A 57084-nucleotide genomic window follows, 5' to 3' on the forward strand; every position below is an offset into this window, starting at 1 on the left:
CAGATGATCTTTCGGGACCAGTTGATCGAGCGTCACCATCTCGAGCGCGGTCTGTTCGGCGGCGGGTTTCTTCAACATGACCCACAGAATCACAAAACCCCCGACATAGCCAGGGGTTTGTCAGCAGGCTGACGGGGCCCGAAGGCCCCGTCTAAAAGCGTTTCTCATCCCGAGCGCGTTTTCGATCCGATTGAACCAGATCGGCGCTCTATCCCGCGGGTGACTACTTGCCTGCCGCCTGCTGGGCATAGACATAGCTGTCATAGGTATATTCAGCGACGCGGAACCATTCGAAGCCCTCGTCACGGAACTTTTTCCACGACGGATAGATCTTCGCCCATGCGGGATTTTTCTCGTTATATTCCGCGTAAAGTTCGAAAGCGACCTTATAGGCGGCGTCAAGCACGTCGCGCGGGAGCGGCTGGAGCTTCACGCCCTTGGACACCAGCGAACGGATGGCGGCGGTGTTCTTCACATCGTAAAGTGCAATCATGTTCTGGGTCGCAGCTTCGGCGGCTGTATTCAGTGCAACCTTGTAGGCCTCCGGCAGGCTTTCATATTGCTGCTTGTTGATGAAGAAATGCACCGAGGCACCGCCTTCCCAGAAGGCCGGGTAATAGTAATACGGCGCGATCTGATAGAAGCCGAGCTTTTCATCGTCGTAAGGGCCGACCCATTCAGCCGCATCGATCGTGCCACGCTCCAGCGACGGATAGATGTCGCCGCCCGGAAGCTGCTGCGGGACGACGCCAAGACGCGACATGACTTCGCCAGCCACACCCGCGATACGCATCTTCAAGCCCTTGAGGTCCGCGAGGCTCTTGATTTCCTTGCGATACCAGCCGCCCATCTGTGCAGCGGTGTTGCCGCCGACGATGCCGACGATGCCGTAGTCCGACAGGAACTGGTTATAGAGTTCGTTGCCGCCGCCATGATAAAGCCAGGCATTCTGCAGACGCGTGTTCATGCCGAAGGGAATAGCAGTACCGATCGCGAAAGCCGGGTTCTTGCCGGTGAAATAATAGCCGCATGTATGCGCCATTTCGACCGTATTGGCCTGAACCGCATCGATGGCCTGAGGGCCCGGCACGATTTCACCAGCCTGAAACACCTGAATCTGGAACTTGCCGTCGGTCATCTTCGACACGGCATTCGCCATGAAAACCGCGCCGCCATAGATGGTATCAAGATTGTTCGGGAAGCCCGAAGTCAGACGCCAGCGCAATGTCGGCAATTCCTGCGCGATCGCAGGGGTTGCGAGCGCCGCTCCGCTCGTCGCGGCAGCAGCGCCGATTGCGGCACCTTTTGTCAGAAATGTGCGGCGGTTCAAATCCTGTTTCATGTCTCTCCTCCTGAGATTGTTCCGGTTATTTTACGGCCTGCGGAATGCTCGTTTTCCCCTCATTGCGCAGGTTTTTGCTGCTGATCCTTGTCCTGCCCGAAGCTCGGCTGCGGCGAGCCGAACGACGGTGCCGGCAAAGGCTCATTCGATGGCGCTGGCGCCCCAAAAGGTGCGGGAGCTGCACCGAAAGGATTGCCGCCGCCAGAATCCGGCCCCAATTCCGGCATTGGCACATTGATCTGGATGGACGCCGGATCGGCCTGCGGATGGCCGCTCTTGTAGTGGGTCACAATGCCCGGGAAGGTGATGATGATGCCGACCATGACCAGCTGGATTATCAGGAACGGGATCGATCCCATGTAGATCTGCCCGGACGTCACCGGCTGGATGGTCGCACCCGTCACCTTGTCCTTGTAAGGCCGGGATGGCGCGACCGAACGCAGATAGAAGAGCGAGAAGCCGAAGGGCGGATGCATGAACGATGTCTGCATGTTGACCGCCAGCATGACGCCGAACCAGACCAGATCAATGCCAAGACTGTCGGCCACCGGCGCCAGAAGCGGGATGATGATGAAGGCCAGCTCGAAATAATCGAGGAAGAAGGCCAGGAAGAACACCAGAATATTGGCGACGATCAGGAAGCCGACCTCGCCGCCGGGGATCGACGTCATCAGATGCTCGACCCAGACGTGGCCGTTGACGCCATAAAAGGTGAGCGAAAACACGCGCGCGCCAAGCAGAATGAAGATGACGAAGGATGACAGTTTTGCCGTTGCATAAAGTGCCGAAGTCAGCATCGTCATATTGAGACGGCGGTTGATGATAGCAAGAAGCAGGGCGCCGACCGCGCCCATGGCGCCGCCTTCCGTTGGCGTTGCGACGCCGATGAAGATCGTTCCAAGCACGAGGAAGATCAGGACTAGCGGCGGCACGAGCGAGATCACCACGCGCTGCAGCAGCTTCCAGCCCTTCAGCGTGCGGGCTTGCGGCGGCAGGGCTGGCACTGAATCAGGCCGCATGATCGCCATGCCGATGATGAAGGCGCAATAAAAGCCGACCAGCAGGAGGCCGGGGACAAGCGCCCCCTTGTACATATCGCCGACCGAACGGCCCAACTGATCGGCAAGCACGATCAGAACGAGGCTTGGAGGGATGATCTGCGCCAGCGTGCCGGAGGCAGCAATCGTGCCGCTCGCCACTTTGCGATCATAGCCGTAGCGCAGCATGATCGGGAGCGAAATCAGCCCCATGGAAATGACGGAAGCGGCAACCACGCCTGTCGTCGCGGCAAGAAGCGCGCCGACAACGATAACTGCAAAGGCGAGACCGCCCCGCACGGGACCGAAAAGCTGCCCGATCGTATCGAGCAGTTCTTCCGCCATGCCGCTTCGCTCCAGTATCAGCCCCATGAAGGTGAAGAACGGAATGGCAAGCAAGGTCTCATTCGACATCTGGCCGAAGATGCGGTCCGGTATGGCACCGAACAGGTTGACCGGCAGCAACCCCATTTCGATGCCGATGAAGCCGAAGCCAAAACCGACAAAGGCCAGCGCAAATGCCACCGGGTAGCCGAGCAACAGCACGACCACCAGCGACAGAAACATGAGGGGAGCCAGGTTTTCCGCGATAAAAGCAATCATATCATCCCCCCTCAGAGCGCCTTGGCTTCAGCATCTTCAAGAGCGACCGTGTCCGGTATGCGGCCTTGAAGGATGGCGATGCGCTTGATGAGTTCGGAAACGCCTTGCAACGCCAGCAGCCCGAAGCCGATGGGGATCAGCACCCAGACCGGCCAGAGAACCAGCCCGCCCGTATTGTTGGAGGTTTCACCGCTAGCGATCTTGGCTTCCACGATGGGCCAGGAGAGATAGATCGTGATGAGGCAGAAAGGCAGGAGGAAAAAGATCGTGCCGAAAATCTCGACCAGAAGCTGGGTACGACGCGAATAGCGGCTGTAGAGAAGATCGACCTTCACATGCTCGCTATGCAGAAGCGTGTAACCGGCTGCGATGAGAAAGACTGCCGAGAACAGATACCATTGCGCTTCCAGCCACGCATTTGAGCTGACGTTGAACAGCTTGCGCGAAACCGCGTTGACGGCGCTGATGAGCACGGCCACCAGTATCAGCCACGATATGGATTTCCCGATGAAATTATTGGCCGCGTCAATAGCGCGCGACAACGCCAGCAGAACTGACATCGCTCCTCCCCTCCTGTTCCGCCTCCTCAAGCGGTTTTGGAGCGAATGATAAGACCGGCGATTCCGCGCCGCAAGCAGACGAAAGTTCCAAGAAACAAACCGCTACCCATTAGTGGGTAAGCCGATATCGCGAAGCGGGCTGAATATCCTTTACTGCGAAGAAAGACGGAGCCGATTTTCGATGGCATAGCGCGTCAGCCCGGCTGTGCTGGCAATTCCGAGCTTCTTCTTGATGTTCTTGCGGTGGGTTTCAACGGTTGCTTCGGAGATACCGAGCCGCGTTGCAATCTCACGATTGCTGCCGCCTTCGGCCACCAGCACCAGCACGTCGTTTTCGCGAACGGACAGACCTTCCGATTTTCTGTCGCCGCTGTCGAGCAGCGCTTCCGAAACACCGGAGGAGAAATAGGTGCCGCCCGACGCAACCGCATGGATGGCGGCAACAATTTCAGTCGTGGATACGTCCTTCAGCACATAGCCGGAGGCGCCGCGCATGATGGAGGTCGAGATATATTCGCGGCTATCATGCATGGAAAGCATGAGAATGCGAATTCCCGGCAACTGCTTCTTGAACAGTTCGATAGCGTCGATACCGTTGAGAAGCGGCATATTGATATCCATCAGAACCACATCGGGATTGACGGAAAGCGCCAGTTCCAGAGCGCTCCGCGCATTGGAAGCCGCCCCGGCTATTTCGATATCGTCATAGGTTTCGAGTACGGCCCGCAGCCCATCCAGCACCAGCGGATGATTATCCACGAGCAATACGCGAATCTTGCATTCATTCGTCATGCGACTTCCGGTTCCCGCTTTCTTTCTGTTGCCGATTTCGGCAAGCGCGCGGTGAGCTGCGTACCATCTGCGCCGGTTTCAACCAAGAGCACCCCGCCGAAATGTGCCATCCGTTCCTGCATATTGCGCAAGCCCAATCCCGATAACTGATCTTTCAGGTCGCGCGCGGTGAAGCCATTGCCATTGTCGGCGACGGTCATGGTAACCTTGCCAGTGGAACCCCAGAGCCGGATTTCGACATGGCTTGCACCGGAATGCCGCTCCACATTGGTAAGCGCTTCCTGCACGACACGATAAAGCGCGGTGCTTGCCTCCGGCTTCAGCGTCTCGCTCAGCCCATTTGCTTCCAGCCGTGTTTCAATGCCGGTTCGCTCCGAAAAATGCTCGCACAGGGCCTTGAGTGCCACCGTCAGGCCAAGATCGTCCAGAATGCGCGGACGCAGATCATGCGACAGCCGCCGCACCTCCTTGATTGCGCCATTGAGCGCATCCGATGCTTTCTCGATCGCAAGCGGCGCGCCTCCGCTGCCCATCCTCACCTGACGGCTTGCAAGATCGATGGCATAGCGAACCCCGACGAGATTTTGGGAAATGCCGTCATGAAGCTCCCGCGCCAGACGCGCTCTTTCTTCTTCCTGTGTGTCGATGATGCGCTGCGCCAGTTCCTTCAGCTTGGTGTCGGCCATGCGCCGCTCGCGCAGGTTGAGCAGCATGCAGGTGGCGAAAACGAGCATCACAGCTGGCACGGCGATCAGGCTGACAATTAGAAACGTCGTGCGGATATTGGCGCGGAAATCGGCGTTCGCGGCGGCAGTCTGCGCGTAGACATCGTCAAGATACACGCCTGTTCCCAGCATCCACTTCCACTTATCCAGGCCAACGGCAAAAGAGAGCTTGTCGGCCATTTCGCCGCTGGACGGCTTTTCCCATTTATACTGGTGCAGCCCTCCGCCTTCCTTGGCCTTGCCGATCAGATTGGCGATAACGCGATCTCCGTCGGGGTCGACGAGGTCCAGCCAGTTGCGTCCGGGCCGAAAAGTCTGGCGCGGATGAACGACATTGTTGCCGTTATAGTCATAGACAAAGAAATAGCCGTCGCGACCATAATCGAGCGAAGTCAGAACTTCCCGCACCTTCTCCATGGCGGCGGTATCGTTGGGACCGGCCTCATCGTAAATCTGCTGGATGGAGGAAAGCGCCAGATTGGTGAGATTCAGCAGTTCCGTTTCCTTCGCCTTGAGCATGTTCTTCTCGAAGGTGGCAATGCTGCTCTGGACGAGATTGGCGGACTGCCAGGTAATGAAGGCCGTGACCGTCAGAATGGCCACGATAAGCGGCACGATTGCCAGTGCAACGATCTGATAGCGTAGCGTCAAGTCCCAACCTCCAACCTCCAACCCTGGCCGCGACTTTAACGCGCGCGCCAAAAAGTGCGAAACGTTTTCGAGCGGAGGCAACCAGCCAGGCCCGGCATAAACATGCTCCTGACTTGTTGGGAGTATTCACGTCAAAAGATTCGATATATTGAAGAATACGCAGGCATATTACTCGGTTTTTTATATTAAAAATTCGAAGGATATTCAAATAATGATAAAAGGTGACTCCAAGCACCGGACTATATCAACAGCTACTCTTGCCAGGATTGCATGTATTGCAACGGCACTGACATTGCTTTCCTCCCCGCTTCAGGCAAAAGAACCGAACACCGGCAAGGCTGCAACAGTGACACCCATTTTGAAGACCGACCGGACTCTCGGCGGCGGCAAGATTGCCCTGCCGCAAGGCGATGTGGAAGTCATTGTTTCCCAATACGAAATCGCGCCCGGAGCAAGTTTGCCCGTGCACAAGCATCCTTATCCCAGATATGCCTATGTGTTTTCCGGCACGCTGAGCGTTTTCAATGAAGTGACGGGTAAAACGACCACGCTCAAGGCCGGAGACTTCGGCATCGAATCCATCGATCAATGGCACAAAGGCACCAATATCGGTTCGGAGCCCGTAAAACTGCTCGTTATCGATCAGGTCGAGAAGGGCAAGAATAACGTCATATTGAAGCAATAGGACGCGATCTGACCGAAGTGAAACGGGAGCCGCAAGGTGATGCCTCGTCCGACTGAATGAGATCGGCGTTTTGACTATTTGTCTTAATGCGAGCCTCCCGAAAGCGATTGCCGCTTTCGGGAGGCTCCTGCATATTGGAGCGCATTCCGAAAAGTGTGAAATGGTTTTCGGAAAAATGGGCGGTAAAATAAATAGTTAGAGCGCCGATCTCATCCAATCAGATGGAAACGCGCTCCAGAACCAGATGGCCAACTTCCGAGCGCTATCTTGGCCGGAAACCATCCCGGAAACCACCATTGTATAATATATTATACTTATAGAATATTCTTAATAAAACCAATAAAACAATGGTATTGATTTCAAAAATGATTTTCCCTAAGAAAGCATAGAACATACAGAATGCCTTTATTAAATTTAGAGAGATCCTATTTATGAAAACCTACCGCGCAATTTGCCTCGCATTTACCTTTGCCGCCATTTCCAGCGCATCGGCGCTCGCGGCACCGCTGCCGGGAGGAGCGAGCACGTTGCAGGAAACCTATCAGGACTGGACCGTTTCGTGCCAGTCGCAGAAGGAAGCCACCATCTGCGCAATCCGGCAGGAACAGAGCAGTTCCCAGACCGGCCAGCGCGTGCTGACGGCAGAGCTTCGCAATGTTGAAGGAAAGGTGGAAGGCGTCCTGCTGATGCCGTTTGGTCTCGATCTCGCCAAGGGCGCCTCTCTCAAGATCGATGAGACTGCCGGACCCAATCTCGCTTTCTCCACCTGCCTGCCGCAAGGCTGCCTGGCGCCGGTCGCGTTTGACGCAAAGCAGGTCGCGGCTCTCAAGTCGGGCACCAATATCAACATCACCACGACGGCATTGAGCCCAAGCCAGCCGGTCGCCTTCAAGATTTCCCTGAAGGGCTTTGGTGCCGCTCTCGACCGCATCGCCGCACTGACAAAGTGATCGGCTCCGAGCGCCTGAGGCAAAAGCCGCAGGCCTCGGCGAAAGTAGCGATTTTCAGCTACCAGTAAACCGGGGGCCGCCGTTTGCTGGCCAGCATGATGGCCTTTGGAACAGACGCAAACAACCCTCTCCGGAGCGGCCACGGTTAGGGCGCATCCCGAAGGATGTGAAACGCCTACGCAAGGAAATCAGTCCATCGACTGATTTCCGGTCCCGCTTCGATCAGATTATCACTCCGAACCGAACCAATGGAACCGCTCAACTATTTGTACTTCGCATTATCTCACGCGAATCCGCTTTGCGTCTTTTCTGGAAACACTATAGAGCAACAACAAGTCTATTTTTAGAATTTCTATATATTTCGCCCCTATATTTTGTTCTGGAAATAATATATTCGGTAACAAATATTTAATAAAAATCGCATTAATACAATCAAAAAAATAATACACCTTCATCAAATCTCACCTAAAATTAAACACAACCCATATAATTACGCAGAAATCTAAAATTCTTATTTCAATAATGCATCCGTTTAAGAATACGGATTCATTTGACGTACCATTATTTATGTATATTTATTTTGAAAGAATATTAATGGTTCGCATTCCTAAGATATTACTACTTATTGGCGACGAGACAAACAGGTCTCTGGATTGTTTGACCCGCTTATTTCAGAACGCCGGTTATCGTGTCGTTCGCTATCATTTTCCATCGACGGACGGTGAGGATTCCGCCGCACGGGCCAGCCTGTTGCGGCGCGGATTAAAGGGCATGGGAGGGCTGCGTAATATTTTCAACATAGCGGGTCCCTTTGACTTTGTATTAAATTGCCTCGAAATGCCAGACGATCCAAGAAGCGGCAATTCAGATACGTTGAAGCTCTACTTCGACACCGTTATCCGCTTCGGGCGTATTGTGCAGATGATGGCCCCCTCCATGATAGCTCGATCGGGAGGGAAATTTATAACTCTCTGCACGGAGCCATATGAATTTGACCGAGTTTCGGAAATTCAGGACGGTTTCATCGCCGCCATGGCTGGTTCTGTTCTTTTCGCGTCAAATCTGCTGCAACGCGAAGGCCTCGATTTCTATGGCGTGTTGCCGCTACGAGAAAACAGCAACAACATGAACCGCCTGTCGACGCTGCTCCTCATGCTTTTAAGTGACGAGCTGGAGCTTTCGCGTCATGAAGTTATACTTGACGAATATGGCGTTCCACATGAGCTTGCCAACCGTATCGCTCACCTTTCTCTCGATGTCAGTATTTTCAACACGATCCTTGATGAGTTGAAGACACAGCGGTTAAATTTCGAGGGCTTTCCAGCGATACATCAGACATTGGCGGTCGAAAACTACCGCAAGGAGCTCTGATGTATGACAATGCACTGAAAGGGCAGACGCGGTCTCGTCCGATCATGTCGATACACTCAGAATGGATCGATACCAGCCTCATGATGCGACTGGTTGAGCTGGAGAGCAATCTTCGACACAACTTTTATATAAATGCCGAATTATTTCAGGACCAGGAATCCATTCCGCGGATAGTTCTGGATGAGTTTTCATATATCGACATTAGTCCACTTAATTATAATTATAGATTCAACCATTATCACCGAATAATCGGATACTATATTGGACTTGAAACAAGAACATTTAAAATAATTTCAGACTATACTATTCAGCATGTCGAGCGCATGACGCAAATGACCCTTGGGGACAAGATGCAGGCTACAGCGCCTTGCGAAGATAGTCTGGACAGTTCGCATCCTCGCAGATTGATTGACTGGCTTACCCCGTTTCTCTGGTTCGCGCTGATATTGCTAACTTCGTTCCTATTTCTGATAGGAATACCTCGTTAAAAAGGCCATGCGATCGCGGGATTGCACGGCCTTTTTATTCAGGCCGAATGCAGGGCCGAAATATGTGCCAGATGTTTGCGCCAGCGCAGCGTCATCAACACTGCAACGATGCCGAGACCCGCAGCAAGGCCGAGCCAGATTCCCTGCCCGCCCATTTCGAAATAGAAGGCCAGCACCGCGCCGAGCGGCAGCCCGACGCCCCAGTAGCCGAGCAGGGCAAGATACATCGGTATGCGCGTGTCGCGCAGGCCACGCAACATGCCCGCCGCGACGGCTTGGGCACCGTCAACCGTCTGGAACAACGCCGCCAGCGCGAGGAAGCTGACCGCCAGCTCCATCACCGGGATGTTCTGCGGATCGTGCAGATCGAGGAAAACCCCGATGAACAGGCGCGGAATCAGGATCATCAAGAGCCCCGTCACGGCCATGAAACCGACGCCGAGGAAATAGGCGCTCCAGCCCGCATAGGCAATCGCCTTTGGATTTCCCGCACCATAGGCACGGCCCACGCGCACGGTCGCCACCTGTCCGAAACCGAGCGGCACCATGAAGCTGAGCGATGCAATCTGGATCGCCACGGCATGAGCAGCCATCGCCGTTGGTCCGATGCGGCCCATCATGACCACGGCAGCATAAAAGATGGAAGTCTCGAACACGAAGGTCAGCGCCATCGGAATGCCGATGCGCCAGAGTTCAAGCAGGCGCGGCCAGTCTGGACGCCAGAAACGCCCAAACAGGTGATAGCGGCGAAAGCGGCGATGCCGCAGCGTGATCACCGCCAGGCCGAGGAACATCATTGTGCTCGACAGTGTCGTGGCGATGCCGGCGCCGTGCAGTTCCATGCGCGGAAAGCCGAAATGGCCGAAAATGAGCGTCCAGCCAGCCAGCGCGTTGAAGCCGATGGCGAGCGCGGCAACCAGCAGGGTCCACATCGGCTTTTCCATGGCGGCGAAGAAAGACCGCAGGATGATGTAGAAAAGATAGGGCAACAGCGCCCATTGCAGCGTGTGCATGAAATCCGTTGAACGCGCGGCAATATCAGGCCGCTGGCCGAGGAAAAGAAAAATTTCCTCGCAGTACCAAAGAACGATCCAGATCGGCACCGCGATCATGATTGCTGTCCAGAAACCCTGACGCACCGTGCGCCGCACATCGCGCACCGAGTGGCGGTTCTTGCCCAGCGCGATGGCGATCATCGGCATCACAGCCGAGACAAGCCCCATCGAGAAGATCATGAGCGTATGATAAAAGCTCGTCGCCAGCAGGGCCGAGGCAAGCGTGTCGGCACCCAGACGCCCAATGAAGATGACGTCGGTCGCGGTCAATGCCGCCTGCGAAAGATTGGTGAAGATCAGCGGCCAGCCAAGTTTCAGCGCCGTGGCCATCTCCCGGCCCCAGCGCTGCGTGCCGGATTCATGGGGCTCCTGAAAGCCCGCATCGATTGTCCTGTCCATAGTCTGCTCCCCGAAGCATCCGGAGCCGTCGTCCGCCGGATGTTCCATTTGACTGAGGCCACACCCCGGAACATCAGAGACCAGGTCAATCTGAGAAGAGGCGCGGAAATACGATCATCGACCGTCCCATGCCGGCTAAGGGCGTTCATCGCTCATAAAGCGACCACGCCCCCACTTTTCGGGTTGCTCAATTTCTATCGGGAACGTTGTGTATGTTCCAGAAACTGATCCGGAGCCAAGCGGGCTGCGCATCGATTTGCACAAAATTAGAGCAACATGGATACCAGACTCGCCCAAAGAAGCAACACGTCTCGAAACGGATTTTTCATCTCCTGACCGAAAGAGGAATGAAATCCTCATTCTGACGCGAAAGCGCAATTGCCCGTCCGATAAAGGATTGACGCTTGCGGCCTAACCGATAGGAATGATTGCATTAATTGCAGGGAGGCGTCATGCGCAGCACCAAGGTCATCCATATTGTCGGCTGTCATGCGGAGGGGGAAGTTGGCGACGTTATCGTTGGCGGTGTAACGCCGCCGCCGGGGGATACGCTGTGGGAACAGTCGCGATTCATCGCATGCGACGAAACCTTGCGCAATTTCGTGCTCAATGAGCCGCGCGGCGGCGTGTTTCGTCACGTCAATCTGCTGGTGCCGCCGAAAGACCCGCGCGCGCAGATGGGCTTCATCATCATGGAACCCGCCGATACACCGCCCATGTCCGGCTCCAATTCGATCTGCGTCTCGACCGTTCTGCTCGACAGCGGCATTATTCCCATGCAGGAACCGGTGACGCGCATGGTGCTGGAAGCACCGGGCGGCATCATCGAGGTGGAGGCCGAATGCCGCAATGGCAAGGCCGAGCGCATCAGTGTGCGCAACGTACCATCCTTCGCCGACCGGCTGGATGCGGCGCTGGAGATCGAAGGGATCGGCACGGTCACGGTCGATACGGCCTATGGCGGCGACAGTTTTGTTATTATTGACGCGGCTCAGATCGGCATGAAGATCGAGCCGGATCAGGCGCGGGAGCTGGCCGAAATCGGCGTGAAGATCACCAAGGCCGCCAATGAACAGCTGGGCTTCCGCCATCCCGAAAAAGACTGGAACCACATTTCGTTTTGTCAGATCACCGAGCCGGTGACACGCAAGGGCGATGGACTGACCGGCGTGAACACGGTTGCCATTCGCCCGGCCAAACTGGATCGTTCGCCAACCGGCACCGGCTGTTCGGCACGCATGGCCGTGCTGCACGCCAAGGGCCAGATGAAAGTGGGTGAGCGCTATATCGGCAAATCGGTGCTTGGCACCGAATTTCACTGCAAGCTCGACAAGGTGATCGAAATCGGCGGCAAGCCCGCCATCAGCCCGATCATTTCCGGTCGTGCATGGGTGACCGGCACGTCGCAGCTCATGCTCGATCCGAGCGACCCGTTTCCGGGAGGTTATCGGTTGTCGGACACCTGGCCCCGGGGCAATTGATATTCAGGCGCTGACGGCCTGCAAGTGGTGCCTTTCTGCGCTTCCGGCGAGACGGCCCTGCGGGCCTTCTCAGGATGAAGGCGTGGTAGGCGGCAGAGTGCAGCCAGAGCAATGCGCAATAGAAAACCCCGCCGACGCGGGGTTTTCTATCATTCAGATCAATGCTTACGCGAAGTCGAGAGCGCGGTCGCCGTCTTCATCCTTGATGCGCGACGGCAGGCCGATCTGGTTCAGGATATGGAGGAAAGGCTTAGGGTTCAGCTCTTCCACATTGACCATCTTCTTCACGTCCCATTCGCCCGAAGCGATCAGGATTGCAGCCGCGACCGGCGGAACGCCAGCGGTGTAGGAAATGCCCTGCGAACCCACTTCGTTATAAGCGTCCTTATGGTCGGCAACGTTATAGATGAAGACTTCCTTTTCCTTGCCGTCCTTAGTGCCCTTGACGAAATCGCCAATGCAGGTCTTGCCGGTATAATCGGGCGCAAGTGATGACGGATCGGGCAGCACGGCCTTGACCACCTTGAGCGGCACGACTTCCAGACCTTCAGCCGTCTTGACCGGCTGTTCGGACAGGAGGCCCAGATTGTTCAGGACGGTAAAGACATTGATGTAGTGATCGCCAAAGCCCATCCAGAAACGCACATCGGCGTTCGGGTAGTTCTTGGAGAGCGAGTGCACTTCGTCATGGCCGGTCATGTAAGCCTTGCTCGGGCCGACGACCGGCAGATCGAACGTGTGGCCGACTTCGAACATCTTGTTCGACTGCCAGGCGCCGTTCTGCCAGGAGTAGACCGTGCCGGTGAATTCACGGAAATTGATCTCCGGGTCGAAATTGGTCGAGAACCAGCGGCCATGCGAACCGGCATTGATGTCGACGATGTCGATGGATTTGACTTCATCCAGATAATCGTCGGCAGCCAGCCGCGCATAGGCATTGACGACGCCCGGATCAAAGCCGATGCCGAGAATGGCGGTGATGCCCTTCTCCTCGCATTCCTTCAGATGCTTCCACTCATAATTGCCATACCATGGCGGGGTCTCGCAGATCTTCTTCGGGTCTTCGTGGATCGCGGTGTCCATATAGGCAACGCCCGTATCGATACAGGCGCGCAGAACCGACATATTGAGGAAGGCCGAGCCGACATTGATGACGATCTGAACGCCCGTCTTCTGGATGAGAGCCTTGGTGGCTTCAATATCCATCGCGTCCAGCGCATGCGCTTCCAGCTTCACCTCGGTCTTGAGGCTTTTCTTTTCATGCACGCTATCGATAATCTTGCGGCATTTCTCAACCGTGCGGGACGCAATATGGATATCGCCCAATATGTCAGAGTTTTGCGCACATTTATGTGCAACAACCTGTGCCACGCCCCCGGCGCCGATAATGAGAACGTTCTTCTTCATTTTCTGTCGATGCTTCCTCTTCCAGCGGTTTCCCGCCATCTATTATACGTCCCGACTGCCTTCCGGTCGGAACAGGTTCAGTTTCGCGTCGCGGATCAATACTGCGACACAGGGTTCAGGAGAGCGAACCCTCGAAATCCGCGTAATCGAATTCGCGGACGACTGTGACCGTGCCGTCGAGTTCGCGCACGGCAATGGCTGGCATCTTCACGCCATTAAACCAGTTCTTCTTGACCATGGTATAACCGGCCGCATCCTCAAATGAGAGACGGTCGCCGATGGAGAGCGGCTTGTCGAAAGTGAACTCGCCGAAAATATCGCCCGCAAGGCAGGACTTGCCGCAGACCATATAGCTGTGCTCGCCATTATTCGGCGCCATCTTTGCCTTTTCCCGATAAATCAGCAGATCGAGCATATGTGCTTCAATCGAGCTATCGACGATAGCGAGGTTCTTGCCGTTATAAAGCGTGTCCAGAACGGTGACTTCCAGCGTGGTGGTCTTGGTGATCGAGGCCTCGCCCGGCTCCAGATAGACCTGAACGCCGAATTTTTCCGAGAATGCCTTCAGGCGCGCGCAGAAATCATCGACCGGATAATCGTCGCCGGTGAAGTGGATGCCGCCACCAAGGCTGACCCATTCAACGCGATGAAGCAGCGAGCCAAACTTTTCCTCGATATCGGTCAGCATTCGGTCGAACAGGCCGAAATCGGAATTTTCGCAATTGTTATGAATCATGAAGCCGGTCACGCGATCCATGACTTTCTCAACCTTCGCCACATCCCATTCGCCAAGACGGCTGAACGGACGTGCCGGATCGGCAAGATCGAAGCTCGAAGACGACACACCCGGATTGAGCCGCAGGCCGCGCTTGATGCCCGACGCCTTGTCGGCAAAACGCTCCAGCTGACTGATCGAATTAAAGATGATCTTGTCGGCGTGGCTGATAACCTCGTCGATCTCATTATCGGCATAGGCCACGCTGTAGGCATGGGTTTCACCGCCGAATCTTTCATGACCGAGACGCACTTCGTTGACCGAAGACGAGGTGGTGCCGTCCATATATTCGCTCATCAGATCAAACACCGACCAGGTGGCAAAGCATTTCAGCGCCAGCAGCGCCTTGGCGCCGGATTTCTCGCGCACATAGGCAACCTTTTCCATGTTGCGCTTCAGCTTGGTCTTGTCGATCAGGTAGTAAGGCGTCTGGATCATGAGTGTTCCGAGTTATCTGGCCGGGTCGTCAGTTGGGGAAATCAGGCCTCGCCAGCAAGGCTGGTTGGCCATGTTGAGGAAACACACAAGTAGTTTCCCAAATTATTTGAAGGCTTATAGGAAGCTTGTGACAGAAACACAAATCCGCCACAGCATTATCGGGAAAAATTTCCCCACAAGCTATCGCGGACTACTTCCCCTGCCTCCGGGGTTCGCGTCTCATATAGAGCTTTCTGAGGGAATTTGAACCCCTTCCCGCTTGCTTCCCACGCGCCCCGTGGTTTTCATTGAAACTCTTTGGCAGAAGCAGCCGCTTCTGCCGGTCATTGCGGCTTGCTAGAGTGGTTTTGGTTAAAACCGAGTCGCCGAAACCACTCTAACCTTTTGTTTTATCGTATTATCCAGCGCAAAACCGCTGCGCACTTTTGCTGGAAATACTCGTTCCAATGCCACCATCAATTTAATTAAACAAGCCTTTGCTTGACAAATTATAGGCGCAGGCGTAGCCATTATTTCATATTCGGGACGCCAGTTCGGGCGTCGCCCGCACCATGATAGTCAAAGGAAAATCAAATGCAGGATCACAAGCCGACTGCCGGTTGGGGAGACCTGTTCGCTGGCAGGAACGCCATCGTATCGCTGACGCTCGTTGGCGGCGTGGCGCTTCATGCCATCAACGTGTTCATTGCCACCACCATCCTGCCAACGGTGGTCGCCGATATTGGCGGCATGGATTATTACGCATGGAACACGGCGCTGTTCGTGACTGCATCGATCCTCGGCTCAGCCCTCGTGCCGCGCCTGCTTTCGCAGGCAGGCCCGCGCAGCGCCTATCTGATCGCTGCGTGCATCTTTGCTGCGGGAACCCTGACCTGCGGCCTTGCTCCTTCCATGCCGGTCATGCTGGCAGGACGCGCCATACAGGGCCTTGGCGGCGGCATGATGCTGGCGCTCTCCTATTCCATGATCCGCATCGTTTTCGACGAAGCGCTATGGCCGCGCGCCATTGGTCTTGTTTCCGGCATGTGGGGCGTGGCCACGCTTGTCGGCCCTGCCATCGGCGGCGTTTTTGCAGAGCTTGGCATGTGGCGCGCCGCTTTCTGGTCGCTGGCACCCGTGATTGCCGTGTTCACCATCATGGCCATGACGGTGCTGCCGCGTGAATCCGGCTCCGCAGCCAGCAATGACCGGCTGGCGTGGCCGCAGCTCGTCCTTCTGACCGCTGCTGTCCTTGCCGTTTCTGCCGGAAGCATTTCGTCGGAACTGGCGCTCAATGCCGGTGGCGTCGCGCTCGCCGTCGTCCTGCTGCTTCTCCTCGCTGTCGTGGAAAAGAAAGCCAGCCGACGTATCCTTCCGAAAGGCTCGTTCAGCATCCAGAAACTCGGCGCACTTTATCTGACGCTCTCCTTCCTCAGCGCGTCCGTCACCAGTTCCGAAGTCTTCGTGCCGCTGTTCTTTCAGGTGCTGCACAACCAGTCCCCGCTTGTCGCGGGCTATCTGGCAGCCATCATGGGTGGCAGCTGGACGCTCGGCTCCATCGGGTCATCCGGGATCGCTGCCGGGCAAACCGACCGCGTTATTCTTGCCGCCCCTGTCATGGGTGTGGCAGGCATGGTCACGCTGGCCCTTCTCATTCCAGCAGGCAGCGAAGGCCATTGGTACGATCTGCTGCCGATCTGCATCGCGCTGGCCGTGATCGGCTTCGGCGTCGGCCTGACATGGCCACATCTGCTAACCGGCATTTTCAAGCGTGCCGACGCTGAGGATCAGAACCTTGCGTCCGCCTCCGTGACCATGGTGCAGCTTTTCACGACCGCCCTTGGTGCCGCACTTGCCGGAATGGTTGCCAATATCGCCGGACTCACCAATCCTGGCGGGTTTACCGGCACGGCAAATGCGGCACTTTGGCTCTTCTCCGGCTTCGCCATTCTGTCCGCGCTGGCGTTCGTGTCGGCGCTCGCTCTCGTCCGCAGCGCAAGGCAGCCGCAAACGGCACGATGCTGAGAATTATCAGGCGGGCGAAATAACGTAGGCGCAGCGCCGCGCGCCCGCCAGAATATGCTCGGTGCGGTTTACCGAAACATCAGGGCCAAGCACGGCCCTGAATATCTGAAGCTCTGACCGGCAGAAGCCCTGACAGGCATCTGCGGCGGCGCAGATGGGGCAATGATTTTCGATGAGCAGCCACGAGCCGTCTTCCCGCTTTTCCGCATCAGCCATATAGCCTTCGGCAGAGCGGATGTCGGCAAGTTGCTTTACACGCTGATCGAGCGACAAATCCTGCAATCGCGCCTGATACTGACGGCGGGTCTCGGTCTCGCGATGGGCAATCAGCGTATCCAGCGCATCATCGCCCAGAATGGTGCGCACGGAATGCAGAAGCTGAACGGTCAAATCGGCATGCGTGTCGGGAAAACGTTTGTTACCGGCTTCGGTCAGATCCCAGAATAATGAAGGCCGACCGACGCCCTGGGATACGGAATGCGAGGAAACAAGCCCCTCCTCCGCAAGACGCACCAACTGCTGGCGAACGGCCTCGCCCGTGGTTCCCAGATGTTCCCCGATAGTGGCGGCTGTCTGCGCGCCCCGCATCTTCAGCGAAAGCATGATCCGCCCAGCGGGAGAACGTACTCCTGATTCATCGGTATTTAGAAAGTCATTCCTTGACATATGCGCTGTTTTCTATTTAAAGAAGGATTATCTTGTTAAATAGGCGACCAAGCCCGTTGAGGCAAGATAATTCTGAATTTTCAATATTCAAACCGGCTTTCGTAAAAGCCGGAGTCGACACCGCAAGCGACCCTCGGGACGCTGAACGGTGATCAGGCTCAAGCGATCAGGAGTTTTAAAATGAGCTTCACTTTGCCACCACTTCCCTTCGCAACCAACGCGCTTGAAGGCGTCGGAATGGGCACGGAAACGCTTGAGCTGCATCATGGCAAGCATCATCAGGCCTATGTGACCGCACTCAACGGCTTTGTGGAAAAGAACGACGCCCTCAAGGGCAAGTCGCTCGAGGAAATCGTGCTGTTTGCCAAGGACAAGGCTGATCTGGCTCCCGTGTTCAACAATGCCGGCCAGCATTGGAACCACGATCTGTTCTGGCAGAACCTGTCGCCAAATGGCGGACGCCTGCCGGGCGCGCTGGAAAAGAAGATCGTTGAGGATTTCGGCAGCGTCGACCAGTTCAAGGAAGCCTTCAAGACGGCAGCCGTCGGCCAGTTCGGTTCGGGTTGGGCATGGCTGGTTCTGGCCAGTGACGGCAAGCTCAAGGTCACCAAGACGCCAAATGGCTCCAATCCGCTGGCAACCGGCGAAGGCAAGGCACTATTAGGGCTTGATGTCTGGGAGCATAGCTATTATCTCGATTTCCGTAATCGTCGGCCTGACTATGTAACGAATTTCCTCGACAAGCTGGCCAATTACGAATTCGCGGAAGCCACCCTGAAGGCAGCATGACGCGCTAGTATTGATTGCGATCAAAGCGTTTTGCCTGCAGCGGATGCAGTCTCCACGGAGTTACGTGCCTGTGGGCAAAATGCAGCAATGACCGATAAAAACTGAACAACAATCCATTCCATGGCGCCGTCCTCCCACGCGGTGCAGAAGCAAGACAGAGACAGTTCCGAAAATGAGCAGCAATTTCAATCAGGAAACCGTCACCAACATCCATCACTGGACCGACACGCTGTTTTCCTTCCGCACGACGCGCGACCCCGGATTTCGCTTCCAGAGCGGCCAGTTCATCATGATGGGCCTGGAAGTGAACGGCAAGCCGCTGACACGCGCCTACTCGATTGCCTCGAGCCTTTATGAAGACGGCCTGGAATTCTTCTCAATCAAGGTGCCGAACGGTCCGTTGACCTCCAAGCTCCAGCATCTGAAGGTTGGCGACCAGATCATCCTTTCCAAGAAGCCGGTCGGCACGCTGCTCTACGACAATCTGAAGCCGGGCAAAAATCTCTGGCTGCTCTCGACCGGCACCGGTCTTGCGCCGTTCCTGTCGATCATTCGCGATCTGGAAGCCTATGAACGTTTCGAAAAGATCATCCTCGTTCATGGCGTGCGTCAGGTCGCGGAACTTGCCTATACGGATTTCATTTCCAACGAACTGCCGCAGGATGAATTCCTCGGCGAAATGGTCAAGAAGCAGCTCATTTATTATCCGACAGTCACGCGTGAGCCCTACAAGAATCGTGGCCGCCTGACCGACCTCATTCGTTCAGGACAGCTTTTCAGCGATGTCGGCCTGCCCGAATTCAACCACGACGATGACCGCATGATGCTGTGCGGCAGCCCGGAAATGCTGGCCGAGACAAAGCAGATTCTGGAAGAGCGCGGTTTCAAGGAAGGCAGCCAGAGCGAAGCCGGACACTACGTCATCGAAAAGGCTTTCGTTGAAAAGTAAGTGCGGCCCGCAGCAGTGGAACACCGAAAAGGGAGGCATTGAGCTTCCCTTTTTTAGCACTACAGTTGCATTCTTCGTGATGCCGGGCTGCAAAGAGCAATTTGTCTGCGTTCCGGTGCTCACGTACCTTTAAGTACGCTCCGCTCCGGTACTCGAAAATCACTCTTTTCGCCACGGCCTGACGAATTTGCAACTGTAGTGTTAGAGCATTTCCAGCAAAAATGTGGAACGGTTTTGCGTTCGGAAATGCGGAAAAACAAATGGATAGAGCGGTTCCAACGGTTCCGTTAAAACAGGAACCGCTCTAGCGTGATTACTGCCCCCGCACCGCCTGCAGGAAGAATGCCTTCACACCGGCCACCATTTCCGCACGGTCCATCATATCCGGGTTTGAGATAATCTCGTCGACTGCACCGTGCAGTGCATTAAACAGAAGCACCGCAGTCAGACGGGTATCGGCGATTTTCCATGCGCCCGCAGCCTTGCCGCTGGTCAACAATGCATCAAGCCGGACGACTGCCGGATTTTCCTGCTTCATACGCCGCATGGGCGGATGAAAATCATGAAACACCATGTCGTGGAGTTTGTAATTGTCCAGATAACCGGCAATGCCTGTCTCAGCCCACGCTACCAGCTTTCCGTGCCAGTCATCAGCCGGATATTGGCCCAGTTGACGCTCCAGCCCTTCGCAGAAACCGTCAATAAATCGCTGCCGCAGGGCGATCAGGATGTCATCCTTGCTGCGAAAATGCAGATAAAACGTGCCTTTTGCAACATCGGCAAGACGGACAATCTCATCCACGCTCGTCGCGGCGAAGCCCCTTTCCAGAAAAAGGGCTTCGGCTGCCGCCATCAGTTCTTCGCGACGTATTTCAGCTGGTTTGGTGCGGGGCTTGGGCTTAATGGCAGTTGACGGCAAATCAGTCTCCGGAACTCAGGATGCCGCCAATTTATCCCGGATTGCCGCCCTGTCAAAAGCAAGCCTGTTTGGTCGCACAACGCGATCCTCCAGCCAGTGCAACGCCGCCTCCACATTGGAGAATGTGCCAGCCGGAACGCGGAACAGTTTTTCAGCATCCATGCGGCTTGCCTGTTCATAAACAGATTCCGGCACGATGTTCACCATGCCCAGCACCTGCTGGCGAATGCGCTGCGCATTCTGCTGGAACCATTGCTTGACTTCACGGGCCGAACCTTCGGGATGCGCCAGGGCATCTTCATCCAGAAAGCGGCGGATTGTGACAAAGGGTTTCCCCTCATCAAGCCAGCGGTTCCAGATATCGAAGAATTCACGTGTCTCATCCATGGTCGATGCGCCCTTCGACAGGGTGACGACGTATGGCCAGTTTTCCATATGGTGAAGCATTACGCTCCCCTCCTGCTCGATATTCACGAAATTCGCAGCAACGAAAGCTGCCTTGAGCCGTGACGACGATCCGGCAACCGGCACGCACACAAGCAGATGTCCGAACCGCCGCACGACTCATGACTGACTATCAGTCAGTCATTTTTTGGCACGAAAATATGAATAATTCAATCATGTTTTTGAAGAGGAGTTTCCTGGCTGAATTTGGGAGCAGTGGGCGCGGACTGGCAAACCCCAAGCCTCAAGCCCCATCCCCGGCGCGGGGGTTGGGTTTTGCAGCGAAAGAAGCTGGGTATTTTGGAGGGATTGCGGGCTTTCGCCTATGGAAATGGCCCTTGGATGACAAGAGCGGCTCGACGCAGCAGATCGCCAGTCATTTCGGTGTCCGGAGGACGTGATCCATCCGCCCGGCTATTTTGTCGAAAAGTCTCGAAAATGCCCCCTATCCATTCAACTCAAAATCGAGCCCGATATCGAGGTTTAGCGCGCTGTGCGTCGTCCAGCCCACCGAAATCAGATCAACCCCGCTTGCCGCCACAGCCGCCACCGTTTCGGGTGTGATGCCGCCCGAAGCTTCGGAGATAGCACGGCCATCGATGATCGATACAGCCTCGCGCAATTGCGCCGGTGACATATTGTCGAGCAGAACTGCGTCCACACCGACGGTCATGGCCTCATCAAGCTGTTCCAGCGTATCAACTTCGACCTCGATCTTGACCATGTGACCGGCGCCAGCCTTGGCGCGCTCGATGGCCTCGCGCACGCCGCCAGCGACCGCGATGTGGTTGTCCTTGATGAGCACTGCATCATAGAGCGCGAAACGGTGGTTCATGCCGCCGCCCGCCCTCACCGCATATTTCTGCAAGGCACGCAGCCCCGGCATCGTCTTGCGCGTGCAGACGATGGATGCTCTGGTTCCGGCGACCGCCTTCACCAGATTGGCCGTGGCGGTGGCGATACCGGACAGGTGGCCGAGGAAATTGAGCGCGGTGCGCTCACCCGCCAGAATAGAGCGGGACGAACCCGAAACACGGGCGACATCGGCCCCTTTTTCAAGAGACTGCCCATCCCGCGCCAGACGTTCGAACGTGACCTCTGGATCGACCAGACGAAACGCCATTTCCGCCACATCAAGCCCGGCGACGACGCCCGGCTGCCGCAGGCGGAACAGCATGGCCGAGCGGTGGTCCTCCGGCACCACCGCATTGCTGGTTATGTCGCCAGCAAGGCCCAGATCTTCCAGAAGTGCGGCGCGCACCAGCGGTTCGACGACAAGCGGAGACAGGCGCGGCAGGTTCATCAAGCAGTCCTTGTAACAGGGTGAGGCGCGGTAATTTCGCGAGCCAGAGCAAAAGCTGCCGAAAAGGTGAAAAAGCTGCGGGCCGAGTTCGCGCTTTTGCCGGGATAGTCGGTGCGGGCGTGGCTGCCGCGCGACTCGCATCGGTCAAATGCCGCAACCGCGGCGACCAGCGCCACGGCTGCGGCATCGTCGGTCTCCGCGATTGGGAGAAGGGTGGTGATTGCAGAGAGCAAACCTTCTTCATCACGCAGCAGGCCAAGATGACGGGAAACAACGCGCCGCACCCATTCGGGACTGGCATTTTGCGGCAGGCTGACCGGCAGGGGATGCCGCACGGCAACCGCATCCTCATCACCAAGCGCACGGGCGGCCCGCAGGCCCATGACGGCAGCTTCGAGCAGCGAATTGCTGGCAAGCCGGTTCGCGCCATGCAGGCCGGTGCAGGCCGCTTCGCCCACGGCCCAGAGACCCGGCAAGCTACTGCGCCCATTCGCGTCGGTCTTGATGCCGCCCATGTGATAATGGGTGGCTGGCCTGACCGGGATCATATCCTTGGAGGGATCGACGCCATGCTGCTTGCAAAGCGCGTCGATACCGGGAAAACGGGTTGCGAAACGCTTGCCCAGAGCCGCACGCGCATCCAGAAAAACCTTGCGCCCTTGCGCGATCTCGCTGCCGATGGCGCGGGCGACCACATCGCGAGAGGCCAACTCTTTGCCCGGAATGTCGGCCATGAACCGCTCGCCGCGATCGTTGACGAGCGTGGCGCCCTCGCCGCGCACCGCTTCGCTGACCAGCGGCAAACGCGGTGTCGAGACTGCAAGCGCGGTCGGGTGAAACTGCACGAATTCCATATCGGCAAACACAGCGCCTGCGCGGCCTGCCAGAGCAGCACCCTGCCCCAGATTGCCAAGCGGCGTGGTTGTTGCGTTATAAAGCCCGCCGATCCCGCCGGTCGCCAGAACCACGGCGCGCGCGGCAACCGGGCCTACATTTTCGAGGCAGGCACCGACGACACGGCCATCCTGCCTGATGAGCCGCAGGGCGCGGGTGTTTTCCATGACAGTGATGGACGGCGTGGCCAGCACTTTCTGCGCCAATACGCGCATAATGGCCGCGCCTGTCGCATCGCCATCAACATGCACAATGCGATGGCGGCTGTGCGCCGCCTCCAGACCGAGCGAAAACGATCCATCGGCCTTGCGGTCGAAACGCACGCCATAAGCTTCCAGCGCCGCGATCACTTCGGTGCCCGCCGCAACGATTTCGGCAGCCACGGCCGCGTCGCACAGGCCATCGCCTGCCGCAATCGTATCGGCCAGATGCAGGGCCGCGCTGTCATCCGCGCCAACGCTTGCGGCAATGCCGCCTTGCGCCAGCGTACTGGAACCGGAAAGCCCTAGGCTTCCCGCTGTCACCAGCAGCACTGGCTGCGGAGATAGCGTCAGCGCCGTCATCAGCCCGGCGAGGCCGCTGCCGATGATGAGGACCGGGGCCGTATTCATACCATCAACATCCGTTCGACGGCGCGCCGGGCAGGCTCCATCAATGCTGCATCGACGGTCACCTCATGGCGATTGTTTTCCAGTGCATCGCGGATATTGGCGAGTGTGATCCGCTTCATATGCGGACATAGATTGCACGGGCGGATGAACTCGACGTCGGGGTGATCGACGGCGACATTGTCGCTCATCGAGCATTCGGTCAAAAGCACGACGCGCTGCGGCTTCTTCTCGCCAACATAGTCGGACATGACCGCCGTGGAACCGGCGAAATCGGCGGCTTCCACCACTTCCGGCGGACATTCGGGATGGGCCAGAACCATGACGCCCGGATGGCTGTCGCGCAGTTCGCGGATATCATCGGGAGTAAAACGCTCATGCACCTCGCAATGGCCATGCCAGGCGAGAATTTCGACGTTGGTTTCACGCGCAACGTTCTGCGCCAGAAATTCATCAGGGATCATCAGCACGCGCGGCACGCCAAGTGACTCCACGACCTTTTTGGCATTGCCGGAAGTGCAGCAAATGTCGGATGCCGCCTTCACCGCAGCGGACGTGTTGACATAGGTGATGATCGGCACGCCGGGATGTGCTTCTCGCAGAAGCGCCACATCTTCCGGCGTGATGCTGTCGGCCAGCGAACAGCCCGCAGCCATATCGGGGATCAGCACCGTCTTGCCGGGATTGAGCAGCTTGGCCGTCTCGGCCATGAAATGCACGCCTGCCAGCACGATCACATCGGCATCGACTTCCGCCGCCTTGCGCGCCAACGCGAGGCTGTCGCCGACAATATCGGCCACGCAATGGAAGATTTCCGGCGTCTGGTAGTTATGCGCAAGGATGACCGCGTTGCGCTTTTTCTTCAGCTCAAGGATGGCCGCGACATCGTCCTCGAAGCCGAGCCACTCTGCCTTTGGCAACACCTTGGCCACGCGGTCATAAAGTTGCGAGACGGGAACATGATCGTTCACGGCTGGATCTCCAAGGTCACTTACGCATTGTCCCGCGCAAAACCGCTTCGCACTTTTGCTGGAAATGCTTGCCTACCAATTATACTCAATTTGAGTATTTCGTGTTCACGAACTTATACTCGATTCGAGTATATTGTCAATCGCGAGAAATTGGCAGCTTGGCTCCGGCCAGATGACGCTCGGAAAGGGCACGTTCTTCGACAATCGAGTAGCGGAAACGGAACAATTTTGCCGGGCGACCCCCGGTTTCGCTGTCGCTTTCGCCGGTTTCCTCGACGAGATCCTGCTGTTCGATCAGGCGGCGGAAATTCTGCTTGTGCAGACGCAGCCCCGCCAGCGCTTCGACGGTTCGCTGCAATTGCAGGAGGGTGAAACTTTCCGGCATCAGCTCAAACACCACCGGACGATACTTGATCTTGGCGCGCAGCCGCGCAATCGCAGTGGCAAGGATGCGGCGATGATCGGCGAACATGGAACGGCCGTTCTCGTCTTCCTGCATGCCGGCCTCCGCCACCAGGCCAGCCTCGTAAAGAAGCTCGTAACGCTGGAGTACGAGGTCTTCATTCCAGCGCCCGCTCCAATCTCCGCTCTCAAAGCCGAAAGTGAAGGCGATCCGCCGCATGCGCTGCGCCGTCAGTTCCGGCGTTTCAGCCCGGTAGGCCCAGACGAGCAAGGCATTGTTGAGATGCTCCATGATGGCCGGTTCGCCCTGACGGTGATCTTCCCACGGCAGATAATCATACCAGCCGCGCCATCCCGCCTGCCCCGCAGCCGCATCGCTTTCACGCACAAGGCCAAGATAGCTGATCGAGATGATGCGCTCGCCCTGCGCATGGCGGTCACGATCGGCAAAGGTGTAGAGCTGCTCCAGATAACCGACCGGATGGGCGGTTTCCGACTGCACCCAGGCGCGCAGGCCCGACTGCAAAGAACGGTGCTCGCTTTCGAACGGGCCGGACGGCAGAGCCTGCCCCTGCCGCACGGTCATGACGCGCGGCTGTTCGCCGGTAACAGCTGCCAGCACGGCTATCAATTCGGTATGGGCAATATCGTCAGTCACGGCAACTCCGGAAAACACTCCCGACATTGAACGCGATTGACGAATAATTACAAGGCGCTACCGCCATACGGCACAGAATTTAGGGGTTAGGCTTTCGGTTTCGCGCCAAAAACATGCTCCGGCCCCGGAAATGCGCGCGCCCGCACCTCTTCTGCGTAGGCCTTTGCCGCATCGGACACCTGCGGCGCCAAATGCGCGAAACGCTTCACGAAGCGCGGCGTGAAATCCTGAAACAGCCCCAGCATGTCGTCGGAGACCAATATCTGCCCATCGCAGGCAGCAGATGCCCCAATGCCGACTGTGGGGATGGCAAGCGATGCAGTGATCTCACGCGCCAGCGGCTCGACCGTACCTTCGATAACCAGCGCAAAGGCACCGGCATCGGCAATGGCCTGCGCATCGCGGCGAATGCGGTCGGCCTCTTCATCGCCGCGCCCAAGCGAGCGAAAACCGCCAACCGTGTTGACCTGTTGCGGCATAAGCCCGACATGACCGAACACGGGAATGCCGCGACGCACCAGAAAATCGACCGTTTCGGCCATTTCCTCGCCACCTTCGAGTTTGACGCCGTCACAGCCGGTTTCCTGCATCACGCGGGCGGCATTGCGGAACGCCTGTTCCTTCGATTCCTGATAGGAACCGAACGGCATATCGACAATAACGCAGGCGCTCTCGACGCCGCGCATCACCGCCTGTCCGTGGGCGATCATCATGTCGAGCGTCACGGCAAGGGTGGAATCCATGCCGTAGAGCACCATGCCCAGTGAGTCTCCCACCAGCAACAGGTCGCAATGCGGATCGAGCAGCCGCGCAATCGGCGTCGTATAAGCGGTGAGGCTGACAATGGGGCGTTCGCCCTTGAGGGCGGAAATGGCCTTGGGCGTCAGTCGCTTTTGCTTGACGGGGGCACTCATCTCAGGCCGCCCGTTCCTGTGCGACATGCGCAATAACACGATTATCAAGGAGCCGCGTGGTGCCGAACCGCACGAACAGCGCAAGCAGCACCGGACGTCCCTGCACCGCCGTCACGCGTTCCAGTGTATCGGGATCGCGCAGCGCCACCACTTCGGGCGTAGCCAGCGGTTCAGTAGAGATGAAGGCGCGGATTGCCGCTTCCAGCGTATCAGGATCGTCCATGCCGGAACGATAAAGCCGTTCAGCCTCGTCCAGTGCTTTTGGCACAATGATAGCGGCGGCGCGCTGTTCCGGCGTCAGATAGACATTACGGGACGAACAGGCGAGACCATCATCCTCGCGCACCGTTTCGACACCGACGATGCGCACCGGAATGGCCATATCGTCCACCATGCGGCGGATAATGACGAGCTGCTGAAAATCCTTTTCGCCGAAATAGGCGGCATCGGGACCAACGATATTGAAGAGCTTGCTCACTACGGTCGCAACACCGGCAAAATGGCCGGGACGCGCCTCGCCTTCCATCTGGTTGCCAAGCGTCGGCACATCCACCACGGTTTGCATCGGGCGTGGATACATGTCGCTGACGGCTGGCGCGAAGAGGTAATCGACCTCTGCTCCGCGCAGGAGAGCTGCGTCGCGCTCCAGATCGCGCGGATATTTGTCGAGATCTTCATTGGCGCCAAATTGCAGCGGATTAACGAAGATCGACACAACCGTCACGTCATTGTCGGCGCGCGACCGATGAACCAGTTCCAGATGGCCTTTATGGAGATAGCCCATGGTCGGCACGAAACCGATGCGTTTTCCGGCCCTTCTTGCGGGCGTCAAAGCCTGACGCAATTCCTCAATGGTGCGGATGATCTGCATGAGGTCCTCCTCGCGGCCCGAATTTTCTGGCCGCGAGTCCTACAGCGTCAGCTCAAATATGACAACTCCTAGCACTTACTGCGTCGGGATCGTCACGGCACCGACCGTATTGCCGACAGCGCGACCGAAACGATCAATCTGTTCGTCGTAGGTTTTGCGTGTGTTCGGATCGAACACGGCAATCGGCGCTGTCACCACCAGCGAAGCTGCCGTGCCGACACCCTGTGCCGTACCGATTGCCACCGCGCCCAGCCGGTCACCGAGACCAACCTGCGAGTCCGTGATGGTCTGACCGGCAACAAGGCGCTGACCGATCAGCTGCACGACTTCCGGGCTTGCGGCAAACTTGCCATGGTTGAGACGGTCTCCCGCCTTCAGCTGCGTCAGGTCGATAACGGTAATGCCTGCTTTTTCCAGCTCGGATCGATACGGCTCAACCGACGGGTCGATCTGGCCGAGACGGTCAATATTGCCCGAAATACGCCGTGACAATGCCAGCGCCTTGTCATCCCGGGAGGTGAACAATGTGAAGCGCGGATGCTCCTTGCCCATGGCAAGAAACTGCTTCGAAAACACATCGACGTCGAGATCGGGCGACGCCAGAATGACGTCCGTTACCTTCGCGTTCACGCGGCCATCGCGGATCGCCATCTGCCGCAGGGCTTCAACCGTCAGCCAGCTCCCCATTGAGTGGGCCATGACGGTAATATCCTTGACCTCCGGCTCACGCGCGATGGCGCGCAGAATCTGCTCCAGCGCATCGCGGGAATAGTTTGTGCTTTCCTTGTCGTAATTATAGTCGAACACGCTGGCGCGCGACGGCCAGGTGAAGATCACCGGCGCGACATCGGCACCGGAATCATGCACGATCTGGGCAAAGCGATAGACGGAATCCTCAAACGTATTGTTGAAGCCGTGCACGAAAACCATCACGCGGCGGCTCTTGGTGAGATGAGGACGGACCCAGCCTGCCATTTCCACATCGGTCTTGACTGGCGTCACGCTGACGGTGGTGAAATCTGTCTGCGGATTGGGCGGCAGCTTCTTCGGCCACTGCACTTCACCCGCCTTGCGGTTCTTTTCCGGCGGAATGGACACGACGATCTCGTTGAGCGACACAAGCTTGTCGCGCTCGCCGGAGAAAAGTATGCCCGGATTATCGGATGGGCGGCGCGTGGTTGCAACGACAAGGTTGACCTTGGTCGTGCCGGGAGAAGCGACATCGCCAATGGGGACGAGCACACCTTCAGGCCGACTGGCACAACCGGCGAGCAGAGACATCAGAACAAGCAACGCAGGGGCAGTCCGAGAAAAAATGCGCCGCAAAACCAAACTCCCTCAACGCTACGCCAGCAGGCCTCTTACACCGGAATCTTGAAGGTTAATATATTCTTTACGTGAAACTTTCTGCCAAGCCCCAATTATCCACCATTGTCGGAACGCAGGGCGATTGCGGCTTATGGGTTACACACTGTTCAACACGTGATACTTTCCTCTTGGTCAGCACAGTCCGATATATCCGCCAACAGCAACTCCGCTTCCAAAGGAGGCACACTATGGCATTGGAACTGACAGGGCTGCACCATCTGACAGCCATTACCGCCGACGCGCCCGGCAACCGGCGCTTTTATACCGACACGCTTGGGCTGAGGCTGGTCAAGAAGACCGTCAATCAGGACGATACAAGCGCGTATCACCTCTTCTATGCGGATGGTCTGGCCTCGCCCGGCACCGACATAACGTTTTTCGACTGGCCGGTGCAGCGTGAACAGCGCGGCACGAACAGCGTCGCCCGGACGGGCCTGCGCGTCAACGGAGTCGAAAGTCTGGAATGGTGGCGCAAGCACCTGAACGATAAAGGAATCCAGGCAGGCGATATTTTCGAAGTTGCAGGACGGGCCGTTTTAGACTTCGAGGACCCGGAAGGACAGCGCCTGCGCCTGACCGACGATGGCGGGGCGGGCGAAGCGCATAGCTGGGACAGGAGCCCTGTTCCCGCAGAACGCCAGATCCGCGGGCTCGGACCGATCACGCTCAGCGTTCCCGAACTGGCACCGACCCAGATCATTCTGGAAAAGGTCATGAACATGCGCCAGACGGGCGACTATGTTTCTCCCGATGGTGAAGGTCACGTCCATATCTTCTCCATGGGCCCGGGCGGTGCCGCAGCGGAACTGCATGTCGCGGTACAGCCGAACCTGCCAACCGCATGGCAGGGTGCGGGTGCGGTTCACCATGTTGCATTCCGCACGCCCGATCAGGAAAGCATGCAGGAATGGGTGGATCGTCTGCGGTCCGTGCGTATGCCGTCAAGCGGCGAAGTCGAACGCTACTATTTCCGCTCGCTCTACTTCCGTGAGCCGAATGGCATCCTGTTCGAGATCGCGACCGACGGTCCCGGCTTCGCGGTTGACGAACCGCTCGAAAGTCTCGGCGAAAGCTTGTCGCTCCCGCCTTTCCTTGAAGGAAAACGCGAAGCCATCGAGCGAAGCCTGAAACCGCTCGATTAATGCAACAATATCAGGGCGCTAAGATGCCAATGCATCACGCCCTGAAAATGCTCAATCGCGGCAGGGGCTTAACCAGTCCAGTTCATTAAAACATAGTACAAGGGCTGCGGAATTCTCCGCAGCCCTTGTTGTTTATATCTTGTCGCGAAGCCAGTCGCCCGCGATGCGGATGTCTTCATCTATGAGAGCATGCCCGGCTTCAACCGTGCTTACCGTGAGCGCAGCTCCATCGTCTTTCAGAACTTTTTCCAGCGTTCCGCTCCCATCCCCAAAGGGATCGGAAGCGCCATTCATCAGAAGCACCGAAGCGTCCGACAAATCCGCCCCTTCGGGCTGCTCTTCGAGAACCTCCTGACCGCGCAGAAGAACCGCCGTGCGAACTACATGCGGGTGAAGACGCATGAATGCAGCCAACAGATTAGCGCCGTTGGAGTTACCGATAAACGCCGTCCGGCTCAGGTCGATGCCATAAGCGGCGGCGGCGCCCTCGACAAAAGCCTCGAACGCCTGTGCTTCAAAACGGATGTCGGCCTGATCGAATTTTTTCAGATCGAAGCGGCGAAACCAGCGCTGGATGCCCTCTTCCGTGCTGCGTCCACGCACGCCCAGAAGCGTCGCGCGCGGCGCGGCCTTGCGGGCGAAAGGCATCAGGTCATTTTCGTTCCCGCCAGTACCGTGCAAGAGCACCAGCGTACTGCCATCCGGATCTTCGGGCTGGTGTATCCGGTGAACGAAAGGCAGGTCGCGATAGATGACGCGCTCTTCGCCCGGCAGGGCAAATTGCGGCATCCGCGCCCGGATAGCATCAGCCTTTTCCTCATTGCCCGGCGGCACGAACAGAAACTCCCCCAGTATCTCAACAGGCTCGTCTATCGTGAAGCCCGGTGCATCGGTTGCAAATTCGAACAGCGTTCCGGCGGGCTCGCGTACATAGAGCGACGTGAAATATTTGCGGTCGTGAACATTGACGGCGCTGGAATTCAGCTTCGACAATTCCTTCTCGGCCTTTTCCACGTCACCCATATCGGCGGCACGGAAAGCCACATGATCGGCAATTCCCGCACCGGGAATGCCCGGCCAGAAACCACCTGCATCGCGCACATCGATGGCATCGCCAGAATCCGAGAGAAGGCGATCTATCGTGCCTTCTTTGGCCGAAGGCCTGAAACCGAAATAGCGCTCGATGAAACCGGAGGTCTGTTCCGGCGCTTCGGACAGAATGGTCGCGGCACGCAGGCGCCTGACCGCGAAAGCTGCTGGAATGCCTTCGCTTTCCCACGCATCGTTGGCGGCAAGATCGCAGCCGACCAGCTTGACGATCACACCGTCCGGGTCACGCAGGCGCAGGACAGGTTCACCGAATTCCTGAACCGGCCCTTCGGACGGCACATGATAGCGCAAGGCGCGCTCAAGCCAGAAACCGATGGCGGTGCGATCAATCGCGAGCGCAATTTCACTGACCTGCCCGTGGCCGACACGCCCCCTGGAGCCGTCCTCCCACACCAGAAACGTTATCAATGATCCGGGTGTGCCCGAACGGTCGCCATAGAACAGATGCAACTGCTCGGCATCTTCAAACCCGCCCGTTTGCTTGACGATACGCAATCCCAGAAAGCCGACATAGAAATCGACGTTCGCCTGCACTTTTCGGGTGATGAGGGTGATGTGGTGGATGCCGCTTGTCATGGACGCTGTCTCCCCGATTTAGAACTTGCACCAGAAATAGACCAGATGCTGCGGCTTGCCTATGGGGACGCGCGGTTACGCATTGTCAACGCATGGAGCGAAAACGAAGTGGAAATACTGGAGAGTTGAAAAAGAAAAAGGCCGCGCGGGAGGAGGATGCGCGGCCTGATCTTGAATACGGCTTGGGAGGAGGAGTGCCGTATTCCTTATCGAGTTCTGGGAGGAGGAGTGAACTCGATGAACAGATGTTTACCCGGCTCCCTCGCCTGCGGCAACGGCCATTAATGCATATCAGTTATGCAAAGACGCTGGCGCTCGGGTTGGAAGCAGACTCATCCTTGAAAATCAGGTGTTTACAGAAAATGGGCAATCAAGGGTGCGGCAAGTACATTCACCAGCCCGACCAGTACCATGACCAGCCCGGCGATCGAACCTTCTTCACTGCCGATCTGGTGGGCCTTGGCCACGCCAGCGCCGTGTGCGCCCATGCCGAAAAGAGCGCCGCGCGCCAATGTAGAGCGGATCGGCAGCCAGTTGAGCATGACTTCACCGAGCGCCGCGCCGAATACGCCGGTGAGAACCACAAAGATCGCAGTCAGGTCCGGCGTGCCACCGATGTCGCCCGAGACAGTCATCGCAAAGGGCGTGCTCATCGAGCGCGGCATGAGGCTCAGGCTGATTGCTTCATTCAGTCCCAGCAGATGCGCCAGCCCCCAGGCCGATGCCATGGCAGAGGAACTTCCGACGACCACGCCTGCCAGAAGAACCGGCCAATAGCGACGGATCGTGGCGCGCTGCTGGTAAATCGGGATTGCAAAAGCCACTGTTGCAGGCCCAAGAAGCGCGACCAGCCAATGGGTGGCGCTGAAATAGCCGCGATAATTCTGATTGAGCCCAATGACCAGCGCCATCAGCAGCAAGGGCGTGACGGCAAGCGGTGTCAGCCACCACATGGGAAAGCGGCGATAGACACGCTTGGCGGCAAGATAAAGCAGGATCGTTGCGGCGGACCAGAAAAGTGTCGCTACAAGCGGATTACTTAGCGACATAACGCAGGCTCCAGCGGTAGCAGAGATCGACCGTCAATGCGGTAACACTCATGACCGTCAATGTGCCCAGCAAGATTACAGCCATGATTTTGAGGCCAAGCAGTCCTATCAGCTCCCGATGCTCAAGAACTGCGAGCACTGCGGGAACAAAAAAGAGCAACATTTCAGCCAGAAACCATTCTGCTCCGCGCTTCATGCTGAACAGGCTGATACGCCCACTCAAAAGCAGCGCCAGCACCAGCCCCATACCCACAATGCCGCCCGGAAGAGGCAGTCCGACGAGCCGGACAAACAGCTCGCCCGCCAGCCAGAAGCCGACCAGCGTCGCGATCTGCATCAGGCGGCTGTGATGCAGGGCGTAACGAAACCGGATCAGGAGGCTGTGGGCGTTCATGGCTTTTCCAATGGGAACGGAGGCATTTTCACCAGGGAATATAAGCTCTTCATCTCTATTCTAGAAATGAATTGATTTCATTGCAGCCATTCCGTAATAGAATAGCTCATGAACTTGCGCAGCTTCCAGGCTTTTGTCGAAGTGGTGCGGCAAGGCGGTTTTTCCGCCGCCGCAAAAACCATCAACGCGACCCAGTCTACCGTCAGCAAGGCGGTCAGGCAGCTTGAGGATGAGCTGGGGCTGGTTCTGCTGGATCGCGAAATCTCGCCCTCCCGCCTCACGACAGCAGGTGAGATCGTCTTTCGGCGCGCAATTGCGATGCTGGCCGAAAGGGACGACATGCTGGCCGAGCTTGATGAACTGCGCGGCCTCAAGCGTGGCCTCCTGAAACTCGGCCTGCCGCCGATCGGGTCCAGCGTGCTTTTCGCGCCTGTGTTTGCCGCCTATACGAAGCTTTATCCCGAGATTGACATTCAACTGGTCGAGCATGGCAGCCGAAGGCTTGAGGAGCTTCTGCTTGCCGGGGATGTGGAACTCGCAGCTTCGCTCCTCCCGGTCGCAGACAGTTTCGAATGGCAGGATGTGCGATGCGAACCGGTTGTTGCGCTGCTTCCGACCAGCCACGCGGTGGCGCAGGGCGACGGCGTTTCGTTGCAGGATATCGCCAGCTTGCCCTTCATCCTTTTCGAGAGCGGTTTTGCCCTCAACCATATCATCCTCGACGCTTGTCGTTCGCACGGATTTTCTCCCAACGTTGCTGTCCGCTCCAGTCAGATTGATTTCATCGTGGAGCTTGTTGCTGCAGGCATGGGCATCGGCTTCCTGCCGAGAATGATTGCGGAACAGCGGCATCATCCAGGCGTGCGCATACACAGGATCAAGGGCGCCGATGTGAGCTGGCATCTGGCACTGATCTGGCGAAAAGGCGCATTCCTGTCTCATGCCGCGCGCGCATGGCTTGAGCTGAGCAAGGCCGGAACCGGCACCGTATCGTCTTGAAACCCGCGCCCCATCGCCTATCTCAAAGAGATATCCCGTCTGGATAAGTGCCTTTTGGCGCCACTTCAGCCATAGGCCCATATTGTAGAACATTGAAACCGCTGACGGATTTCTGTTCTGCGCTTCATCAGAAGGAGGCTGTTATGGAAGGTCAGGTTATATTCTATAAGGACGACAGGATCATCTACCGGCACCATATCGACGTGCAGGAAGACGACTATTCAAAGGGCGTCAACGACGCGCTCATCGCTTTCCAGCGCAACTATGCAGGCTTCGACCTCGCAGGCGACAATATTCACATCCGCTTCAAGAAACCGGGTGATGTGTAGATTTTGGAAGATCGTGCGGATTGAAGCCGGGCCGGCTCCCGAAAGGGGAAACGGCCCCATTTGCCAGCTCAAGCAAAAGCAGCTTCGCGGGCAACGCGATGAATGTCGCCGCGTGAAAGTCCGAGATCGGAAAGCTCGCGGTCGGTGCAGCCATTGAGTTCACGCACGTTTTCGCGATATTGCATCCAGCGATGGAAATGGGCACGAAGAGTCATTGCGGTATCCCCTTTTTTATCTTCCTCCCGATAATGAGCTTCCGCCTTTCCCGGTCTTTTGAGAAGTGCGTTTCCTGCATGGCTGCCGTGACCGTAGCGAAATCCCAGCATTTCCACCGGATTTCCTTTTCCCTTAAGAAATAGCCTCCCAATATCGTAATCATTGTGTAATGCTGGTTTGGATATAGCTGCCGTTTCACAACCGGCACCGGTTCGTTCCAGAGCGGTTCCGGTTAAAACGGAACCGTTGGAGCTGCTTTATCTATTTTACGCATGTCTTTATCCCGAAGCGTTCTCACTTTCGGGAGGCATGCTCCTAATTCGAGTTAGAATGCATGAAAAAGACATTGATCATCGTCGGCAACGCGCCTTTGGCGCGCGACCTTTCTGCCGAAGTGGATGCGGCGGATTTTGTTGTCCGTTTCAATGAGCCGATCGGGATGAGCGGCACCCGTACCGATCTGCTGATGCTGGCAACCACCAGCAAGCCCATGCAACGGCGCCTCAGCGATCCGAGCTTCCTCCAGACGCCGACTTTCAAGGCAGCCAAGGAAGTGATGCTTGCCTATCATCCCAGCATCATTCGCAAATATCACCCGGTGCCAAACTTTCTTTCCCGCCTCAAGGGACGGCGTAGCGACTGGACGATGCAAACCATCGAAATCATTGGTTCGGCCGGCAAGGAAATTCGGATCATGCCACCGCAATTCTATTTGGCCGGATGCAGAGAGTTGGGCATAGCTGAAGAGAATTTAAGCAAAATCTTTCCAAGTACTGGCTTTTTCGGCATCTGGTACATGCTCGGAGAGTGCCCGGAGGAAAGCTGGGACGTGAAAATCTGCGGGTTCACCTGGGAAGGATGGAAACGCCACGCCTGGGGAGATGAGCGCAGCTGGGTTGAACAGAAAATCAAGTCCGGTCGCATCAGCCTTATCCAATAACCGCGCCCGAAACATGGGGCGCGAAACCGGTGCCTTGCCAACGGCTTTTAGCTCGCCGGAAGGCTGGTGCCGGCGACAGACCAAGGATTGGCAGGATGTCGACCACGCCGATATTGTCGAGCTGGGCTGGAAGCCTGTCTCCCGAAAATTTCCTGGAGCTTTTTCAGGCGCTTCAAGATAGATAAGGACCATGAGCGAAACGCGTCCCGACATCACCCCGCCTGATGGCCCGCCTGGAGCCGTCAAAGCTTTCATCATTCATCTGGAGCGCGCCAGCGACCGGCAGCCGCAAGTTGAAGAGCTGGTGCGAAAGCTGCCTGTCGAGACCGAAGTGATAAACGCCGTCGACGGGCGCACGCTCGATGCGCAGACGATTACCCGCGTCTATCGGCGGTCGGTGCACACGCCCCGCTATCCATTTCAACTCAGCACGAACGAAATCGCCTGCTTTCTTTCGCATCGAAAGGCCTGGCAGGCAATTGTTGACCAAGGATTGGATGCTGGTCTCGTACTTGAAGACGATGTGGAACTGACGTCGGAATTTGCCGCAGCCTATTCGGCAGCTTGCAAAATTCTTCAGTCCGACAGTTTTATCCGCTTCCCCTTTCGCGAGCGGGAGAGCGGACGCACAGTTCTGACAACGGAAAGTTCAAGGATCATCGAACCGATGCCGGTCGGCCTTGGCATGGTCGCCCAGCTTGTCGGGCGCGATGCAGCGCAGCGATTGCTGTCCGCAACCGAAATTTTCGACCGGCCCGTCGACACCACTGCGCAAATGAACTGGGTCACCGGGCTGAAACCGTTGTCCGTCCTGCCGGGCGGCGTGAAAGAAATATCGGTGCAACTGGGCGGAAGCACGATCCAGAAATCGCGTTCCCTGCCGGATAAGCTGAAGCGCGAAATCCTGCGTCCGCTCTATCGCTGGAAGATAAAATCGCGCTCGCGTGCAGCTATTTGAGGTTCCTGTGTCTGTTCCGATTTTTCTTTATCACCAGATCGATGTCCCGCCGAAGCATCGCGCCCCCTTCCGCAGCATGACGGTCCATCCCGATCGTTTTCGCCAGCAGATGGCCTGGCTGAAAAGGTTGGGCTATCGTGGCTTGTCAGTGCGGGACGCAATTCCTTACATCTACGGCGGAAAGCAGGGAAAAGTCGCCGTCATCACTTTTGACGATGGCTTCGAGAATGTTTTTCGCAATGCCCTGCCTGTTCTCCAGGAATTTGGCTTCACGGCAACGAACTATTTCGTCGCCAACCAGATTGGCGGCTTCAATCTATGGGACCAGGGGATCGGCGTTGCGCCCGCTAACTGCATGAGCGTTGCCCAAATGCGCGAATGGGCGGATCTTGGTCACGAGGTGGGTTCCCATACGCTCGACCATATTTTCCTTCCAGACGCGAGCGAAAAGGATGCCATTGAGCAGATTCAGCAGTCGCGAACAAAGATCGAAGACCTGCTCGGTAGCGAAGTCACGTCTTTCGCTTATCCTTATGGTGGAGAAAACGCGGCGACACGCAAGATCGTCGAAGCGGCAGGTTATAAAAACGCGACGACGACAGAAAAGCGCCGCGCACGATCAACTGACGATCCGTTCGGCATTCCGCGCCTCACCATCAGGCGTAATGACATATTACCGCAATTCCTGTTGAAGACCTTTATGCGCTGAGCCGGGGGCGCGTTGGTGTGGTGCATGCCCAATGTCACGCAAGTCAGCCATGCCCCCACGCTTATGGTTCGTGATGAAAATTGACTGTCATTATTACCAGTGTTGAGCCTATAGGCTTGATTTCGATCAATGCTGCTTCACGCAAACGTGGCAAATTGCCCCCCGATGCGCCATGGACGGCAAGTGCCAAAAGCGCTAGTTAGGGCACAGATTAAGGAGCGCATTATGGACTATCGCCGTTTTTTCGAAGAAGCGATCGACCAGTTGCACGCCGAGAAGCGTTACCGCGTTTTTGCAGATCTTGAACGCATTGTCGGACGTTTCCCCCGAGCTATCTGGCGCAACAATGGCACTGCCCGTGAAATCACCGTCTGGTGTTCCAATGACTATCTGGGCATGGGACACCACGCCAACGTCATCAAGGCTATGTGCGACACCGCTGGCAATGCGGGTTCAGGTTCGGGCGGCACGCGCAATATTTCCGGCAATAATCATCCGCTGGTCGAACTGGAAAACGAACTAGCCGATTTGCACGGCAAGGAAGCCGGTCTCGTCTTCACATCGGGCTTTGTTTCCAATGAAGCCTCGATTTCCACGATTGCCCGGCTGCTACCGAACTGTCTTATTCTTTCCGACGAACTGAACCATGCTTCGATGATTGAAGGCGTGCGTCGTTCGGGAGCGGAAAAGAAGATTTTCCGTCACAATGACGTCGAGCATCTGGAACAGCTTCTGAAGGCAGCCGATCCTGCACGCGCGAAGCTGATCGTGTTTGAATCCGTCTATTCGATGGACGGCGATATCGCGCCAATCGAGAAGATTGCCGATCTGGCCGACAAATATAATGCCATGACCTATATCGATGAAGTTCATGCGGTTGGCATGTATGGCGCACGCGGCGGTGGCATTACCGAGCGCGATGGCCTCGCACATCGCATCGATATTATCGAAGGCACGCTTGCAAAGGCCTTTGGCGCTCTCGGCGGTTACATTACCGGCTCACGTGCAATTGTCGATGCGGTGCGCTCCTATGCGCCGGGCTTCATCTTCACCACCTCTCTGCCTCCGGCAGTCGCTGCTGCCGCAACCGCTGCGATCCGGCATCTGAAAACGTCGCAGACGGAGCGTGACGGCCAGCAGCGCCAGGCCCAGCGTGCCAAGGATGTGCTTTCCGCGGCGGGTTTACCCGTCATGCCATCGGAAACCCATATCGTACCAATTCTGGTTGGCGACCCCGAACTTTGCAAAAAGGCCAGCGACCGTTTGCTTGAAGTGCACGGCATCTATATCCAGCCGATCAATTATCCGACCGTTCCACGCGGCACCGAAAGGCTGCGCATCACACCGTCGCCTCTGCATGACGACGCTTTGATCGACGGTCTCAAGGATGCCTTGCAGGAGGTGTGGAATACACTCGGTATTCCTTTTGCCGAGCCTGCGGTCTCACAGCCTGCCAGTTCTGAGCGGATTATTCCGCTGATGGTCTCCAAAGCTGGTGGCTGACAAACAGGATTATTCGAATAAAAGGCCGGGTGAACCGGCCTTTTTGCTGCCTCAGAAGATGAGCTTGGCTGCCAGAGCCGCAAGATAAAGCCCAGCTCCGAACCATAGATGCATCACGACACTCCAACCCCTGGCAACCCATGGCCGGGGTGTCTTCCGCGCGGCGATTCCTGCGCCCATCCCCGGCTGCATGATAAAAAACGGAGCGGCGACGGTCAGCAATCCGAAGGCAAGCGCTGGCAGGAACTGCGGCGACTGCACCCATTCCCCCCCGCTGACGGCAGCCAGAATAGCTGCAAACAGCACACCGATCGCATAATGAAGGCTCCAGCCGAGAAGTTTCTCTCCCTGAAATGGTGCGCTGGCGACGATGCGTTCGTGCACGAAGCGTCCCTGCAGCATATGGCCGAACCAGCGACCCACCAGCCCATAATCCAAATTCGCAACGCCGAACAACCGCCCTCTGACCACCGCCCAGACATCCGTGATGAGTGTCGCTCCCACACCAATGAAAACGACCTGAAAAACAAACATTTACCTTTCCTTTCCACTTGCGCGGATCGTTGAAAAGGCAGATTCTACAAGTTAAAGCCAACTTGAGGTCAACATGAAAGATCTGGACATTGCAGAAGTCGCGAAAGTGACGGGCGTTCCCGCATCGACCCTGCGCTACTATGAAGAAAGGGGCTTGATTGCGTCGCATAGCCGGCGGGGCTTGCGTCGTGTTTTTGATCCCGGCGTTGTGACCAAGCTGTCCCTGATCGCTCTCGGACAAGCGGCTGGTTTTTCGCTTGATGATATTGCGGGCATGTTCGGGCCAGATGGCCACGTCTCGATCAGCCGTGAAACCCTGTCGTCGAAGGCGGATGATCTTGACCGTACAATTGCGCATCTGATAGCACTGCGAGACGGGCTGCGTCATGCGGCCACCTGTCCCGCCGAAAGTCATATGGAGTGCCCGACCTTCCAGCGTCTGATGAAGGCCGCGGCAAACCGTGGCCCCCGCGCCAATTCAACCGGCAAGCGATAAGCTCACAGCTTTTCGATCCAGCGCACCAACCGCGATGCGGCTTCATCCACCTGATGTGGATCGCGGCAGAAACAAAGGCGGAAGAAGCCCTCCCCGCCAAGGCCGAATGCGCCGCCGGGCGCCAGCCCCACCTCGGCATTGTCCACTATATCGATGGCTGCCTTGACGGAATCCCCGACCCCATCCACGCCGAAGAAAAGATAAAATGCGCCCTGTGGCGGCGTCAGGCGAACTTTTCCTGTCGACAATAGCGAAGCACACAGGCGGTCACGCGTTGAACGCGCGCGTTCGACCTGCATCGAAATAAAGTCATCCCCTTCATCAAGCGCGGCAACGGCACCACGCTGCATGAATTGCGCGACGCCCGAATTCGAATATTGGATCAGGTTTTCAACAACCGGCCCCAAAGACGGGTGCACCGTCATCCAGCCTATACGCCAGCCGGTCATAGCCCAATTCTTGGAGAAGGAATTGACGAAGATGATGCGATCATCCGGCTCCATGATGTCCATGAAGGACGGAGCACGGCCACCGCCATAATAGAAATGGGTATAAATCTCGTCGGCGATGATCCACAGACCATGCTTGCGGGCCAGATCGAGAACGAATTGCAATGTTTCCCGATCCGCCGTCCAGCCAGTGGGATTGGATGGCGTGTTGATGAAGAGCGCCTTCGTGCGCGGCGTAATGGCGGCAGCAATCTTCTCTGGATCAAGCATCCAGCCATTGGCGCCGAATTCCAGCTCGACCGGAACCGGAATGGCGCCAGCGAGACCAGCCGCGCCGACGAAATTGGGCCAGGCCGGCGAAAGGTAAATCGCCTCTTCGCCCGCTCCCACGGTTGCGGTCAGCGCCATTTCGATGGCATGCATGCCGGAACCGGTGACATAGAAGTTCTCCGGTTTCAGAGGCAGCGGAAAATGGCGGGCGTGATAGCGAGCCAGTGCTTCCCGCAATTCGGGTATGCCTGCCTGCCAGGTATAGAAAGTCTCCCCGTCAGCGATGCCTTTTTGGGCCGCTGCGCGAATGAAATCGGGTGTCGATAGATCGCCCTCGCCCACCCAAAGCGGAATAAGCCCTTCGCGTCCGCGCCCGTGATTGGCGACCGTCACAATTCCGCTTTCCGGCGACTGGGCTGCTTCCCTACGAAGATTGGCAATGAGCGTCATGTTTCCCCGCGTTGGACTTTGATTTTGATTTCGTGCTTATCAAGGCCCGTCAGCGAAATCACGCGGCTTTTTGTGATGGTCCGATCAAACGCTTTTATGGATCAAAAGAAAACGGAGCCACAAGGGCCCCGCTCTCATTCAGCCGTTTTTGATAGATCAGGCTTTCTGCTTTGCCAGAAGATCGCGGATTTCGGTCAGCAGGACCTCTTCGCGCGGTGCTTCCGGTTCCGGCTTTGCTTCTTCCTTCTTCTTCATGCGGTTCATTCCCTTCACCACCAGGAACAATACCCATGCGATGATCAGGAAGTTGATGAGAAGCGTAATGAAGTTGCCATAGGCGATGGTCGCACCGGCGTCACGGGCGGCAGCCAGGGTGGTCTTGGGTTCACCCGCCAGCTGTATGAACATGTTCGAAAAGTCGATACCGCCGGTGATAAGACCGATGATCGGCATGATGATGTCATTGACGATGGAATTGACGAGGCCGCCGAACGCCCCGCCGATGATAACACCGATGGCCAGATCGACCATATTGCCCTTCAGGGCGAATTCCTTGAATTCCTTTAACATTCCTGTCTCCCTCACGAACGCGGACCGCTTGGGCCGTCCTGCTGCGGCAGCGCTCGCCAAATCAACCTGGGCACCAGATAAACTGGCAGTGGATGGCAAAGCCGTTTTCCAAGAGCGCAACCGAAAAGCGCCTTGTCATTTCAAACCAGTCCTGAAAAGGGCCCTGCACTTTCAGGATCACACCGTCAGTGTGTAGACGAAAATTACCAAAGAAAAGATAAAGCGGCGAAAACGCACTGTTTTTGATCAATAATCTTGCGCGAGCGCACTGAAAGTGCTTGCGTCATTCCTCATCGAGGAGTGAGGGAACAAGCCGGCTATGCAGGGCTGGGGTATCATTGGCGCCGCCTTTTTGTATCTGCTGCTGCTCTTCGCGGTAGCCAGCATCGGCGACCGGCGCACGTCGCGCTGGAACAGCGCGCCACGTCCCTATATCTACGCGCTCAGCCTGGCCGTTTACTGCACCTCCTGGACGTTTTTCGGCTCTGTCGGCTTATCCGCGCAGCGCGGCCTTGAGTTCCTCGGAATCTATATCGGGCCCATCCTCGTCTTCACGCTCGGCAACCGATTGTTGCGGCATATCGTGCGGTTGGCGAAATCCGAACACATCACGTCGATTGCCGATTTTCTCGCCGCCCGCTACGGCAAAAGCTTTGGCGTCGCGTCCCTTGCAACCTGCATCGCAGCCGTCGGCTCGATCCCCTATATCGCGCTACAGCTCAAGGCCGTCTCAGGAAGCGTCGGCCTCGTCATGGAGCATTACGGGTCGGCCATCGACCCGTCCGTGTTCCTGTTCGGTGATATCTCCCTGCCCGTTGCCGCCGTGCTCGCCGTCTTTGCGATCCTTTTCGGCACGCGCCACACAGACGCCACCGAGCACCAGAACGGCCTTATTCTGGCGGTGGCCCTGGAATCCGTCATCAAGCTTTGCGCCTTCCTGACCGTTGGCTTTGCCTGCACTTTCTTCCTGTTCGGCGCTCCGTCGCAGCTCATCAACCAGATATCCCAGTCGCCTGAGGCGCTGGAAGCGTTTCACTATCAGACGTCTATCGGCACATGGATCGTGCAAAGTGCGCTCAGCGCCGCGGCCATCATCATGCTGCCGCGACAGTTCCACGTGACAGTCGTGGAAAGCCGCAGCGAAAAGGAACTGCGAACCGCCTCCTGGCTGTTTCCGCTTTATCTGATCCTCATCAATATTTTCGTGTTTCCCATTGCGCTGATTGGCGTGATGACACTCGGAGGCAATGTCAGCGGAGACCTGTATGTTCTGGCCCTGCCGCTGGCAGCTGGTGCGCACTGGCTCGCACTGGTGGCTTTTCTCGGCGGGTTGTCGGCTGCAACGGCGATGGTCATCGTCGCCTGCGTGGCGCTTTCGATCATGATTTCCAACCATCTGGTGCTGCCGCTTTTCATACGGCGGCTGGCCAAGCAGCACGCCGCTGAACAGCGCGACCTGACCAAAATCATTCTGAACACGCGCCGTCTCACCATTATTGGCATTCTGGCGCTGGCATTTGCCTATTATCGCTTCACCTCCAACAACATCCATCTGGCTTCGATCGGCTTTGTTTCCTTTGCTGCGATTGCCCAATTCGTGCCAGCCTTCATCGGAGGGCTGTTCTGGCGCAATGCCAATGGGCGCGGCGCCATGCTGGGTCTCTCGGCCGGGTTTCTGGTCTGGGCCTACACGTTGCTGCTGCCAACCATGGCGCCGGAAAATGCCGCCATTTTGCGCGAGGGTTTTCTTGGCTTTACCGCATTGCGCCCGGAAGCGCTTTTCGGGACCAATGCTCTTCCCCTGACCAACGGCGTGGTATGGAGCCTTGCGGCCAATACGCTGTTCTACGTTCTCGGTTCGCTCTCGCGCGCCTCAACGCCGCTGGAACGCATTCAGGCCAGCATCTTCCTGCCGCGTTATGTCATCGGCACACCGACGCTGAAACGTTTTCGCACGACTGTCACTGTCGCCGAGCTGAAAGCCACCATGGCGCGCTATCTAGGCGCCGAACGCGTGGAACGCGCTTTCCTCCGCTTTGAGGGAAGGGAACAGCGGCGACTTGACCCCGGCATGACCGTCGATACGCCTTTGATCCGCCATGCGGAGCAATTGCTTGGCACGGCAGTCGGCTCTGCATCTGCACGGCTTGTTCTGTCACTTCTGTTGCAAAAGGGCGATGCGTCCGGACGCGATGCGCGACAGCTCCTGGACGATGCTTCGACGGCTTTGCAACACAACCGCGACCTGCTGCAAACCGCGCTCGACCAGATGGAACAGGGCATCACCGTTTTCGACAAGGACTTGCGGCTCACCTGCTGGAACCGGCAATTCCGCAAGCTTTTCGATCTCCCCGACGAGGTGATGCAGGTTGGAATACCCGTTTCAGAAATCGTGGAACAGCTGCACCGTCGCGGCGATATATCATTCAACGGCCAGCACAGCGCCATACGCTCGCTTGCGGCTGCGCGCCAGCCATGGCGCATCACCATGAAATCGACCGGCAAGGTGCTGGAAATCCAGTCCAATCCCATGCCGGATGGCGGCATCGTCGCGACCTATACCGACATCACGGCAGCAGTTGAAGCGGATGTCACGCGCCAGAAGGCGGCTGAGATGCTGGAGCAGCGCGTGGCGGATCGCACGGCGGAACTGACCCGTGTCAACCAGCAGCTCGCCAAGGCGCAAGCCGCAGCGGAAGAAGCCAATCAGGGGAAGACGCGGTTTCTTGCGGCTGCCGGTCACGACATTCTGCAACCGCTCAACGCGGCCAGACTGTACAGCACCGCACTTGCCGAAAGACTGGGGCGTTCCGAAACCAGCGAATTCGCCCGCAATATCGATTCCTCGCTGGAAGCCGTGGAAGCAATTCTCGGCATGGTGCTGGATATTTCACGGCTGGACACCGGATCGCTCAAACCCGAACTCTCGGTGTTTCGCCTCGACAAGCTGATGAGCCAGATTGCAACCGACTTCACGCCGCTTGCCGCCGCCAAGGGGCTGAAACTGCGCGTTGTACCATCGAGCATCGTCGTCAAAACGGACCGCAACATGCTGCGGCGCCTGATCCAGAACCTCGTCTCCAATTCGATCAAGTATAGCCGCAAGGGCGGCATTTTGCTCGGCGTCCGCCGCCGTGGGGCCTTTGTGGAATTGCAGGTGCTCGATACCGGCATAGGCATTCCTCCGCAAAAGCTGAAACTCGTCTTCCGCGAGTTCACCCGGCTGGATGAGGGAATGCGGGAAGCCGAAGGGCTTGGTCTTGGCCTTTCCATCGTCGACCGCATCGCAAGGCTTTTGTCGCTGCCGCTCGCTCTGGCGTCAACGCCCGGCAAGGGCACGATGTTCACCCTTCGCATTCCTGTCTCGCAGGAAAAAGTACCCGCTGACGAAGTGAAGAGCCGCCGGGGCCTGCAACGGGCGCTGGAACTGACAGGGCTCGATGTTCTCTGCATCGACAATGACGCGAGCATATTGTCGGGAATGGAGACGCTGCTTCGTGGCTGGGGATGCCGGGTCACGACGCTGCACAGCGGAGCTGCGTTGAAAAGCTATTGCGCGGACCATTCCGTTCCGCCCGACGTGATTGTCGCCGATTATCACCTGCTGAACGAAAACGGTCTCGATATGATCGGTTTTGCCCGCGAAACGTTTCAGACGGAGATACCGTCCATCCTGCTGACAGCCGATCGTTCCAAGGAAGTACGCCAGCGCGCCGAAGATGAAAACGTCACGGTTTTGCACAAGCCGCTTCGGCCTGCGGCCCTCCGCTCCCTGTTATCGCATTTTCATCATGCGCGGCAGGACAACCAGTCCGCGCAGAATGCCGCTCAGTAGCAAGGGCAATATCCAGAGCGGTCCCAGTTTCAACGGAATCGCTGGACCGCTCTAATCCGTACTCAGCGCATCATTGCCGATGCGTGACAGAAGAATGACCGCTTGGGTGCGGCTATCGACTCCCAGTTTCTGCAGCACCGCCGAAACATGCGCCTTGACGGTCGCCTCCGACACGCCAAGCTCATAGGCAATCTGCTTGTTCAGCAGGCCTTCGGCAAGCATGGTCAGCACACGCGTCTGCTGTGGCGTCAATGTGCGCAGCCGCGCAATGAGCGCTTCAATTTCGGGGTCGTGCGGATGGTCCAGTTCAATATCGGCTGGCGTCCAGATATCACCGGCCAGAACGTTGCGCACGGCTTCGCCAATGCTTTCCATGCTGGCGGATTTCGAAATGAAGCCGGAAGCGCCGAGTTCCACTGCATGGCGGATCGTCGCCGCGTCGTCGGTTGCCGAAACGATTATGACGGGCAGTGCCGGCTGCAAGGCCTTCAACGTCACCAGACCAGAAAGCCCCGTTCCGCCCGGCATCGTCAGATCCAACAACAGAAGATCGATATCCTCTCGCTCGCCAACCAGCTTCTTGACGGCGTCGAAATCGCCGACTTCGATGATTTCAACACTTTGCGACTGTCCTGAAAGGACCTGCCTCAGTGCTCCCCGGAACAGCGGGTGATCGTCAGCGATGATGAAATGCATGAGCCTCGCGCGCCATTGTTTCTGGTCTCCTCCCCTCGCGGTGCTGACTATTCAGTCGACCATTCCGTTTTATGCCGTTTTTTGGCTCGGGCAACCAAAATTCACGTTGCTAACCCCTTTTCATAATCCTCATTGCCGCCATCTGGCCGCATTGTATGTTAGGCTAAACATCGAAAATAACACAGAAGCGGCCCCCGCCAGCTAAATGGAAGGGAACCAAAAGGCATTTCATGACGCGCAATACGCTTTATCCCGAAATTCAACCGTTCAAGGAAGAGATGCTTCAGGTTTCTCCGCTGCATCGAATCCATGTCGAGCAATGCGGCAACCCGGACGGCAAGCCGGTCATCATGATCCATGGTGGCCCCGGCGGTGGCATCACGCCCACCATGCGCCGCCTGCACGACCCCGAGCGCTATCGCATCATCCTGTTCGACCAGCGCGGATGCGGCCGTTCGACCCCGCACGCGGAACTGCGCGAAAACACGACCTGGGATCTTGTCGCGGATATGGAGCATATTCGTGCGCATCTCGGCATCGACAAGTGGCAGGTGTTCGGCGGCTCGTGGGGATCTACCCTCGGTCTAGCCTATGCGCAATCCCATCCGGATCGCGTCGCAGAGCTTGTCCTGCGCGGCATCTTCATGGTGCGCCGTTTCGAAGTCGACTGGATGTATTCCAACGGCGCAAGCATTCTCTTTCCGGATCATTTCGAGGCCTATCAGGAGCATATACCGGAAGCCGAGCGGGGCGATATGATCGCCGCCTATTACAAGCGCCTCACCGATCGTAACCCGCAGGTGCAGCTTGAAGCGGCGCGGCGCTGGGCACGCTGGGAAGGCTCGGTCATTTCACTTCTGCCCGATCCGGCTCGCGTCGATGCTTTCGGTGAAGACCAGTACGCCATCGCTTTTGCGCGTATCGAATGCCACTATTTCCAGAACCGTGGCTTCCTCGATTCCGACGATCAGCTTCTGCGCAATGTGGATCGCATCCGGCATATTCCCGGCGTAATCGTGCATGGCCGCTACGATGTCTGCACGCCGTTTATCAATGCCTGGCAGTTGAAGAAGATGTGGCCCGAAGCCGATCTCAGAATCGTTGAGGATGCGGGGCACGCCGTCACGGAACCCGGCATTACCCACGAACTGATCGAGGCGACAAAGCGTTTCGCCCAGTAATGAGAGCGCCGATCTGACTGGATCAGATCGGCGCTCTAATCTTTTGTTTGGTTCAGGTTCGACCGCCGGGAGCGGCGTCATTGCGGGGAGTTTCCGGCTCGCTGTCGAAGCTCTTCGCTATATCCATGAAGCGGCGCATGAAGCGTTCCATATAGCTCATGGATTGCTCGAACTCCTGCTCGGTCGGAAGACCCGAGGCAGCGCTTCCGCTCTTCCCTTCAAGGGCAGAAACCTTGTCTTCCAGCTTCTTCACGCGATCCTGCAAGCTGGCAATATCGTTCTCATGAGCCTCGCGATCTTCGGTCGCCATCTTGCACACAAGTTGCCCCTGCTGCTCCGCACAGGTGGAGAGCGCGCCGGTTCGTGTGTCCAGACGGACATAACCGTTTTCCGTTCCTTCCAGCCGATAACGCCCGTTTTCCTGCGCGAGCGCATTGGCCGGGGCGAGCGCTGAACCGAGAAGAACAACAGCAGCCAGATTACGAACCATCAGTGTCTTTCTGTTGAACATAATGCAATTCCCTTCAGCTTCTCTTTCCGATGCCCCATCATATGGGAGGTTTACGACGAAAATCGAACATGCGGGACTTTGATTTCCGAAGAAATTCGGTCTAGAGAGCAGCCATGACCAACGAGATCATCTATAAGATCGCCCCGCGCGGGCTTTGGGCGCAGGCAGAACAGGCTGGCAGTTTTACCGGGGCGCCGGTTGATATTGCCGATGGCTATATCCATTTCTCCACTGCAACGCAGGTTCGGGAAACGGCAGCCAAACATTTTGCGGGCCAGCAGGATTTGCTTCTGATCAGTGTTGATGCCTCGGTGCTTGGCGCAGCATTGAAGTTTGAAGTTTCACGCGGCGGAGCCCTGTTTCCCCATCTGTATGGCCAGCTGCCGCTTGCAGCTGTTTTGAAGGTTGAAACCCTGCCACTGGGCGACGATGGTCTTCACATTTTTCCGGAGCTGGAAGATTAATGAGCGGGCTTTTTGAAACTCTCGGGCGACGCGCCCTTTTTGCCTTCGATGCGGAACAGGCACATGGCCTTTCCATCGCCGGCCTGAAGACCGGTCTTGTGACCTGCGGCGCGCCAAACGATCCGGCTCTTTCCGTCAAGGTTGCAGGGCTACAGTTTCCAAATCCGCTTGGCATGGCGGCGGGTTACGACAAGAATGCTGAAGTGCCCGACGCGCTGTTGAAGCTGGGCTTCGGCTTTACCGAAATCGGCACCATCACGCCGCGCCCGCAAAGCGGCAATCCACGCCCGCGCATTTTCCGCCTGGTGGATGACAGGGCGGTCATCAATCGTCTCGGCTTCAATAATGAGGGCCATGACGCGGCATTCAAACGCCTGTCGCAACGCGCAGGCAAAAGCGGCATCGTGGGCGTCAATATCGGTGCCAACAAGGATGCGGAAGACCGCATTGCCGATTATGTTGCCGGTATTCGGCGTTTCTACCAGCTGGCGCGCTATTTCACGGTCAATATTTCTTCGCCCAACACGCCGGGCCTGCGCAACCTTCAGGCACGTGACAGCCTGAGGGAGCTATTGAGCCGCGTACTGGAAGCCCGCAATGAAGAGGGCAAGATGTGCACCCTCAAGCGCCCGGTTTTCCTCAAGATCGCACCCGATCTGATGAACGAAGAACTGGATGACATCGCTGCCGAGGCGACCGAACAAAAGCTGGATGGCATCATTGTTTCCAATACCACGCTTTCACGCGCCGGGCTGAAAAGCGTCAACAATCGCGATGAAACGGGGGGGCTTTCCGGTGCCCCGCTTTTCGACCGCTCCACCATCGTTCTTGCCCGCATGCGCGAGCGTGTCGGTCCTGACATGCCGCTGATCGGCGTCGGCGGCGTGGATAGCGCCGAGACGGCGCTGGCAAAGATCAAGGCCGGTGCCGATCTCGTGCAGCTTTATACGGGCCTCATCTATCGCGGACCAAGCCTGCCTGCTGAAATCGTGCGCGGCCTGTCAGCCGCGGTCAAGCGCGAGGGCGTTGCCAACATCGCCGCACTGCGCGACCGGGACACCAAGGACTGGGCCGGGCGCGAACTGTCGGCGTAATCAGGCAATGAATTCTGTTCGATAGCGTCGCGGCAGGATCGCCAGAAGCGTGACGCCGCGAATAGACAGAAACAGGTTGAGAGCCAGCCAAAGCCCGTGATTGCCCATCAGGGGCTTTGCCGCATAAAGAACGACCATGAAGAATGCGAGCGACAGAAACATCATGTTTCGCATGTCGCGCGACCATGTGGCGCCGATATAGACGCCGTCCATATGGAAGGCCAGCAGTCCGGTCATGCCTGTCAGCGCCGCCCAGGGGAGATATTTCAGAGCTTCGGCATGGACGTCTTCCGCCTTGGCCAGCAGTCCGATGATGGCATCGCCAAAAACCAGCAGGCAAAAGGCAATGGTGCTTGCCATGACCAACCCCCAGACGAAAGTGAGCTTGGCGCCGCGCACAAAGGCCGGACTGTAGCGCGCCCCGATCGACCGCCCGACAATCTGCTCGGCCGCCGCCGCCATGCCGTCCAGGAAGAAGCCCGCGACGAGAAAGAAGTTCATCAGAACGGCATTGGCGGCCAGAGTGACGGGACCAAGATCGGACCCTGCCCGCGTAAAGAACGCGAAAGCCGTGAGAAGCAGGAACGAGCGGATCATGATGTCGCGATTGACCGCGAACATGCGCAGAATTCCCTCTTTCTGGAATATTCGTGCCCGGTTGGGGCGCAGCGATGCATCCTTGCGGAAATACCGCAGCACGATGATCATGCCAACAAAAGCGGCGACGGTTTCACCTGTCACCGTTGCCCAGGCAACACCGGTGACGCCCCAGCCCAATTCAAGCCCGAGAATGATGCAAAGCACGATATTGATGCCATTGAGCAGCACCTGAAGGCCGAGGCCGACAAGGCCCTGTCCGCGACCGAGGATAAGCCCAAGGATCGAATAGTTGATGAGGGCAACCGGCGCCGACAGCATGCGGATGGAAACATAAGTCGCCATCGCTTCCTGCGTGGCCGATGTCGGATGCATGAAGCTGGAAGAGACAGCGATGATAATCGGCAGGCACAAGATCATCAGACCGCCTGCAATAACCGCAATGATGATCGCGCGCCAGAAGATGGCCTGCTCTTCCACGGCGTCTTCCGCACCCACGGCCTGCGCGACAAGCCCGGTCGTCCCGGAGCGGAGGAAGTTGAATATCGACAGCAGGAAATCGAAGACAAGCGCGCCAATCGCCAGACCGCCGATTAGCTCAGCCTGTCCCATCTGGCCGACAACGCCCATATCGACAAGTCCGAGAAGCGGCGTCGTGATTGCGGCAAGCGTCATGGGAATGGCGATCAGCATCACCATCCGGTGCGTTACGTCGAACGGCCTTGTTACGCCACCATTACGTTGCAGCGACTGATCCATTGTGCTTGTCCCGAATGCTTCCCCCTGATCGAATTGATCTACTCTGGAATCGATCGAAACGACAGATAATTCGGCCACCGGATTGTCGCACTCTCCTGACAGCGAACTGTCAGGAGAGTGCGCGATCAGAGTCCGAGCATCATGGCCCAATATATGTAGGTGGGTTTGTTTTCAGGCGTGGCCCAGGCAAGACCATAATGCTCGAAAGTCGGGTCGAGCATGTTCTTGCGGTGGCCGGGCGATTTCATCCATGCGTCGAAGACGGCTTGTGTGTCGCGCTGTCCCGACGCGACGTTCTCCGCCGCTGGTCCACGAATACCTGCCTGGCGCAACCGCGCGACGAAACCGTTACCCCAGCCGATGCTGTGACCGATCTTGCCGTAACTCGCCATGCGCTTTGCCTGATAGAGCGCAGCCTGCTCCAGCTTCGAATCCGTTGCCATCAGTGGCAGGCCGTTTGCCTTCCGGATCGCATTGAAAATCGCGGTTGGATCGTTGTCTCCAGCAGCCGATGCCTTGTTCAATGGCATTGCCGACAGTGCCAACGCCCCTCCGGCGAGGACAAGAAAGCCACGCCGGTTAAGTATAAATCCTTGTTTTTGCTGCATTGCCTGTCTGAGCTATCCAATTATTGAATTGAGTTCATTTCCGGTAGCTGAGGATACGGAGCAAAATAAAGGCAGGGATGACGACAGCCGCGCCAAGGACCAGATAGTCGACAAAACCTGAGATTGCCGAAAAGCCCATGTTCCAGAGGCGGAGGAAGAAATCGCGGATACCGTACAAGATGTCATAAGGCGTCCAGTGAAACGCGCTCATGACCACGCCAACCACCAGCGAAATCAGCACCAGCTTGATCAGAACGCGGGCCGGGGTATCGCCAAGAAAACGGTTTACACCATCCGACATGCAAATCTCCTGTATGGTTATTGATCAGAGCGGATGCTCTTAAGTTGAAACGTCATCCCGCTCTAAACTTTTGTTTGAGCATGATTTTATCCGAAAACCGGTTCCCACTTTTCGGAATCATGCTCTAAAGCGATAGATTCTTCGCGCAAGAAATAGGCTGTCCCTGCCGCCTTCGCAAGTTCTGCACTCGCTCACCGCTGCTTACGGTAGTCGCGCGGTGCTTTCTGCTTTTGCCGCGAGAACGAGCGGTTCATGCTGCGCGTATCGGTAAAGCCGCTGGCAACAGCCACTTCCAGCAGCGACAAGCTTGTCTCCGACAGAAGTTCCTTGGCCTTTTTAACCCGAAGCTCTTCACGGACCTCGAACGCCGTTCGCTCAAGGGCGAGCTTGAAGCCACGTTCCATCTGGCGGACGGAAATTCCCAATCGCCGCGCGACGTCAATCATCGGCACCGGATCTTCCAGCGTTTCCTCGAAAATGCGGATTGCCTTGCGGATCATCGGCGAGCGCACCCCGTTGAAGCTCAACGCCGGTTGTTCGGAACGGACAAGCTCATAGGGGATCATGAGGATGGACGCACTCTTGCGCGCCAGTTCCTCCGAAATCTCGTTTTGTATAATTGAAAGCGCCAGCGATGCCGTGCCAAGCCCTCCGGCACAGGTAAAATGCCTTCCGCTACGATGAAACAGGCTCGTCGTATCGGCGGTATAGCCGTCGAAAAGCTCCAGAAAGTCATCACGATGAAACCAGCTGACGCAGCAATTGCGGTCCGGCAACAGGCCAGCTTCAGCCAGCAGAAAGGCAGCAGTGCAAAGGCCAACGACAGTCTTGCCGCGTCGATCTGCGCGCTTGAGAAGATCGATCAGCGCCTGCTGTCGCGGCCGATATTGCGCAAGCAGCCCGCCGACAACCGCAACATAATCGCAATCATCAAGCTCGCCGATAGAAGCGGTTGGCTCGATCACCATGCCGGAGCTTGACGTGACGGGATCTCCCGACAGTGTGCAAATCTTCCATGCACAACGTATCTGGCGGCTCTTGTCCCGGTCATCGGCAGCAAGACGAAACGGATCGAGGAAAAGGCTGAGTGCCGTCAGCGTAAAGCCCGGCAGCGCAACAACGCCCACCGACAGCCTGCGTTGCGGAGCATCCGTTGCCGCTTGAGGCCGTTTGTCTCGATCCCGTTCAGTTCCATTCGTCACGTCGACCTTGCTCCTCCACCAGAATTATATTTGCTTGGAGGAGGCTACTATAGTCAACGAAAATGCTTGGAAAGCTTCAACTGCTGCGCCTGGTAGTTGGAACCGAGATCGACGCCATAGAGCGCCGAAGGGCGATGCAGCATATGTTCGTAAACCAGGCGGCCCACGATCTGCCCATGTTCCAGAATGAACGGAACCTCGTGGCTGCGGACTTCCAGTACCGCGCGGCTGCCGGTTCCGCCCGCAGCACTATGCCCGAAGCCCGGATCGAAGAAGCCTGCATAATGGACACGGAATTCGCCGACCAGCGGGTCGAACGGCGTCATTTCAGCCGCATAAAGCGGTGGCACATGCACGGCCTCACGCGAAACCAGAATATAGAATTCATCCGGATCAAGCACGAGTTCGCGCGCACCGCGATCATAGATCGGCTCCCAGAAATCAAGGATGTCGTGCGCCGCACGCTTGTCCACATCCACCACAGCCGTATGGTGCTTGCCGCGATAGCCGACCAGCCGGTCAGGACCGCCAGAAAGATCAACCGACAGCGCTATGCCACCGCCGGAGATATTCGGCATTTCCGCAGCGACCAGCGTTTCCGCATCATGGAGCGCGGCAAGTTCGGCCTCATCGAGTTGGGCCCGCCCCTTGCGGAAGCGTATCTGCGACAGGCGCGAACCCGTACGCACCACAATCGGAAACGTGCGTGGGCTGACTTCCAGATAAAGCGGGCCATTATAACCGGCCGGCACCTTGTCGAATTCCTGCGCGCCATCGGCAATGACGCGCGTGAAGATATCCAGACGGCCCGTCGAGCTTTTCGGATTTGCGGATGCGGAAAGATCAGGCGACAGCGCCAAGCCTTCAAGAAGCGGGACGATATAAACGCAGCCCGTTTCAAGAACGGCCCCTGCCGTCAGGTCGATCTCGTGCAGCTTCAACCGCTCCAGCTTATCTATGACCGGCGTGCCAGGGCCCGGCATGAAGGAGGCGCGAACACGATATGCTTTTGCGCCAAGCCTCAGATCCAGGCTCGCAGGCTGTATCTGATCGGCATCGAGAGGGCGTGGAGACGCCAGCAAACCGCTTTCAAACAGCGCGGAAATATCCGCATCCGCCAGAATTCCAGCATCTTTCTGCATCATCAACCCGATACTCCGTAGCCTAAGCACTGCTTGACAAAGACCATTGACCGGTCGCGGCGTCAATGCCAACCCTTAGAGCAGTGGGAAACCGGGTTTTCCGCAGGAATCCGAGTATTTTCGTGGCGCCTCGGATACGCTTTTCCTGAAACGGGACTGTTTCGGCATTGACGGCCTTGCCCAACAGGCATAATGAAAAACTGTTCCGTGGTGATTTGGCCGGCCGGCTTGCAGCCACGTTAAAGAATTCGCTAAAAAAGGCCGCGGTTCGTTACCGGCCTTTTGCGTGTTCGCAAGGCCGGTTTTTTATTGGCCGCCGAGGCATTTCTTCCCGCCCCGGCCGACCAGCTTTTCGACAGGTTGGAAAAATGACGACTGAGAGTACCCGCAAATTTCGCCCCGCAACCGAACTCGTGCATGCCGGATCGTTGCGCTCCGGATTTGCCGAAATGTCGGAAGCAATGTTTCTGACGCAGGGCTTCCTTTATCCCAATGCCGAAGCTGCCGAAGCGCGCTTCAAGGGTGAGGACCCGGGTTTCATCTATTCGCGTTATGCCAACCCGACCACGGACATGTTTGAAAAGCGCATGTGCGCGCTGGAAGGCGCCGAGGAAGCACGCGCCACCGCATCCGGCATGGCGGCAGTGGCCGCGGCCATTCTATGTCAGGTGCAGGCCGGCGATCACGTGATTTCCGCCCGCGCCGTCTTCGGCTCCTGTCGCTACATCGTCGAGACGCTTCTGCCTAAATATGGCGTCGAAATCTCGATCATCGATGGTTCCGACATCGAAAACTGGAAAGCGGCTGTTCGCCCGAACACCAAGGTTATGTTCCTTGAAAGCCCGTCCAATCCGACGCTCGAAATCATCGACATCGCTGCCGTTGCGCAGGTCGCCAATGAAGCGGGCGCCAAGCTCATCGTCGACAATGTTTTCGCAACGCCGCTTTTCCAGAAGCCGCTCGAACTCGGTGCCCACATCGTCGTTTATTCGGCAACCAAACACATCGATGGCCAAGGGCGTTGCCTTGGCGGCGTGGTTCTCTCCGACCGCGAGTGGATTGAAAACACCCTGCAGGATTATTTCCGTCACACGGGTCCGGGCCTCAGCCCCTTCAATGCGTGGATCATGCTGAAGGGCCTTGAAACACTGTCCGTGCGCGTGCGCCAGCAAACGCATTCGGCGGCTGCGGTTGCAGACTTCCTCGCTGGCAAGCCAGGCGTCAAGCGCGTGATCTATCCGGGGCGGGCAGACCATCCACAGGCCGAAATTATCGCCAAGCAGATGACCGGTGGCTCAACCCTCATCGCTCTGGAACTGGAAGGCGGCAAGGAGGCTGCGTTCAAGTTCCAGAACGCCTTGCAGGTCTTCAGCATTTCCAACAATCTGGGTGACGCAAAAAGCCTTATTACGCACCCGGCAACCACGACGCACAAGAACCTTACCGACGAGGCCAAGGCCGAACTTGGTATCTCGGACGGCCTGCTTCGCATATCGCTCGGCCTTGAGGATACGGACGATCTCGTGGAAGACGTGGAAGCAGCGTTGAAGGTAGCTCGCTGAACGCCGGTTCCCAATATTGTGGCTTTTAGGCTGCAAACAGAGACCTAAACGACGCAATTGCCGGAGATTTCGGCAATTGCGTTGTATTTGCTGTCCCACATTGTTGACCTCTCCCGCAACTTTGGCGATAGGAGGGGCGAATAGCGGCGTAAACCGAACTGACGAACCGTTAAATAGACAAGCATCCTTGCGATCCAGATTGCGGGATGTCAGGGCCGATGTGAATGCAGGGCAGTGCGCATGTATAAAGCGGTAACGCGGGGGATCGAAGTTTCGGTCGAACCTTTTTATCTGGAAGACCAGTCCGAGCCGGACGAAAACCGTTATGTCTGGGGCTACCGTATAACGATCGCCAATAATTCCGCTGAAACAGTACAGCTTCGCTCGCGCTACTGGCAAATCACCGATGCAAACGGACGTGTCGAAGAGGTGCGCGGCGCGGGCGTGGTTGGCGAGCAGCCAACACTTGAGCCCGGTGATTCATTTCAATATTCCTCGGGCTGCCCGTTGAGCACCACATCAGGCGTAATGGTGGGACGGTACCAAATGCAGGGCACCGGAGGCGTCATGTTCGAGGTCGATATTCCCGCCTTCTCGCTTGACATGCCGGACCTGCGACGTACATTGAATTGATATTCAACAGGGCGCGCAATCCGGCGCCCGGTGAGAAGATTTTTAAAGGCGTTCGATCAGAAAATAAGTCGTCGGTCCGGGCGGGTTTGGCAGAACAGAAACATTGTTCCAAAGCTCGACATTCAGTCCATCCGATCCGTTACCCGTAATCGCCGGAGGCTGCACCACGCCATCCAGTCCGAGCGGGGATATGCGCCAAGCCGTGTTGATCGGCATCTTGAACCAGACATGCCCAACCTTGATCTGCACCGGCAAGGTGCCAAAGCTGCTGACGGTCTTTTCTTCGCTATCGCTGAAGGCCATGTCGGTATTACGTGCATCCGTGGTGAAGATCAGCAATAGCTTACTGCTGTCCGCTACCGACTGACCATCAAGCGAGGAAACCGCCAGCATACCCGCACCGGACGCCGAGCCGACCCAAAGCTGCCCGAGCTGTACCGGCTGGGTGATCAATGAGAATGCCAGCGCTTCCGTATGCTGCGTGACGACCCGCATCTGTTTTGCCGCGCTATCAAGCCTGATTTCTCCGGTATCGCTGACATATATCCCCGACGCCGCATCGCTTGGATTTGTTGCAGCCAGAACTCCATTGTTGCGCAGGAATGTGACAGCATCGGCACGGGAGCCAATCTGGCGAGGAGAGCCGACCGACACAGCGCCTGGTGTGAGCGAGGCATCGCCTTGCGCGAAACTCGACATCAGCGACATGATCGTCACAGCATCCGGTTCCTGCATGTCCAGCCCGGCCAGATTTCCGACATCCTGCATCTGCGCCACCACACGGTGCAACGCCTTTGCAACATCTCCACGCCGGAACAGCAGTGCCGACAAGGTTTCACCGGCACGGGCAACAGGATCCAACGCCGTTCGGTAAGGACGGATATACTGTTCGTTAAAATCGCTGCCGCCATAACCAAGGATAAGCGCTCCATTGCTGTGGCGGCACAGGATATCCCAATCCTGGAAAGCCGCATAAGCCGGCATTGCGAGTCCCGCCTCATAGCGATGCCTGTTCCAGAAAACGTGATCGTACTCCGTTACTACGAACGGCTTGCCCGCCAGACGTGTAGCAGCTGCATTCCGGATGTAAGCCACGGCCCCTTCAAACGAACTGGTCTGGAGGATCGGACCTGTCATATTGTCGTTTGGATCATGATAGGTATTCATCGCCGCAGCCTGTTGATTGCGGCGGGTCAGGATGGTTTGGATACCATATCCATTGTTATATGGTGCGATGATGCCCTTGAAGCCCATCGCACGAATGCAGTCGCTCATTTTCTTTGCAG

54 protein-coding genes and 1 riboswitch (1 of these 55 only partly in view) are annotated in these 57084 nt (G+C 57.1%); of the genes, 21 read left to right on the forward strand and 33 right to left on the reverse strand.

Annotated features, from left to right (window positions below; translation table 11 throughout):
* Positions 1–223: 223 nt before the first annotated feature.
* From AC0TNJ_RS00765 to mctS, 5 genes are all read right to left on the reverse strand, one after another.
* Positions 224–1342, reverse strand: coding sequence for a TRAP transporter substrate-binding protein (locus AC0TNJ_RS00765; protein WP_122000603.1), 1119 nt, complete (start codon positions 1340–1342; stop codon positions 224–226).
* Positions 1343–1401: 59 nt separating this feature from the next.
* The gene (locus tag AC0TNJ_RS00770; protein ID WP_473768774.1) at positions 1402–2982 is read right to left on the reverse strand and encodes a TRAP transporter large permease; all 1581 of its coding nucleotides are present in this window, start codon (positions 2980–2982) and stop codon (positions 1402–1404) included.
* 11 nt (positions 2983–2993) lie between these two features.
* Positions 2994–3542 (reverse strand): TRAP transporter small permease subunit, encoded by a 549-nt coding sequence (locus tag AC0TNJ_RS00775; RefSeq protein WP_122000605.1) that lies wholly within the window; start codon positions 3540–3542, stop codon positions 2994–2996.
* Between the two features lie 150 nt (positions 3543–3692).
* Positions 3693–4334: a two-component system response regulator MctR gene (gene mctR / locus AC0TNJ_RS00780; protein WP_122000606.1), complete on the reverse strand. Its 642-nt coding sequence runs from the start codon at positions 4332–4334 to the stop codon at positions 3693–3695.
* A complete protein-coding gene (gene mctS, locus AC0TNJ_RS00785; protein ID WP_473769915.1) occupies positions 4331–5710 on the reverse strand; it encodes a two-component system sensor histidine kinase MctS in 1380 nt (459 codons plus the stop codon). The genes mctR and mctS overlap by 4 nt, the downstream gene beginning before the upstream one ends.
* 148 nt (positions 5711–5858) lie before the next feature.
* Between mctS and AC0TNJ_RS00790 the strand changes: the two genes are divergently transcribed.
* From AC0TNJ_RS00790 to AC0TNJ_RS00800, 3 genes are all read left to right on the forward strand, one after another.
* On the forward strand, positions 5859–6395 hold the full coding sequence (locus tag AC0TNJ_RS00790) for a cupin domain-containing protein (protein WP_473769916.1): 537 nt from the start codon (positions 5859–5861) through the stop codon (positions 6393–6395).
* 431 nt (positions 6396–6826) lie between these two features.
* On the forward strand, positions 6827–7345 hold the full coding sequence (locus tag AC0TNJ_RS00795) for an invasion associated locus B family protein (protein ID WP_473768778.1): 519 nt from the start codon (positions 6827–6829) through the stop codon (positions 7343–7345).
* A 594-nt stretch (positions 7346–7939) separates the two neighbouring features.
* A complete protein-coding gene (locus AC0TNJ_RS00800) occupies positions 7940–8716 on the forward strand; it encodes a hypothetical protein (protein ID WP_473769917.1) in 777 nt (258 codons plus the stop codon).
* A gap of 526 nt (positions 8717–9242) precedes the next feature.
* Here AC0TNJ_RS00800 and AC0TNJ_RS00805 read toward each other — a convergent pair.
* Positions 9243–10658 (reverse strand): MATE family efflux transporter, encoded by a 1416-nt coding sequence (locus tag AC0TNJ_RS00805; protein WP_473769918.1) that lies wholly within the window; start codon positions 10656–10658, stop codon positions 9243–9245.
* A gap of 452 nt (positions 10659–11110) precedes the next feature.
* On the opposite strand from AC0TNJ_RS00805, the gene AC0TNJ_RS00810 reads away from it, so the two are divergent.
* Positions 11111–12139 carry a trans-3-hydroxy-L-proline dehydratase gene (locus AC0TNJ_RS00810; protein WP_473769919.1) on the forward strand — a complete coding sequence of 343 codons (1029 nt, stop codon included), beginning with the start codon at positions 11111–11113 and terminating at the stop codon, positions 12137–12139.
* Between the two features lie 165 nt (positions 12140–12304).
* On the opposite strand, the gene AC0TNJ_RS00815 is transcribed toward AC0TNJ_RS00810, so the two are convergent.
* Positions 12305–13546 carry a saccharopine dehydrogenase family protein gene (locus AC0TNJ_RS00815; protein WP_122000616.1) on the reverse strand — a complete coding sequence of 414 codons (1242 nt, stop codon included), beginning with the start codon at positions 13544–13546 and terminating at the stop codon, positions 12305–12307.
* Positions 13547–13661: 115 nt separating this feature from the next.
* Positions 13662–14759, reverse strand: coding sequence for a carboxynorspermidine decarboxylase (gene nspC, locus AC0TNJ_RS00820; RefSeq protein ID WP_473769920.1), 1098 nt, complete (start codon positions 14757–14759; stop codon positions 13662–13664).
* Between the two features lie 573 nt (positions 14760–15332).
* Here nspC and AC0TNJ_RS00825 point away from each other — a divergent pair.
* A complete protein-coding gene (locus tag AC0TNJ_RS00825; protein ID WP_122000618.1) occupies positions 15333–16763 on the forward strand; it encodes an MFS transporter in 1431 nt (476 codons plus the stop codon).
* A 6-nt stretch (positions 16764–16769) separates the two neighbouring features.
* Here the strand turns inward: AC0TNJ_RS00825 and AC0TNJ_RS00830 are convergent, their stop codons facing one another.
* A complete protein-coding gene (locus AC0TNJ_RS00830; RefSeq protein WP_473769921.1) occupies positions 16770–17366 on the reverse strand; it encodes a helix-turn-helix transcriptional regulator in 597 nt (198 codons plus the stop codon).
* Positions 17367–17609: 243 nt separating this feature from the next.
* Between AC0TNJ_RS00830 and AC0TNJ_RS00835 the strand changes: the two genes are divergently transcribed.
* The gene (locus tag AC0TNJ_RS00835; protein WP_473768788.1) at positions 17610–18218 is read left to right on the forward strand and encodes a superoxide dismutase; all 609 of its coding nucleotides are present in this window, start codon (positions 17610–17612) and stop codon (positions 18216–18218) included.
* Between the two features lie 172 nt (positions 18219–18390).
* On the forward strand, positions 18391–19167 hold the full coding sequence (locus AC0TNJ_RS00840; protein ID WP_473768789.1) for a ferredoxin--NADP reductase: 777 nt from the start codon (positions 18391–18393) through the stop codon (positions 19165–19167).
* Positions 19168–19480: 313 nt separating this feature from the next.
* Here AC0TNJ_RS00840 and AC0TNJ_RS00845 read toward each other — a convergent pair whose 3' ends face one another.
* The 9 genes from AC0TNJ_RS00845 to AC0TNJ_RS00885 all read right to left on the reverse strand — a co-directional run bounded on the left by AC0TNJ_RS00845 (position 19481) and on the right by AC0TNJ_RS00885 (position 28483).
* Complete coding sequence (locus AC0TNJ_RS00845; protein ID WP_473769922.1) at positions 19481–20020, reverse strand: TetR/AcrR family transcriptional regulator; 540 nt, start codon at positions 20018–20020, stop codon at positions 19481–19483.
* Positions 20021–20101: 81 nt separating this feature from the next.
* Positions 20102–20533 carry a hypothetical protein gene (locus AC0TNJ_RS00850; protein ID WP_473769923.1) on the reverse strand — a complete coding sequence of 144 codons (432 nt, stop codon included), beginning with the start codon at positions 20531–20533 and terminating at the stop codon, positions 20102–20104.
* 442 nt (positions 20534–20975) lie between these two features.
* Complete coding sequence (gene nadC, locus AC0TNJ_RS00855) at positions 20976–21833, reverse strand: carboxylating nicotinate-nucleotide diphosphorylase (protein ID WP_473769924.1); 858 nt, start codon at positions 21831–21833, stop codon at positions 20976–20978.
* Entirely contained in the window at positions 21833–23338 is a 1506-nt protein-coding gene (locus AC0TNJ_RS00860; protein WP_473769925.1) for an L-aspartate oxidase, read from the reverse strand. Before AC0TNJ_RS00860 ends, nadC begins: the two co-directional genes overlap by 1 nt.
* The gene (nadA, locus tag AC0TNJ_RS00865; RefSeq protein WP_473769926.1) at positions 23335–24306 is read right to left on the reverse strand and encodes a quinolinate synthase NadA; all 972 of its coding nucleotides are present in this window, start codon (positions 24304–24306) and stop codon (positions 23335–23337) included. The genes AC0TNJ_RS00860 and nadA overlap by 4 nt, the downstream gene beginning before the upstream one ends.
* A 136-nt stretch (positions 24307–24442) precedes the next feature.
* Positions 24443–25393, reverse strand: coding sequence for an NUDIX hydrolase (locus AC0TNJ_RS00870; RefSeq protein ID WP_473769927.1), 951 nt, complete (start codon positions 25391–25393; stop codon positions 24443–24445).
* Between the two features lie 59 nt (positions 25394–25452).
* Positions 25453–26280 carry a 3-methyl-2-oxobutanoate hydroxymethyltransferase gene (gene panB, locus AC0TNJ_RS00875; protein WP_473769928.1) on the reverse strand — a complete coding sequence of 276 codons (828 nt, stop codon included), beginning with the start codon at positions 26278–26280 and terminating at the stop codon, positions 25453–25455.
* A 1-nt stretch (position 26281) separates the two neighbouring features.
* Positions 26282–27151, reverse strand: a complete 870-nt coding sequence (gene panC, locus AC0TNJ_RS00880) for a pantoate--beta-alanine ligase (RefSeq protein ID WP_473769929.1) — start codon at positions 27149–27151, stop codon at positions 26282–26284.
* 75 nt (positions 27152–27226) lie between these two features.
* Positions 27227–28483, reverse strand: a complete 1257-nt coding sequence (locus AC0TNJ_RS00885) for an alpha/beta hydrolase (protein WP_473768797.1) — start codon at positions 28481–28483, stop codon at positions 27227–27229.
* Between the two features lie 224 nt (positions 28484–28707).
* Here AC0TNJ_RS00885 and AC0TNJ_RS00890 point away from each other — a divergent pair, with 224 nt between their 5' ends.
* A complete protein-coding gene (locus AC0TNJ_RS00890) occupies positions 28708–29661 on the forward strand; it encodes a ring-cleaving dioxygenase (RefSeq protein WP_473768798.1) in 954 nt (317 codons plus the stop codon).
* A gap of 132 nt (positions 29662–29793) precedes the next feature.
* Here the strand turns inward: AC0TNJ_RS00890 and AC0TNJ_RS00895 are convergent, their stop codons facing one another.
* The 3 genes from AC0TNJ_RS00895 to AC0TNJ_RS00905 form a co-directional block, all read right to left on the reverse strand.
* A complete protein-coding gene (locus AC0TNJ_RS00895) occupies positions 29794–31347 on the reverse strand; it encodes a VOC family protein (RefSeq protein ID WP_473769930.1) in 1554 nt (517 codons plus the stop codon).
* Between the two features lie 353 nt (positions 31348–31700).
* Positions 31701–32396, reverse strand: coding sequence for an LrgB family protein (locus tag AC0TNJ_RS00900; RefSeq protein ID WP_122000632.1), 696 nt, complete (start codon positions 32394–32396; stop codon positions 31701–31703).
* A complete protein-coding gene (locus tag AC0TNJ_RS00905) occupies positions 32383–32790 on the reverse strand; it encodes a CidA/LrgA family protein (RefSeq protein ID WP_473769931.1) in 408 nt (135 codons plus the stop codon). Before AC0TNJ_RS00905 ends, AC0TNJ_RS00900 begins: the two co-directional genes overlap by 14 nt.
* A gap of 108 nt (positions 32791–32898) precedes the next feature.
* Here AC0TNJ_RS00905 and AC0TNJ_RS00910 point away from each other — a divergent pair, with 108 nt between their 5' ends.
* Both AC0TNJ_RS00910 and AC0TNJ_RS00915 read left to right on the forward strand, forming a co-directional pair.
* Positions 32899–33789, forward strand: a complete 891-nt coding sequence (locus tag AC0TNJ_RS00910; RefSeq protein WP_473768801.1) for a LysR family transcriptional regulator — start codon at positions 32899–32901, stop codon at positions 33787–33789.
* A gap of 143 nt (positions 33790–33932) precedes the next feature.
* Positions 33933–34118: a hypothetical protein gene (locus AC0TNJ_RS00915; protein WP_122000634.1), complete on the forward strand. Its 186-nt coding sequence runs from the start codon at positions 33933–33935 to the stop codon at positions 34116–34118.
* Between the two features lie 68 nt (positions 34119–34186).
* Here the strand turns inward: AC0TNJ_RS00915 and AC0TNJ_RS00920 are convergent, their stop codons facing one another.
* The gene (locus AC0TNJ_RS00920) at positions 34187–34333 is read right to left on the reverse strand and encodes a YjiS-like domain-containing protein (protein ID WP_122000730.1); all 147 of its coding nucleotides are present in this window, start codon (positions 34331–34333) and stop codon (positions 34187–34189) included.
* Between the two features lie 335 nt (positions 34334–34668).
* On the opposite strand from AC0TNJ_RS00920, the gene AC0TNJ_RS00925 reads away from it, so the two are divergent.
* The 4 genes from AC0TNJ_RS00925 (at position 34669) to hemA (ending at position 38444) form a co-directional block, all read left to right on the forward strand.
* Complete coding sequence (locus AC0TNJ_RS00925; protein WP_473769932.1) at positions 34669–35274, forward strand: glycosyltransferase family 29 protein; 606 nt, start codon at positions 34669–34671, stop codon at positions 35272–35274.
* 190 nt (positions 35275–35464) lie between these two features.
* A complete protein-coding gene (locus AC0TNJ_RS00930; protein WP_122000636.1) occupies positions 35465–36232 on the forward strand; it encodes a glycosyltransferase family 25 protein in 768 nt (255 codons plus the stop codon).
* Between the two features lie 7 nt (positions 36233–36239).
* Positions 36240–36941: a polysaccharide deacetylase family protein gene (locus tag AC0TNJ_RS00935; RefSeq protein WP_473769933.1), complete on the forward strand. Its 702-nt coding sequence runs from the start codon at positions 36240–36242 to the stop codon at positions 36939–36941.
* 225 nt (positions 36942–37166) lie between these two features.
* A complete protein-coding gene (gene hemA, locus AC0TNJ_RS00940; protein WP_473769934.1) occupies positions 37167–38444 on the forward strand; it encodes a 5-aminolevulinate synthase in 1278 nt (425 codons plus the stop codon).
* Positions 38445–38495: 51 nt separating this feature from the next.
* Here hemA and AC0TNJ_RS00945 read toward each other — a convergent pair whose 3' ends face one another.
* Positions 38496–38978, reverse strand: a complete 483-nt coding sequence (locus AC0TNJ_RS00945; protein WP_473769935.1) for a DUF2938 domain-containing protein — start codon at positions 38976–38978, stop codon at positions 38496–38498.
* A 73-nt stretch (positions 38979–39051) separates the two neighbouring features.
* On the opposite strand from AC0TNJ_RS00945, the gene AC0TNJ_RS00950 reads away from it, so the two are divergent.
* Positions 39052–39474 carry a helix-turn-helix domain-containing protein gene (locus tag AC0TNJ_RS00950; protein ID WP_473769936.1) on the forward strand — a complete coding sequence of 141 codons (423 nt, stop codon included), beginning with the start codon at positions 39052–39054 and terminating at the stop codon, positions 39472–39474.
* 2 nt (positions 39475–39476) lie between these two features.
* Here the strand turns inward: AC0TNJ_RS00950 and AC0TNJ_RS00955 are convergent, their stop codons facing one another.
* Positions 39477–40643, reverse strand: a complete 1167-nt coding sequence (locus tag AC0TNJ_RS00955; RefSeq protein WP_473769937.1) for a pyridoxal phosphate-dependent aminotransferase — start codon at positions 40641–40643, stop codon at positions 39477–39479.
* Positions 40644–40799: 156 nt separating this feature from the next.
* Complete coding sequence (gene mscL, locus AC0TNJ_RS00960) at positions 40800–41213, reverse strand: large conductance mechanosensitive channel protein MscL (RefSeq protein ID WP_113475843.1); 414 nt, start codon at positions 41211–41213, stop codon at positions 40800–40802.
* A gap of 319 nt (positions 41214–41532) precedes the next feature.
* Here mscL and AC0TNJ_RS00965 point away from each other — a divergent pair, with 319 nt between their 5' ends.
* Complete coding sequence (locus AC0TNJ_RS00965) at positions 41533–45048, forward strand: PAS domain-containing hybrid sensor histidine kinase/response regulator (protein ID WP_473769938.1); 3516 nt, start codon at positions 41533–41535, stop codon at positions 45046–45048.
* Positions 45049–45099: 51 nt separating this feature from the next.
* On the opposite strand, the gene AC0TNJ_RS00970 is transcribed toward AC0TNJ_RS00965, so the two are convergent.
* Positions 45100–45744, reverse strand: a complete 645-nt coding sequence (locus AC0TNJ_RS00970; protein WP_473769939.1) for a response regulator — start codon at positions 45742–45744, stop codon at positions 45100–45102.
* Positions 45745–45974: 230 nt separating this feature from the next.
* On the opposite strand from AC0TNJ_RS00970, the gene pip reads away from it, so the two are divergent.
* Positions 45975–46925 carry a prolyl aminopeptidase gene (gene pip, locus AC0TNJ_RS00975; RefSeq protein WP_473769940.1) on the forward strand — a complete coding sequence of 317 codons (951 nt, stop codon included), beginning with the start codon at positions 45975–45977 and terminating at the stop codon, positions 46923–46925.
* Between the two features lie 52 nt (positions 46926–46977).
* Here pip and AC0TNJ_RS00980 read toward each other — a convergent pair whose 3' ends face one another.
* Entirely contained in the window at positions 46978–47436 is a 459-nt protein-coding gene (locus AC0TNJ_RS00980; RefSeq protein ID WP_473769941.1) for a hypothetical protein, read from the reverse strand.
* Positions 47437–47549: 113 nt separating this feature from the next.
* On the opposite strand from AC0TNJ_RS00980, the gene AC0TNJ_RS00985 reads away from it, so the two are divergent.
* Positions 47550–47900, forward strand: a complete 351-nt coding sequence (locus tag AC0TNJ_RS00985; RefSeq protein WP_473769942.1) for a DUF952 domain-containing protein — start codon at positions 47550–47552, stop codon at positions 47898–47900.
* On the forward strand, positions 47900–48994 hold the full coding sequence (locus tag AC0TNJ_RS00990; RefSeq protein ID WP_473769943.1) for a quinone-dependent dihydroorotate dehydrogenase: 1095 nt from the start codon (positions 47900–47902) through the stop codon (positions 48992–48994). Before AC0TNJ_RS00985 ends, AC0TNJ_RS00990 begins: the two co-directional genes overlap by 1 nt.
* Here the strand turns inward: AC0TNJ_RS00990 and AC0TNJ_RS00995 are convergent, their stop codons facing one another.
* The 5 genes from AC0TNJ_RS00995 to AC0TNJ_RS01015 all read right to left on the reverse strand — a co-directional run bounded on the left by AC0TNJ_RS00995 (position 48995) and on the right by AC0TNJ_RS01015 (position 53606).
* Positions 48995–50350 (reverse strand): MATE family efflux transporter, encoded by a 1356-nt coding sequence (locus AC0TNJ_RS00995; RefSeq protein ID WP_473769944.1) that lies wholly within the window; start codon positions 50348–50350, stop codon positions 48995–48997.
* A 125-nt stretch (positions 50351–50475) separates the two neighbouring features.
* Positions 50476–50958 (reverse strand): CAP domain-containing protein, encoded by a 483-nt coding sequence (locus AC0TNJ_RS01000; RefSeq protein WP_122000647.1) that lies wholly within the window; start codon positions 50956–50958, stop codon positions 50476–50478.
* Positions 50959–50992: 34 nt separating this feature from the next.
* Positions 50993–51259 carry a DUF6460 domain-containing protein gene (locus AC0TNJ_RS01005; protein WP_121982908.1) on the reverse strand — a complete coding sequence of 89 codons (267 nt, stop codon included), beginning with the start codon at positions 51257–51259 and terminating at the stop codon, positions 50993–50995.
* A 191-nt stretch (positions 51260–51450) separates the two neighbouring features.
* The gene (locus AC0TNJ_RS01010) at positions 51451–52461 is read right to left on the reverse strand and encodes a GlxA family transcriptional regulator (RefSeq protein ID WP_122000648.1); all 1011 of its coding nucleotides are present in this window, start codon (positions 52459–52461) and stop codon (positions 51451–51453) included.
* 53 nt (positions 52462–52514) lie between these two features.
* Complete coding sequence (locus AC0TNJ_RS01015) at positions 52515–53606, reverse strand: 2'-deoxycytidine 5'-triphosphate deaminase (protein ID WP_473769945.1); 1092 nt, start codon at positions 53604–53606, stop codon at positions 52515–52517.
* A gap of 194 nt (positions 53607–53800) precedes the next feature.
* Positions 53801–53880, forward strand: a riboswitch (SAM riboswitch).
* A gap of 91 nt (positions 53881–53971) precedes the next feature.
* Between AC0TNJ_RS01015 and AC0TNJ_RS01020 the strand changes: the two genes are divergently transcribed.
* Together AC0TNJ_RS01020 and apaG are read left to right on the forward strand one after the other, a co-directional pair.
* The gene (locus AC0TNJ_RS01020) at positions 53972–55165 is read left to right on the forward strand and encodes an O-succinylhomoserine sulfhydrylase (RefSeq protein ID WP_473769946.1); all 1194 of its coding nucleotides are present in this window, start codon (positions 53972–53974) and stop codon (positions 55163–55165) included.
* A gap of 240 nt (positions 55166–55405) precedes the next feature.
* Complete coding sequence (apaG, locus tag AC0TNJ_RS01025) at positions 55406–55798, forward strand: Co2+/Mg2+ efflux protein ApaG (protein ID WP_122000651.1); 393 nt, start codon at positions 55406–55408, stop codon at positions 55796–55798.
* Positions 55799–55840: 42 nt separating this feature from the next.
* Here the strand turns inward: apaG and AC0TNJ_RS01030 are convergent, their stop codons facing one another.
* Positions 55841–57084: the 3' portion of a glycoside hydrolase gene (locus tag AC0TNJ_RS01030; protein WP_473769947.1), read on the reverse strand. Its footprint extends 853 nt past the window's final position; only the last 1244 of its 2097 coding nucleotides appear in the window; the start codon falls outside the window, past its right edge; it ends in the stop codon at positions 55841–55843.

The organism is Ochrobactrum sp. PL_is483 (assembly GCF_055816855.1).

Excerpts from the sequence above, each read along its gene's own strand:
- AC0TNJ_RS00765 (WP_122000603.1), bottom strand. The coding sequence starts at position 1,342 with ATGAAACAGGATTTGAACCGCCGCACATTTCTGACAAAAGGTGCCGCA.
- AC0TNJ_RS00770 (WP_473768774.1), bottom strand. The coding sequence starts at position 2,982 with ATGATTGCTTTTATCGCGGAAAACCTGGCTCCCCTCATGTTTCTGTCG.
- AC0TNJ_RS00775 (WP_122000605.1), bottom strand. The coding sequence starts at position 3,542 with ATGTCAGTTCTGCTGGCGTTGTCGCGCGCTATTGACGCGGCCAATAAT.
- mctR (WP_122000606.1), bottom strand. The coding sequence starts at position 4,334 with ATGACGAATGAATGCAAGATTCGCGTATTGCTCGTGGATAATCATCCG.
- AC0TNJ_RS00795 (WP_473768778.1), top strand. The coding sequence starts at position 6,827 with ATGAAAACCTACCGCGCAATTTGCCTCGCATTTACCTTTGCCGCCATT.
- AC0TNJ_RS00800 (WP_473769917.1), top strand. The coding sequence starts at position 7,940 with ATGGTTCGCATTCCTAAGATATTACTACTTATTGGCGACGAGACAAAC.
- AC0TNJ_RS00805 (WP_473769918.1), bottom strand. The coding sequence starts at position 10,658 with ATGGACAGGACAATCGATGCGGGCTTTCAGGAGCCCCATGAATCCGGC.
- AC0TNJ_RS00810 (WP_473769919.1), top strand. The coding sequence starts at position 11,111 with ATGCGCAGCACCAAGGTCATCCATATTGTCGGCTGTCATGCGGAGGGG.
- AC0TNJ_RS00815 (WP_122000616.1), bottom strand. The coding sequence starts at position 13,546 with ATGAAGAAGAACGTTCTCATTATCGGCGCCGGGGGCGTGGCACAGGTT.
- nspC (WP_473769920.1), bottom strand. The coding sequence starts at position 14,759 with ATGATCCAGACGCCTTACTACCTGATCGACAAGACCAAGCTGAAGCGC.
- AC0TNJ_RS00825 (WP_122000618.1), top strand. The coding sequence starts at position 15,333 with ATGCAGGATCACAAGCCGACTGCCGGTTGGGGAGACCTGTTCGCTGGC.
- AC0TNJ_RS00830 (WP_473769921.1), bottom strand. The coding sequence starts at position 17,366 with ATGCTTTCGCTGAAGATGCGGGGCGCGCAGACAGCCGCCACTATCGGG.
- AC0TNJ_RS00835 (WP_473768788.1), top strand. The coding sequence starts at position 17,610 with ATGAGCTTCACTTTGCCACCACTTCCCTTCGCAACCAACGCGCTTGAA.
- AC0TNJ_RS00840 (WP_473768789.1), top strand. The coding sequence starts at position 18,391 with ATGAGCAGCAATTTCAATCAGGAAACCGTCACCAACATCCATCACTGG.
- AC0TNJ_RS00845 (WP_473769922.1), bottom strand. The coding sequence starts at position 20,020 with ATGGCGGCAGCCGAAGCCCTTTTTCTGGAAAGGGGCTTCGCCGCGACG.
- AC0TNJ_RS00850 (WP_473769923.1), bottom strand. The coding sequence starts at position 20,533 with ATGCTTCACCATATGGAAAACTGGCCATACGTCGTCACCCTGTCGAAG.
- nadC (WP_473769924.1), bottom strand. The coding sequence starts at position 21,833 with ATGAACCTGCCGCGCCTGTCTCCGCTTGTCGTCGAACCGCTGGTGCGC.
- AC0TNJ_RS00860 (WP_473769925.1), bottom strand. The coding sequence starts at position 23,338 with ATGAATACGGCCCCGGTCCTCATCATCGGCAGCGGCCTCGCCGGGCTG.
- AC0TNJ_RS00870 (WP_473769927.1), bottom strand. The coding sequence starts at position 25,393 with ATGTCGGGAGTGTTTTCCGGAGTTGCCGTGACTGACGATATTGCCCAT.
- panB (WP_473769928.1), bottom strand. The coding sequence starts at position 26,280 with ATGAGTGCCCCCGTCAAGCAAAAGCGACTGACGCCCAAGGCCATTTCC.
- panC (WP_473769929.1), bottom strand. The coding sequence starts at position 27,151 with ATGCAGATCATCCGCACCATTGAGGAATTGCGTCAGGCTTTGACGCCC.
- AC0TNJ_RS00890 (WP_473768798.1), top strand. The coding sequence starts at position 28,708 with ATGGCATTGGAACTGACAGGGCTGCACCATCTGACAGCCATTACCGCC.
- AC0TNJ_RS00895 (WP_473769930.1), bottom strand. The coding sequence starts at position 31,347 with ATGACAAGCGGCATCCACCACATCACCCTCATCACCCGAAAAGTGCAG.
- AC0TNJ_RS00900 (WP_122000632.1), bottom strand. The coding sequence starts at position 32,396 with ATGTCGCTAAGTAATCCGCTTGTAGCGACACTTTTCTGGTCCGCCGCA.
- AC0TNJ_RS00905 (WP_473769931.1), bottom strand. The coding sequence starts at position 32,790 with ATGAACGCCCACAGCCTCCTGATCCGGTTTCGTTACGCCCTGCATCAC.
- AC0TNJ_RS00910 (WP_473768801.1), top strand. The coding sequence starts at position 32,899 with ATGAACTTGCGCAGCTTCCAGGCTTTTGTCGAAGTGGTGCGGCAAGGC.
- AC0TNJ_RS00915 (WP_122000634.1), top strand. The coding sequence starts at position 33,933 with ATGGAAGGTCAGGTTATATTCTATAAGGACGACAGGATCATCTACCGG.
- AC0TNJ_RS00920 (WP_122000730.1), bottom strand. The coding sequence starts at position 34,333 with ATGACTCTTCGTGCCCATTTCCATCGCTGGATGCAATATCGCGAAAAC.
- AC0TNJ_RS00925 (WP_473769932.1), top strand. The coding sequence starts at position 34,669 with ATGAAAAAGACATTGATCATCGTCGGCAACGCGCCTTTGGCGCGCGAC.
- AC0TNJ_RS00930 (WP_122000636.1), top strand. The coding sequence starts at position 35,465 with ATGAGCGAAACGCGTCCCGACATCACCCCGCCTGATGGCCCGCCTGGA.
- hemA (WP_473769934.1), top strand. The coding sequence starts at position 37,167 with ATGGACTATCGCCGTTTTTTCGAAGAAGCGATCGACCAGTTGCACGCC.
- AC0TNJ_RS00945 (WP_473769935.1), bottom strand. The coding sequence starts at position 38,978 with ATGTTTGTTTTTCAGGTCGTTTTCATTGGTGTGGGAGCGACACTCATC.
- AC0TNJ_RS00950 (WP_473769936.1), top strand. The coding sequence starts at position 39,052 with ATGAAAGATCTGGACATTGCAGAAGTCGCGAAAGTGACGGGCGTTCCC.
- AC0TNJ_RS00955 (WP_473769937.1), bottom strand. The coding sequence starts at position 40,643 with ATGACGCTCATTGCCAATCTTCGTAGGGAAGCAGCCCAGTCGCCGGAA.
- mscL (WP_113475843.1), bottom strand. The coding sequence starts at position 41,213 with ATGTTAAAGGAATTCAAGGAATTCGCCCTGAAGGGCAATATGGTCGAT.
- AC0TNJ_RS00965 (WP_473769938.1), top strand. The coding sequence starts at position 41,533 with ATGCAGGGCTGGGGTATCATTGGCGCCGCCTTTTTGTATCTGCTGCTG.
- AC0TNJ_RS00970 (WP_473769939.1), bottom strand. The coding sequence starts at position 45,744 with ATGCATTTCATCATCGCTGACGATCACCCGCTGTTCCGGGGAGCACTG.
- pip (WP_473769940.1), top strand. The coding sequence starts at position 45,975 with ATGACGCGCAATACGCTTTATCCCGAAATTCAACCGTTCAAGGAAGAG.
- AC0TNJ_RS00980 (WP_473769941.1), bottom strand. The coding sequence starts at position 47,436 with ATGTTCAACAGAAAGACACTGATGGTTCGTAATCTGGCTGCTGTTGTT.
- AC0TNJ_RS00985 (WP_473769942.1), top strand. The coding sequence starts at position 47,550 with ATGACCAACGAGATCATCTATAAGATCGCCCCGCGCGGGCTTTGGGCG.
- AC0TNJ_RS00990 (WP_473769943.1), top strand. The coding sequence starts at position 47,900 with ATGAGCGGGCTTTTTGAAACTCTCGGGCGACGCGCCCTTTTTGCCTTC.
- AC0TNJ_RS00995 (WP_473769944.1), bottom strand. The coding sequence starts at position 50,350 with ATGGATCAGTCGCTGCAACGTAATGGTGGCGTAACAAGGCCGTTCGAC.
- AC0TNJ_RS01000 (WP_122000647.1), bottom strand. The coding sequence starts at position 50,958 with ATGCAGCAAAAACAAGGATTTATACTTAACCGGCGTGGCTTTCTTGTC.
- AC0TNJ_RS01005 (WP_121982908.1), bottom strand. The coding sequence starts at position 51,259 with ATGTCGGATGGTGTAAACCGTTTTCTTGGCGATACCCCGGCCCGCGTT.
- AC0TNJ_RS01015 (WP_473769945.1), bottom strand. The coding sequence starts at position 53,606 with ATGATGCAGAAAGATGCTGGAATTCTGGCGGATGCGGATATTTCCGCG.
- AC0TNJ_RS01020 (WP_473769946.1), top strand. The coding sequence starts at position 53,972 with ATGACGACTGAGAGTACCCGCAAATTTCGCCCCGCAACCGAACTCGTG.
- apaG (WP_122000651.1), top strand. The coding sequence starts at position 55,406 with ATGTATAAAGCGGTAACGCGGGGGATCGAAGTTTCGGTCGAACCTTTT.